This is a genomic window from Sulfitobacter sediminis, from assembly GCF_040811725.1.
Classification (GTDB): domain Bacteria; phylum Pseudomonadota; class Alphaproteobacteria; order Rhodobacterales; family Rhodobacteraceae; genus Sulfitobacter; species Sulfitobacter sediminis.
The window spans coordinates 112,351-168,229 of the sequence record NZ_JBFNXX010000001.1 but is presented as its reverse complement, the minus strand read 5'-3'; the positions used below and the strand labels follow the sequence as shown (position 1 = coordinate 168,229).

Genomic DNA, 55,879 nt, shown 5'->3' with positions numbered 1-55,879 from the left:
GTCTTCCTAAAGCATTGGGGTATTTGATCGGCGGGCTCTGGACCGGCTGGGGTGGACGCGGGCGCATAGAAGCGACGCAACTCCGGCACCTGCGCCGGCTCGTCGACAAAGCGCGTCGCGACTCGCCGCTGTTTCGCAGGCTCTACGCCGAATTGCCACCGTCAGATAGGATCGAACTCCGCGACCTGCCGGTGACACGCAAACCCCAGCTCATGGCGGAATTCGACGACTGGCTGACCATCCGTTCCCTTCCCCTCGAAAGGGCCCGCGAACATCTCCGGGACATGCATAAGGTTGGCGTCCCGATCGAGGATGTCGCCGTCTTTCAGACCTCCGGGACATCGGGCGAACCGGCTGTCATCGTCTTGTCCGAATCCTTTGTGGAATATGCCTATGGCATCATGCTGGCACGGTTCGAACGATACCACCGGAAACTCGTGCGGGATCTCCGCAAGCTGGGTGACAGGGTAACGATCACCGGCGGCAACGGTCACTTCGCCGGAAACGGGTTCAACAAACTGGTACAGCGCCTGAACCCGCGGCTTGCCAAGGGTTTTGGAGTGACCTTTGTCGAAGCGGAACAGCCGATTGGTCAGCTCGTTGAAAGACTGAATGCGATTGGAAAGATCGCCTGGGTCGTGACTTACCCCAGCATGCTGGCCATCCTCGTCCGGGAAAAGGAGGCCGGCCGGCTGCGGATCGAACCTGCGCTGATTACCACCGGAGGCGAGACGCTCACCGACGACCTGCGCGAGCGGGTCCGGCGCGCGTTTCCGTCGCTGAAATACGGCATTGCCGATCCCTATGGCTGCACCGAGTGCCTGGCGCTTTCCTTCGAGTGCAGCCACAGCCGAAAGCATGTGAACGAAGACTGGGTGATCCTAGAAGCGGTCAACGAGGCGATGCAGCCCGTTCCAGATGGGACGTTGTCGGCGACCGTTCTGCTGACGGTGCTTGCCAATGAGGTTCAGCCTGTCATCCGCTATGATCTGGGCGACTGTGTCCGGTTCGACAAGGACCCCTGCCCCTGCGGCTCGCCGTTTCGCAGCTTTCAGGTGGAGGGACGCCAGGCGACCCTCGTTCGCGTGGGCGGGGTAACCCTGTCGCCACTGGTCTTCGATCTTGAACACGACCAGGCAGAGCGCGTCCAACTGGTCCAGACCGGCGCTTTCGACTTCAAACTGCGGATACAACTCGCCAAAGGCGCCGCGGCAGAACCTGTTTTTCAGGACGTCATTGCAGCGGTGATGCGGGTCTTTCGCGACAACGGTCTGGACGATGTCACAGTCAGGGCGAGCGATGCACCTCCTGAATTCACTGCGAGCGGCAAATTCCACGAAGTTGTCCCGCTACGAAGCACCGCCCCGCGAGGATGACCCAACCCGGTGCCCGCCATCTGATTTCAGGGCGAGCAGGCCTGTGTCTCTCACCTCCGTACTACAGGATAGCTTTCCCCTGCTCGAAGCCAACATCCATCTCCGACCGGTTCGGGAATGACCACCACCTGCTCTTGATCAACGACCCTAGCGTAAACTTCCGCCTATGGCGCAGGGTGACGCCGCCATATCCTCGGTCACGCAGGCGGAAGCAGCACCAGTTTCCCGATATGTCGCTTCGTCTGGAAGTCCCGCTGCGCATCGGCGATCCGGTCCAGCGGGTAGGTCCCGGCCAGAAGGGGTCTTATCTCTCCCCTCTCGATATAGGCCACAAGGTTCCGAAAGACCGGTTCGTCCCAGGCCGTGCAGCCGATAAGCGTGATGTCCTTGAGGTACATGTCCCGCATGTCCAACGCCACCATGGGCCCCGCAATCGCACCCGAGGATGCATAACGCCCGCCCCGCCGCAGCAGCTTCAGCATTGTCGGAAACCCCGCGCCCGCCACGTTGTCGATCACGACGTCCACGCTTTCCGCCCCCAGCGCCTCCAGCAGATCATCCTCACGCGTGAGCACCCGGTCCGCCCCGATGCCGGCCACCGCGTCCCGCTTTTCGGCGCTCGTGATCGCGATCACCTCCGCCCCCCGCCGCTTGACCAGCTGAACAAGCGCTGACCCGACACCGCCCGAAGCCCCCGGCACCAGCACCCGCATGCCCGCGCCAACACCAGCGCGATGCACCATGTTCTCCGCCGTTCCATAGGCACAGGGGATCGTCGCGAGTTCCGCATCGGTCCAGTCGCAGTCCACCGGGAAAACCTCGGCCTCCGGCACCTTCACGAACTGCGCAAAGGCGCCGTCGAAATCCGACCCCATCCAGATGTTTTCCATCCGCTCGAACCCATGCTGGCGCATACAGGCGCGCACCAGCACCCGCCGCTCAAGCAGCAACGCATCACCACCCACGCCAACCTCGACGACCTCACCGCAGCAATCTGTGCCCTGAATGAACGGAAAGGGCGTCGCCGCGTTCCAGCCCCCGTCGGGCCGCTCTTCTTCGCTGCCGGTTACATCCGTACCTTCCGTGACGGACGCCGAATACCAGCCCAGCCGCGTGTTGATCTCGGTGTTGTTCACCCCCGCCGCCAGCACCTTCAGCAGCACCTCGCCGGGGCCCGGCACGGGCATCGGTACGCGCTTGAAGACCAGCTTGTCGTAACTTCCGGTCCCGGTCGTCACGACCGCCAGCATCTCGCCCTGCATTGATCTCCCTCTCTCCATGACACGCTCAGGAAAGACCCTAATCCCGGGACAACGCTGTGTCTCCCCGCATTCCCCACTGGCAGCGCCAGCCCGCGCCCTATAGTAATCGGGTGCGCAAGAAGGGGAGCACACTCATGTCCGGCACATTCGGCAAAGGCCACCACCTGCACCTGATCGACGGCTCCGCATTCATCTTTCGCGCCTTCCACGCCCTGCCACCGCTGACGCGCAAATCCGACGGCCTGCCCATCGGGGCGGTCTCGGGCTTTTGCAACATGATCTTCAAGATGGTCGAGGACAATCGCGGCCCCGACGCCCCCACCCATGTCGCCGTGATATTCGACAAGGGCAGCCACACCTTCCGCAACGACATGTACGACCAGTACAAGGCCAACCGGGACGAGATGCCCGAGGACCTGCGCCCGCAGATCCCCTTGACCCGCCGCGCCACCGAAGCCTTCAACATCGCCTGCAAGGAGAAAGAGGGCTACGAGGCCGACGACATCATTGCCACCCTCGCCCGCCAGGCCCGCGAGGCCGGGGGCCGCTGCACGATTATCTCGTCGGACAAGGACCTGATGCAACTCGTCGGCGGCGGCGTCGAAATGCTCGACGTGATGAAAAACACCCGCATCGACCGCGAGGGCGTGCACGAGAAATTCGGCGTCTACCCCGAACACGTCGTCGACGTGCAGGCGCTGGCGGGCGACAGCGTCGACAACGTCCCCGGCGCGCCGGGCATCGGAATCAAGACAGCAGCGCTGCTGATCAACGAATACGGCGACCTCGAAACCCTGCTGGAGCGCGCCGAAGAGATCAAACAACCCAAACGCCGCGAGACCCTGATCGAACACGCCGACCAGATCCGCCTCTCCCGCAAGCTCGTGCTGCTCGACGACCACACCCCCCTCGACTTCACCCTCGACGATCTGGAGGTGAAGGAACCCGAGGCCGAGACCCTGCTCGCCTTCCTCGCCGAGATGGAATTCCGCACCCTCACCAAGCGCGTGGCCGAAAAGTTCGGCACCGAAATGCCCGAGATCGAGGACACACCGACCCTCCCCGACGCGCCCACGCCCGACGACATCCCCTTCGACCACGACAAATACGAACAGGTGGGCGATACGGCGGCCCTGCAAAAGTGGATCGACGCCATCTACGAAAAGGGCTACGTCGCCGTCGACACGGAAACCACCGGCCTCAACGAGATGACCGCCGACCTCGTCGGCATTTCGCTTGCCACCGAACCGGGCCACGCCTGCTACATCCCCCTGATCCACAAAGCCTCCGCAGGCGACGACCTCTTCGGCTCCGACGATCTCGCCGAGGGTCAGATGCCGCTCGATGAGGCGCTCGACATGCTCAAACCGATGCTCGAGGACCCGTCGATCCTCAAGATCGGCCAGAACATGAAATACGACGCCAAGATCTTCGCCCAGATCGGCATCACCGTCGCCCCCATCGACGACACGATGCTGATCTCCTACGCCCAGCACGCAGGCCTGCACGGTCACGGCATGGACACCCTCTCTGAACGTTACCTCAACCACACCCCCATCCCCATCAAACCCCTCCTCGGCTCTGGCAAGTCAGCCATCACCTTCGACAAGGTCCCGCTCGACAAGGCCACCCCCTACGCCGCCGAGGACGCCGACATCACCCTGCGCCTCTGGCAACTCCTCAAGCCGCAGCTGCACATGGCACAGGTCACCAAGGTCTACGAAACCCTCGAACGCCCGATGGTCCCGGTCCTTGCGCAAATGGAACGCTCCGGCATCAAGGTCGACCGCGATACGCTCTCCCGCATGTCCAACGCCTTCGCGCAGAAAATGGCCGGGCTCGAGGATGAAATCTACGAACTCGCAGGCGAGAAATTCGCCGTCGGCTCTCCGAAGCAGATCGGCGAAATCCTCTTCGACAAGCTCGACCTCACCCTCCCCGACGGCAAGAAACCGTCGAAAGGCAAGTCCGGCGCCTGGTCCACCGGCGCCGACATCCTCGAAGACCTCGCGACCCAGCACGACCTGCCTCGCCGCATCCTCGACTGGCGGCAGCTCGACAAGCTGAAATCCACCTACACCGACGCGCTGCAGAACCACATCAACCCCGATACGGGCCGCGTCCACACGTCCTACAGTATCGCGGGCGCCTCCACCGGCCGCCTCGCCTCTACCGACCCGAACCTGCAGAACATCCCCATCCGCACCGAGGAAGGCCGCCGCATCCGCGAGGCCTTCGTGGCCGAGCCGGGCAAAACCCTCGTCGCCCTCGACTACAGCCAAATCGAACTGCGGATCCTCGCCCATATCGCCGACATTCCCGCCCTCAAGGACGCCTTCGCCCGCGGCGACGACATCCACGCCATGACCGCGTCCGAGATGTTCGATGTGCCGATGGACGAAATGACCCCCGAAATCCGCCGCCGCGCCAAGGCGATCAACTTTGGCGTGATCTACGGCATCTCCGGCTTCGGCCTCGCCCGCAACCTGCGCATCGAACGCGCCGAGGCACAGGGCTTCATCGACCGCTACTTCGAGCGCTTCCCCGGCATCCGCGCCTACACGGACGACACCAAGGATTTCGCAAAAGAGCACGGCTACGTGCAAACCCTCTTCGGCCGCAAGATCCACACGCCGGAAATCGGCGCCAAGGGCCCCCGCGCAGGCTTCGCCGCCCGTGCGGCCATCAACGCCCCCATCCAGGGCACCGCCGCCGACGTCATCCGCCGCGCCATGATCCGCATGCCCGAAGCGATCGCAGGCCAGCCCGCAGCGATGCTGCTGCAGGTCCACGACGAACTCCTGTTCGAGGTCGAGGAAGGCCACGAGGAGAAACTCATCGAGACCGCCCGCGAGGTCATGGAAAACGCCAACGACCCGGTGGTGAAACTCGACGTGAAGCTGACGGTGGACGCAGGCCAGGGCAAGAACTGGGCCGAAGCGCACTAGGCAAAGGCTTCCGGGGCTGGGCGAACCCCCCCGCTTCATCTTTCCTCTACAACTCAAACCCAACGCTGCCCTCATGCGCAGCGCTCGCATGGACACGCACCACCCAAGGCCAAAGCCAAGGGTGGACGACACGCCCACCTTACCCCGCATCCCGCAAGGTGGACGCACCGTCCACCCCTACTGTATCCTCAGACATCCGTAAGGCGGGGTTCACCCCGCCACGCGCAGGAGGAACCCGCGATGATCCACACCTGGGACGCCCTCAAGACCCTCGCCCTCTCCCTCGATCTGCCGAACGTCGAGACCGCCGTCAGTTGGGGCAACGAGAACCTCAAGGCCCACGGCAAGATGTGGACATGGTGGAGCCCCTACGTCGATGCCGCGATCTTCAAGGGCTCCATCGAGGAGCGCGAGATGCTGATGGAGGCCGACCCCGACACCTTCATCCTCCATCCTCACTACGCCAAGCATGGTCTGCTCCTCGTCGCCGCAGGCCGCATCGACGAAGGCTGGGCCGAAGCGCGCCTGCGCCAGACATGGCGCGACATGGCCCCCAAACGCTTCCTCAAGGAATGGGACGCCCGACATGGCGGAACTTGAAGTCGAGGTGAAATCCCGCGCCAAGCTGCGCGACTGGCTTGCCGCCAACCACGCCACCTCCGGCTCGGTCTGGCTCGTGGTCTACAAGAAACACACGCCGCACTACCTTCCCTGGGGCGACGCGGTCAGCGAACTGCTGTGCTGGGGCTGGGTCGACTCGGTGACCCGCAGGGTCGACGATGACCGTTCCAGCTACCGCATCGCCCCGCGCAATCCGCGGTCGGCGTGGTCGGCGGTGAACAAGGCCAAGGTCGCCGAGGCCCGTGCGCAGGGGCTCATGCAGCCCTCGGGCGAGGCGGTGATCGCCAAGGCGCAGACCAATGGCATGTGGGAATTTCTTGACGACGTGGAGGCCGGTACCCTTCCCGACGACCTCGCGCAGGCGCTGGACGAAAGCGGCGCCAGGGGCGGGTGGGAGGCCTATCCCCGCTCGGTCACGCGCGGCACATTGGAATGGATCAAGACGGCCAAGAGCCCCGCCACGCGGTCCAGGCGCATTGACGACGTGGTCAAACACGCCGGTCGCGGGGAACGCCCTTCGCCCTTTCAGAGGGGCTGAACCCCGCCTCCACGAAATTTTCAGAAAATTGAACCGGTTTACCCGGCATTAACGCACCAGACCGCGCGCTCGGTTAACACCCTACGCGCAACACCCCTCCTGCAGCCTCGCGGTGTACAGGGGGTGTACAGCAAGTGCACACAAGTCACCCCCGATTCGCCAGGAAAACATGGCTGTTAATCTCTCCCTCCCTCAGTCCGGCCGCGTCAGCCGCGCCACCAGCCGCCGGGTGATCGGCGCGACAATCAGAACCGCCGGAAAGGCCACCGCCCAACTCGGCAGCCATGCCGCGATCCAGAGGCCGAAGAACCCCTCGATAATGCCCACCGCCCGCAGGGTCGCGATGCCAGAGACCATGAACGACATCAGCCCCGACAGGATCAGGCCAAACAGGATCGGGGCAAAGCGGGCGGGGATCATGAGCGTTTCATCCAGTCCAGGGTCGTGTCGGTATCGCCGCCGGGATGATATTCACCGCTGATCCAGCCGGCGTAGCCCGATTTCTCTACCGCGTTGAAAAGCGATTGAAAATCCACCTCTCCCGTCCCCGGCGCGCCCCGCTCGGGCGTGTCGCCGATCTGGATATGGCGTATCAGAGGTGCGTACCGCTCAAAGACCGCGACCGCATCCCCGTGGATCATCTGCGCGTGAAAACTATCGTATTGCAGCGCCACATTCGGCGCGTCTACCGCCAAGATCACCTCTTCGGCCAGCGCGTAGTCGCACATGAAGTACCCCCGGGAAAGTCACTCGGTTCAGAGGCTCCAGGTTCAGGGTAATCCCCTCCGGCGCGCGTTCCGCCGCCCAGGCGAGGTTGTCGATAAAGGTCTGTTTTGCAACACTTCCTTCCCCCTCTCCCGCCATCACGTGGATGAAGGACACCCCCAGCGCCTCGGCGTAGCGATAGACCCGGACGATGTCCCGGCGAAACCGCTCGACCAGTGAAGGATCGGCCGCCATACCCCTCGCGCCACCGGTGTAGTTGGGCGGTGGGGCGTTCAGGAGGATCATCTCCAGACCGTTGGCGGTCAGCGCGCGCTGCGTCTCCTTGGCGGCCAGGTCATAGGGAAAGAGGATTTCGACCGCTTCGAAGCCCGCGTCAGCAGCAGCGGCGAAGCGATCAAGATAGGGAAGTTCGGACCAGAGAAACGTCAGGTTCGCGGCAAATTTCAGCAACATTCAAATATCTTACGGCAATTCATCCGACGGGATGATGCCAAAGAACTGCCCGCCTGACCAGACGCCAAACCAGCCCTCGTGATGCTGGCCCAGATCGACGAGCCGGTAAAAGCTCTTGCGGTCAATCAGCGCCTCGAGGTTGCGGCGGATCAGCACGTAGGGCGAAGGCTCGCCGGTCTCGGGGTCACGCTCAACCCGGATGGGATAATCCGGCCCCGCCTTGGCCTGGTCATCGACATTGGTGACAAAGGTCAGCAACTGGCTCTCGCCCTCTCCAGTCACGTCGAAATCCACCGCGACGAAAGGCGCATCCTCCACCGTGATGCCCACCTTCTCGACCGGGGTGACAAGGAAATACTTGTCGCCCTCGCGCCAGAGAATCGTCGAGAAAAGCTTCACCAGTTCCCGCCGCCCGATGGGCGTCCCCTCGTAGAACCAGGTGCCGTCGCGCCGGATCTGCATGTCGAGATCGCCGCAGAACGGCGGGTTCCATTTCTCCAACGGCGGCAATCCGCGGCCTTTTGCCGCTTTTGCAGACGCGGCAAGGCTGTTTGCGGTCGGTGTCACAGTTTTTTGTCCACTCATTGCTTTTGCCATTTCCCATATAAGAGATAGATTTGCTGTAACGACATATAGCCCCAAGGAACACATTGTCATGACCCAGGCCGAAGACATGGTCGCGCAGATCGAAGCCCTGGGCGAGAAGCTCGCCAAGGCAAAGGACTCCATCACCAAGCGATTCATCGGCCAGGAACGGGTGGTCGAGCTGACGCTGACGGCGCTTCTGTGCGGCGGGCATGGTCTGCTGATCGGTCTGCCGGGGCTGGGAAAGACTCGCCTGGTCGAGACGCTCAGCACGGTCATGGGCCTGCACGGCAACCGGGTGCAGTTCACGCCTGACCTGATGCCGGCCGATATCCTTGGCTCGGAAGTGCTGGACACCGCTGCGGACGGCACGCGGGCCTTCCGGTTCATCGAGGGGCCGATCTTTTGCCAGTTGCTGATGGCGGACGAGATCAACCGCGCCTCGCCCCGGACGCAATCGGCGCTGCTGCAAGCGATGCAGGAAAAAACCGTCACGGTCGCGGGGCAGAACCGGCCCCTCGGCGTACCCTTCCACGTACTGGCGACGCAGAACCCGATTGAACAGGAAGGCACCTATCCGCTGCCCGAGGCGCAGCTTGACCGTTTCCTCGTTCAGATCGACGTGGCCTACCCCGACCGCGACACTGAGCGGGATATCCTGCTGGCCACCACGGGCGAAACAGAAGCGCAGTCGACGCAGGTCTTTACCGCGGAGGAACTGATCGAGGCGCAGCGCTTGCTGCGGCGGATGCCGGTGGGCGAGTCGGTGGTCGAGATGATCCTCGATCTGGTCCGGGCCTTCCGCCCAGAAGAGGAAAGCGCCAGCGCCAGGGTGCGCGAGACCGTGGCCTGGGGGCCCGGCCCGCGTGCCGCACAGGCGCTCATGCTGGCGGTGCGCGCCAAGGCGCTGTTGGATGGCCGTCTGGCACCTTCCGCAGAGGACGTGCTGAATATGGCGCGGCCGGTGCTGAGCCACCGGATGGCGCTGAACTTTGCCGCCCGGGCGCGCGGCGACAGCCTGCAGGGTCTGATCGACGAAACGGCCGCCAGCCTGACAGGATCGAAGGCCGCCGCGTGAGCACTCCTATCACCCTTCGCGCAGACGCCGAAAACGAGGCCGCCCGCCTGCCAGCCCTGCTGGCGCGGGCCGAGCATCTTGCGGGCGCTGTCCTGCTGGGTGCCCATGGCCGCAGGCGCGCGGGTATGGGGGATGACTTTTGGCAGTACCGCCCCGCACAACCGGGGGACAGCCGCCGCCTGATCGACCACCGCCGCTCGGCCATGGGCGACCAGGAGTTCGTACGCGAACGGGAATGGCAGATCGCGCAGTCCGTGATGCTCTGGGTCGACCAGGGGGCCTCGATGCGGTTCACGTCCGAGAAACATCTGCCGCAAAAGGCAAACCGTGCGCGGCTTTTGGGTCTGGCGCTGGCGATCATGCTCCTGCGCGGGGGCGAACGCGTCGGGCTGACAGGTACATCCTTGCCACCCCGGCGTGGCAATCCGCAGGTACTGCGGCTGGCCGAGATGTTCTGCCGCGACGACGCGGCGGATTACAGCCCCCCGGAACACCGGGCGATGATCCCGCATGCACGGGCCGTGTTCATCTCGGATTTCCTCGGCGATCTGGCGGAGGTGCAACTGGCGCTGACCAAGGCGGCTGACCGCGGGGTGCGCGGGGTGCTTTACCAGGTGCTCGACCCGTCGGAAGAGCTTTTTCCCTTCACCGGGCGCACCATATTCGAAAGCGTCGGCGGCACGTTGAGCCATGAAACGCTCAAGGCCAACGATCTGAAGGGGCGCTATCTGGAACGTCTCGCCGAACGCAAGGCGGAACTTCAGCGGCTGTGCACGCTGACCGGCTGGCAGTATGGGCTGCACCACACCGACCATTCGGCGCAATCGGCACTCTTGTGGCTTTATGGCGCGCTGGATGCGCGCGGTGGGGTAGCGGCATGACCGTTCTGGGCGGCATCGGTTTCACGGCTCCCTGGCTGCTGACCGCGCTTCTCGCGCTGCCGATCCTCTGGCTGATCCTGCGCGCGGTGCCACCGGCGCCGATCCGTCGGCGGTTTCCGGGTGTGGCGTTGCTGCTGGGCCTCAAGGACGACGAGAGCGTGTCAGACCGGACGCCGTGGTGGCTGCTCCTGCTCCGTATCCTCGCGGTCGCGGCGATCATCATCGGGCTTGCAGGACCAGTGCTGAACCCGCAGCAAGATCAGGCCGAAGGCGACGGCCCACTGTTGATGGTGCTGGACGGGAGCTGGGCCGGGGCCACCCGATGGACCGAGCAGCTTGAGGTGATCGAGGCGCAGCTGACCAAGGCGAGCCGGGCGGAAAGACCGGTGGGCTTCCTGGTGCTGTCACGGCCCGATGAACCGTCGTTCCAGTCGGCCGACGTCTGGCGCACGCGGCTGGCGGGCTTTGCCCCCGCACCCTGGCAGCCATCGGAACAGGATATCGACCGGTCGGTCGAGATCATGGCCGGGCTTTCGGACTTTGACACGCTATGGTTCAGCGATGCGCTGGACTATGACGGGCGCGAAACCTTGCTGGACGCGCTGCAGGCGCGCGGCGCGGTCGAGGTCTATCAGACGGCGGCAAACGTGCTGGCCATCGCGCCCGCGGTCTACGAGAACAACGTTGTGAACCTCAGCGTTTCCCGCGCCATCCCAGGTCAGGAGCGCGAGGTTATCATTCAGGCCGAGGGGCGCGACCCGGCGGGAAACGCGCGTATCCTTGCGACGGCGACTGCGACCTTTGGGACGGGTGAGACCACGGCGGCTGCGGAGCTGTCGCTGCCGTCTGAGCTGCGCGCGCGGATCACCGGGTTCACCATTGCCGGGCAACGGTCGGCCGGGGCGACGACGCTGGTGGACGACGGGTTGCGCCGCCGCGAGGTTGCCTTGATCGGAAGCGACAGTGCGGAGGAAGGGCTGCAGCTTCTGTCGCCGCTGCATTACATCGAACAGGCGCTCATTCCGACGGCGGACCTGATCGACGGGTCGATTGCGGATGTCTTGCCCGCCAACCCGGACGTGATTGTCCTTGCCGATGTGGCGACTTTGTCGGAGGCGGAGGCGACGCCGCTGCTGGAATGGATTGACGCGGGCGGGATGCTGGTGCGTTTCGCGGGCCCGCGCGTCGCTGCGAGCGATATCAGCCGCTACGACGAGGACCCGCTGATGCCCGTGCGGCTGCGCGCCGGTGGCCGCAGCGTGGGTGGGGCGATGAGCTGGGGCGAGCCGAAGTCGCTGGAGGCCTTCAAGGACACCTCACCGTTCTTCGGGCTGACGATCCCTGATGACGTTGTGGTGACCGCGCAGGTGGTGGCGCAGCCCGACCCGACGCTTGCCGAACGGGTGATCGCCTCGCTGAGCGACGGAACGCCGCTGGTGACACGCAAGGCGGTGGGACCGGGGCAGATCGTATTGTTCCATGTGACGGCAACGGCGGAATGGTCGACGCTTCCACTGTCGGGGCTGTTTGTCGAGATGCTGGAGCGGCTGGCGGTGTCTTCTGCCGCCGCCTCGCCGGAGGCCGGCGATCTTGAGGGGACGACCTGGACACCGTTGCGGGTGATGGACGGATACGGGGTGCTGTCGGATGCGGGGAACCTGCCCGGTGTCGACGGGCCCGCCCTGGTCTCGGCCCCGGCGGGTCCTGCGATGCAGCCGGGAATATACGGCAACGGTGACCGGCGGTTGGCACGGAACGTCTTTGCCGCCGAGAGCACGCTGACGCCGGCAGCCTGGCCCTCGGACGTGCCGGTGCGCGGGCTTGCTGTCGCGCCGGAGCAGCCCATCGCGGGCTGGCTGCTGAGCCTGTCGATCCTGCTTTTGCTGGCGGATGTGGTGGCCTCACTCGCCCTGTCGGGCCGGCTGCTGAATCGCAATTCCGCGACGGTTGGGATGATTCTCGCGCTGCCGTTCGTGCCGCTCGCCCTGCCCGCAGAGGCGCAGTCGGACGCGGACGCCTTCGCGCTGGCGGCAACTGCTGAGGTCACTCTGGCGCATGTGATCACTGGCAACGCCCAGGTGGACGAGATCGCGGCGGCAGGGCTGAACGGGCTGTCCGATACGCTGTTCTTCCGCACCTCGGTCGAACCCGCCCCGGCGACGGCGGTGAACCTCGAGACGGATGAACTGGCGTTCTTCCCGATCCTCTACTGGCCGATCACGCCGGACCAACCGCGCCCCTCTACAGAGGCCTATGCAAAGCTGAACGACTACCTGCGCTCGGGCGGGTTGATCCTGTTCGATACGCGGGATGCGGATATCGCGGGGTTCGGCGCATCAAGCCCAAATGGGCGCAAGCTGCAGGATCTGGCCGCACCGCTGGACATCCCGCCGCTGGAGCCGCTGCCGAGCGATCATGTGCTCACGCGGACCTTCTATCTTTTGCAGGATTTCCCCGGCCGCCACATGAGCCGCGACGTCTGGGTCGAGGCGGCACCGCCCGATGCAGAGCAGATCGAGGGGATGCCCTTCCGCAACCTCAATGACGGTGTGACACCGGTGGTGATCGGCGGCAACGACTGGGCGGCGGCCTGGGCGGTGCGCGGGGACGGCAGCCCGCTACTGCCGGTGGGGCGCGGGTTCTCGGGCGAGCGGCAGCGCGAACTGGCCTACCGCTTTGGTGTCAACCTCATCATGCATGTGCTGACGGGCAACTATAAGTCCGACCAGGTGCATGTGCCCGCACTTCTGGACAGGTTGGGCCAATGACCGCGAGCATCGTCTACGATCCCCTGATCCCTGTGCCGCTGCTGATCGTGGTGGTGATCATCGCGCTAATCGCGCTGATTCTGGCCATCCTGCGCGGGCTGAATGGCTGGCCACTGCGGGCGCTGGCCTCGGCCGTGGTGCTGGGGGCCTTGGCAAACCCGTCCTACCAGCAGGAAGATCGTGCGCCACTTACCGATATCGTGCTGCTGGTCGAGGACGAAAGCGCCAGCCAGCGACTTGCCGACAGGGCCGAGCAGACACGCGGTGCGGCCGATGCGCTGGCCGCGCAGATCACCGCGCGCGAGAACACGGAGCTGCGGCGCATTTCCGTCGCGGATGGTGCCGGGGACGCGGGCACCGAGTTGATGACGGCGATCAGCGAGGCGCTGGCAGAGGAGCCGCGCGCGCGCATCGCCGGTATCCTCGCGGTAAGCGACGGGCGTGTGCATGACGCCGATCTGCCGCTCGATCTGCCCGCCCCTATGCATTTGGTGATGACCGGTAAGGAAGCGGATTGGGACCGCCGGTTGACGGTGCGCAATGCACCCGCCTTTGCCATCATCGGGGAGCCTGTCACGCTGACCCTGCGCATCGACGATCTGGGCGCGGCACCAGAGGGGCAAGCCCTTGCCCCGCTCGATATCTCCATTGACGGCGAACCTGCGCAGACCTTTCAGGTGCCCATCGGTCAGGACCTCGAATTGCCGATCACCCTGCCTCACGGCGGACGCAACGTGATCCGCTTTTCCCTGCCAGAGGCGGAGGGAGAGCTGACGGATCGCAACAACGCGGCACTTATCCAGATGAACGGTGTCCGTGACAGGCTGAGCGTGCTGCTGGTCAGCGGTGAGCCGCATCCCGGCGGGCGTACGTGGCGCAATCTGTTGAAGTCCGACAGCTCGGTCGACCTTGTTCACTTCACAATCCTGCGCCCGCCCGAGAAGCAGGATGGCGTGCCGGTCAATGAACTGTCGCTGATCGCCTTTCCGACGCGCGAGTTGTTCATGGAGAAGATCGACGATTTCGACCTGATCATCTTCGACCGCTACCGGCGGCGGGGCATTCTGCCCGCGCTCTACCTCGACAACGTGGCGAATTACGTGCGTGAGGGGGGCGCGGTTCTGGTGGCCGCGGGGCCGGATTTCGCGACCGCGGATAGCTTGTCGCGCTCGCCTCTGGGGGCAGTTCTGCCTGCTGTGCCCACGGCGCGTGTGCTAGAGCAACCCTACCGCCCGACCGTGACGGATCTGGGCAAGCGGCATCCCGTGACTGCGGATCTGCCGGACAACGGTGACTGGGGCCGGTGGCTGCGCCAGATCGACGTGGCGGAGCCGCAGGGCAACGTGGTGATGGAAGGCGTGGACGAACGGCCCTTGCTGGTGCTGAACCGCGTGGGCGAGGGGCGCGTGGCGCTGATGGCGTCGGATCACGCATGGCTGTGGTCACGCGGGTACGAGGGCGGCGGGCCGCAGCTGGAATTGCTGCGGCGGCTGGCGCATTGGATGATGAAGGAACCCGAGCTTGAGGAAGAGGCGCTGACCGCGAATGCCGAGGGGCAGACGATGCGGATCACGCGGCGGACGCTTGGCAACTCGGTGCCGCCGGTGACGGTGACGGCCCCTGACGGGAGCACGGTGGAGGTCGAGTTGACCGAAGGATCGGCGGGGCTCTTCGAAGGGGTCTACGAGGGGCCAGAGATCGGGCTTTACCGGCTGGAGAACGGGGACCAGAGTGCGGTGATCGGGCTGGGGCCTGCAGCGCCGCGGGAGTTCGTTGAGACGATTGCGAGCGACGAGGTGCTTGATCCGGTGGTGACGGCGCTGCGTGGGGGCGTGGCGCGGGCCGAGGACGGTGTACCGCGGTTGCGCGATGTGCGTCCGGGCCGTCCGGCGGCGGGGCGCGGCTGGCTCGGGATCACCCCGCGCGGGGCCTATGAGACGCGGGACATCCGGCAGACGGCGATCCTGCCGGGGTGGCTGGTGTTGTTCCTGTCGGCGCTGTTCATCACGGCGGCATGGCTGCGCGAGGGGCGGCGCTGACGGTTTCTTTTTTTTGAGACGGTTGCGGCCCGGCCTTCTGCCGGGGCGCGTCAGATGGCCCGCAGGAGCAGGCCGCCTGCGAGGATGACGACGACACCGCCTGCGAGGATTTCCAGCCCGGCCATGGCACGGGCCATTTGCGGCGATCCTGTCAGACCGGCCAGCACACCGCCGCGCAACCCGCCCGCGGCAAGGCCCACGAAAATCGTGATCAGCGCGGTGCCGATGGCCATGGCGAAAGCCCCGGCGATGCCCAAGGCACCGATGCCCATCTGCCATGTGATGATCAGCACGAACAGCGCGCCGGTGCAGGGGCGAATGGCGATCCCGGCAATAAGTACCACCGCCTCGCGCAGGGTGCCTGCGTGTTCGACCTGCTGGAGGGTCGGGCCGTGGGCGTGGCCGCAGGTGTCGCAGACGTGGTCGTGACCCGCGTGGGCGTGGTCGTGGGGTTTGTGCATCAGCTTGCGCGCGCCGCGCCAGACGAGCCAGAGGCCAATAAGGGCGATGGCACCGTAGCTGACGGGGGCCATGAGGGCCTCGGTCGTGTCGACGAGGGCCTGGCGGCCGAGGTTCAGGACGAGGACGCCGAGGTAGACAAGGGCGACGGCCGTGACCGCCTGCCCCAGCGAGGCGAGGAGCGCGATGAGCGACAGGCGCAGCATCGGCACGCGGCGGGCAAAGCCGTAGCCGCCGATCAGGACCTTGCCGTGACCGGGCCCGGCGGCGTGGGCGAGGCCATAGGCAAAGCAGGCTGTGAGCAGGGCAATGACCGCACCGGCCTCTCCGGCGCGGGCGCCGCGGAGGGCGCGGGCGATTGTGTTCTGGAACTCGCGCTGCTGGGACGCGGCCCAGGCGGAGAGCTGGTCGAAACCGCCGGTCAGCCAGAACCAGCCGAGGGTGGCGAGGACCGCGAGGGTGGCAAGGCTCAGGACATATCGCATGTGACGACGACGGTGGTGGCGAGGAGGCCGCCGATGTCGGGCAGGCCTTCTTCTTCGGGGGTGGTGTCCATGTCGAGCTGGGCGAGCAGGTCGCGCATTTCGCGGAGGCGGGCGTCGATGTCGGGGACGTCGAGGCGGTGGCCGCAGGCATTCGTCCCGGTGATCGCTACCGGCAGTGTGATGTCATAAGCGGTGTAATAGGTCGCGTCGTAGGGTTTGAGTTCAAGCGGGGTTCCGGGGGTCTGGTCGGAAATGACCTGCCGGACATGGGTGGTGGTGATGCGGCCGTCCTCGTAGGTGGCGGTGGCCTGCATCGGGCCGGAGAGTTGCAGTTCGCGACCGGCCTGCAGGATCACGAGGTCACCGTTGAAGCCCTCGGTCCAGTTCATGTCGAAACCGGTGAGATCGGCCTGTTCGGCGGGGGTGAGGATGCCGTCGAAATCTGGATCGAGGCCGCGGTCTTCCATGATCAGAAGGGAATAGAAATCGTCGTAGGCCCAGGTGGTCTTGACCTCGGTCAGGCGGCCCTCGGCGTCGAAGCTGAGTTCGAGGCCGGTGTCGACAAAGATATGCGGATGCGCGCCGAGCGGGGTGGCGAGCATCAGGGCAGCGGCGAGGGCGGGCAGCGGTTTCATCACGGGTTGGATATAGGACAGCGGTGGTCTGCCAGCAATATCGCGGGGCGTCGCGGGCGGGCGCTTTTCCGCTATTGCAAACGGATGCGGACGCTGGAGGCGCGGCCCTTGGCGTCGATGACGGAGATACGCGAGAAGCCGGGGCCGGTCAGGGGCAGGAGCGCGTCGCGGCGGCGCAGTTCGGTGAGGACGGGAGTGCCGTCGATCAGCACGGTGAGGGGGAGGACGCCAGCGGCGAGTTTGAGCGGGAGGGTGTCGCCCGCCATTTGGAGTGTCGCGCCGTCGGGGGGGAAGCTGACCTTGGGGGCGTCCGGAGCGGGGGCGAAGACGGCGTCGCGGCTGCGGAAACGGCGGAGGGGTTCCGGCAGGGAGGCGGTGCTGAGGAGCAGCGTGTCGAGGGGTAGCGGCGGCAGGGGGTCGGCGGCTGGTTTGAGGCGTCCGAAGGCTTCGAAGAGGATGGGGGCGGCGAGGTCTCCGCCGAAGGCACCGGGGACGGGTGTGCCGTCGGGGCGGCCCAGCCAGACGCCGATGACGTGCCGTCCGTCAAAGCCGATGGCCCAGGCGTCGCGGTGGCCGTAGGAGGTGCCGGTCTTGTAGGCGATGTCGCGGGTGTCTCGGGCGATGCCTTGGGGGGCCGGGATGCTGGCGAGGATGTGGCTGACTTGCCAGGCGGCGCGGGGCGAGACGAGCTGGCGCGCGGGCCGCGCGCCCTGCCCCTGTTCCCAGATCAGCGGTTGCGCGGTGCCGCCGTTGGAGAGGCCGCCGTAGAGTTGCACGAGGTCGTTGAGCGTGAGGCCGACGCCGCCCAGAGCCACGGCGAGGCCGGGTTTGCCGCCGGGGATCTGCGGATCGGCCCCGGCCTTGCGCAGGGTGGCCATGAGGCGGGCGGGGCCGAGGTCTTGGGTCAAAAGCACGGGCGGGATGTTGAGCGAGAGTTGCAGCGCCTCGCGCACGGTGAGTTCGCCCCGGAAGATGCCGTCGAAATTCTGGGGTGCGTAGCGGCCGAAGGCGACGGGGGAATCGTCGATCAGCGTGTCCGGGTGGGCGAGGCCCTGGTCGAAGGCGAGGGCGTAGATCAGGGGTTTCAGGGTAGAGCCGGGGGAGCGGACGGCGGTGGTCATGTCCACGAAGCCGCGCGCGCCGTTCCGGGCGGAGTAGCCGGGGGAGCCGACGGAGGCGAGGATTTCGCCGGTCTGGTGGTCGGCGACGAGGATGGCGGTGGAGACGCCCTGTGCCTGGCCTTGGGTCGCGCGGGTGGCGAGGCGTTCCATCTGGTGCTGGAGACGGGCGTCGAGTGTGAGATCGTGGCGCTGGCGGAGGGGGTCGGCCTTGTGCAGGCGGTCGGCGAGGTGAGGCGCGAGGCGGACGAAGGGGCGCATGCGGTCGGGGAGCGCTGCGAGGCGGGTTGGTTCGAGGGCATCGTTGCGGGCGAGGACGCGGGTGCGGGCGGAATCCGCGGCCAGATGGTGGCGGTCTGGGCGGCGGGCTTCGGGGGCCTGCGGGAGGGCGACGAGCAGGGCGGATTCCGCCGGGGTCAGGCGCGCGGGTTCCTTGCCGAACCACGCGAGCGATCCGGCGCGTAGGCCTTCGATGCGGCCGCCGTAGGGGGCGTGGAGGAGGTAGAGTTCGAGGATCTGTTCCTTGGTGAGCCGTTTTTCGAGGGCGAGGGCGAGGCGGATTTGCCTGACCTTGCCCTGCCAGCGCCCGGTGCCGGAGTTTTCGATCAGGCGGGCGACCTGCATCGTCAACGTCGAGCCGCCGGAGACCACGCGGCCATGCCAAAGGGTCTGGCCGGCGGCGCGCAGGGCGGCCCATGGGTCGACGCCAGCGTGACGGTAGAAGCGCTTGTCCTCGTAGGCGATGAGCATGGAGAGGAAATCGGGGTCGACGTCTGCGAGCGCGAAGTTGAGGCGGACGCGCCCGTCTTCGACCGGGAAGACGCGCATGAGGGTGCCGTGGCGGTCGCGGACCTCGACGGAGGTTTCGACGAGGACCGGGGGCACCTCGGTTTTTGCGACCCAGGTGTCGAAGGCGTCGCGCAGGCCCGCGCCCATCCCGAGGGCGAGGACGAGGGCAAGAAAGACGTGCGCCCGGATCACGGCAGGACGGTCATCTGGCCGGTGGCCGTGAAGGCGTGGTATTCGGGGCGGTACATGTCTTCGACGATGGCGGCGGGGTGGTGGTACGTGCCGGGTGTGACGGCGCGGACGATGTAGGCGAGGCGGAAGGTTTCGGCATTGCGGTGGTTGACGGCGGCGATGAAGCGGTCGCTGCGGAATTCAGCGGTTTCCGCCGAAGCGGTGTCGAGCCAGTCGAGCGCGCCGATCTCGCCGCTGCGGATGAGGTTGGGGTTGTCGATCTCGAAACCTGCGGGCAGCGGGTCATCGATGATGAGCCGTGCCCCGATTTCCTCGAAAGGGGTGACCTCGATCACGGTCACGAGGCGTTCACCGGCCTGCACGGGGCCTTCGACAGGGGCACCTTCCATGGTGAAGTAGCTGCGGGTGATGCGGTAGCCGTAGCCGTCGGCGGCAGGGGGGACCTCGGGAACGCCGTAGGCGGTCATGGTGACGTCCATGGGGGCGGTGCCGATGTTCTCGATCACCGAGGCGACTGTGTCGGTGTCGCTGAGGGTCTTGATGACGGGCCCTGCCGCCGCCTGCCCGTCGACGCGCAGGCCGGGCACGGCATCGGGGGAGGCGAGGGCATGGGCGGCCATGACGACCTGTGCGGCCTCTTGCGTGGACAGCCTGCCGGTGTGGCGATGGACGAGGCTGACGAGGTCGGCGGGGTTGAGGGCGACACTTCCCGCCTCGGCGCTGAGTTTCAGGACGGCGGCGGTGTCGCGGAGCGGCGTGCCGAAGTCGTCGCGCCAGCCCGGGGTCGGGTCGATTCCGACCAGCATCGCACCGGCGCGGCGGAACATGGCGTCGGCGCGCACCAGGTCGCCGTAGGAGGCGAGGGCCGCGCCAAGCTGGGCAACGGCCAGGGGTGTGGCGAAGTCCTGCGCCTTGGTGTCGGCGTAGTAGCGCAGGTCGCCCATGTTGGCGGCCCCTTCGCGGGCGAGGACGAGGAGCGCGTAGGCGATGTCTTCGCCGCCCCGGTCGAAGTCGGGCGCGTAGCTGATGCGGTTGCGCAGGTTGTCCATGGCGAGGCTGAAGGCGAGGTCCGGCACCACGTGGCCCTGCGCGCGGGCGCGGGAGAGGAAGTCGGTGACATAGGCGTCGAGCCAGAATTCGCCGGATTCTGCGCGCCAGAGGCCGAAGGCCCCGTTGCTGGCCTGCCGGGTGAGGACGCCGGCGATGGCCTGTTCGATCCGCTCCGCGATGCGTTCGGGCTCTCCCAGGCCCGCAGATTGGGCCATGGAACTGAGGTAGAGAAGCGGCATGGCCCCTGAGGTCACCTGTTCGGTGCAGCCGTAGGGGTAGCGGTCAAGCTGGCGCAGGAGGCCCGGCACGTCGAAACGGGCGAGCGGGCCTGCGGTGAGTGTTGCCGTGCCAGTGCCGAGGCGGAGCCCTGCGAAGACGTTGGTGTCGAAGGTGAAGGCCTCGCCGGGCCCGAGGGAGAACTGGCGGGTGAGTGCGGTTTCGGGATCGTTGTTGCGGACGCCGAGGGCGAGGACCTTGCGCAGCTCTTTGCCGCCGGGTGTCTGGAGGACAACGGTAATCAGGTGGTCTCCGGTCTCGCGGCCCGTCAGGGGGATGTCGAGGCGGGCGGAGCCGTTGGCGGCAAGGGAGACGCTGGCGGGGACGTCGCCGAGGGCGAGGCCTGCGTCAGCGAAGATTTGCAGCGGCATGTCACCGGAAGGACCTTCGGCGTGGACCAGTTCCAAGAGCAGGCGGCTTTGGTCGCCGGGGGCGAGGAAGCGCGGGAGGGAGGCGGTGACGACGACCGGGTCGCGGGCGATGGTGTCCCGGGCGGCGTCGCCCACGGCGGATTTGCTCCAGGCGACGGCCATCAGCTTGATGGTGCCATTGAAGGCGGGCTTGATGATCTCGACCTCGGCACGGCCGTCGGGGCCGACGGGGATAGGGCCGGAGAAGAAGGCCATGAGTTTCTCGGTCGGCGGAGGCGACTGGACCTGCGCGCTGGCAGCCGCGTCACCGCCGGAGCGGACGGTGCCCATGGCGCCGTTCATGCCGTCGATGAGACGGCCGTAGAGGTCGCGGATTTCGACGCCAAGTCGGCGCTGTCCGAAGTAGTGGTCGGTGACGTCGGGGGCCTCAAAACCTGTCAGATTCAGGATACCCACATCGACGGCGGCGAGGGTGACATAGGCTGTCTCGCCTTGCGCGATGCCGTCCACGGTGACAGCCGCGCGCACGATGCCCGCCTGCCCGTCCGTGACTTCGGGCGCGTCGATGGCGACGGTCAGGGCCTTTGGGCCGGGGGCGATGCTGGCGTGGGCCACGCCAAGCTGGCGGGCGGGGTTGAGGCCAGCGGAGACGTCCATAGGGCGGATGACGGCGGCGGTGACATAGGCGCCGCTGCCCCAGCTTTCATCGATGGGCAGGGTGATGGTGTTCTCGCCCGCCGTTACGGGGACGGTGCGGCGGTCGATGGTGCGGTTCGACAGGACAGAGACGATGGCGATGCCCTCGGCCTCGGCCACGAGGCGGAGGGTGGCGGTGTCGCCGATGCTGTAGCTTTCGGCGTCGAGGGACATCTCAAGCCGGTCGGGCGTGTCGGTCGCGCCGTCGCCGCCGTACCAGCCGGAGTAGAACGGAACGGAGGACACCGCGTAGGGCGCGCCGATGCGTCCGACGACGATCTCGTATGTGCCCCATTCGGTGGGGGCGGAGACGATGACCGGGTCAGCGCCGAGGGTCGCCTCGCCCGTGTCGACGCGGATGCGGCGGGTGACGGGTTCCCAGTTCCAGTTGCCGTAGATTTGGTACCATTGGTAGCGGGTCTCGACGCGGTTGACGGTCCAGCGGACCTGCATGGGGGTCGCGCTGCCGTCGGGGGCGACGGCGATCAGGTCAAAGGAGGCTTCGGTGCCCTCGGGCAGGACGTCGTCGAAGCGCGGTTTGATGCCGATGAGCGGGGTATCGGGCGTGACCGCTTTGGTCACGCGGCGTTCGACGGGGCGGCCGGAGCCTTCGGCGACGCGCAGGATCACCTGCGCCTCGAGCGGGAGGCCGGGGTCTTCGTCGAGTGCGGGGAGCTCAAGGGCGAGCGTGGCCTGGCCCGTGGCATCGGTGGTGGCGTCGCCCAGATAGGATGTCTGGGTGCGGAAGGGCGCGTCGTGGGGGCCGAACTGGTAGCCGTCCCATCCGGCGAGATTGCGCACGGCGCGCAGGCGCAGGTCGCCTTCGACCCGCAGGTCGGCACCGGGAGCGCCGAAGAGGTAGCGGACGTCGACGCGGGCGGGCGGGGTCTGGCCAAGGCGCAGGGGGGCGTCGGGCAAGGTGATGTCGAAGTCGATGCGTTCGGGCAGGAAATCCTCGACCAGCACGACTTGGCTGGCGAGCGCGGGGGCGTCGACGTCAGAGAGGATGTCGAGCCGCCACGCGCCGCGCGGGACATCCGGACCGAGTGGGAGGGCGAAGACGTGGCCGCCTGCCTGCGCTTTCTGGCTGAGCTGGCGGCTGTATTCGACACCGTCGGGGCGGCGGAGGATCGCGGTGACGGGCAGGCCCTCGATGGCTTTGGCCTCGGCATCACGGGTCAGCGCGGTGGCGTAGATCGTCTCGCCCACGCGGTAAGCGCCCCGGTCGGTGGTCAGGAAGGTGTCGATGGGGGGCGCGGGGGGATGGCCCTCGACGCCCCGGTCGGAGAGGTCGAAGGCGGGGTCGGTGAGGGGGAGGAAGGCGATGTCGGTCTCGCCCTCTTCAGCCAGCAGGAGCGCGGGGCTGGCAGCCCCTTCGCCGCGTGTGAGACCGGCGGGGAAGCGGGCAAGGCCCTCGGCGTCCGTGGTGACGGTGCCGAGGACGGCGTTGGCCTGGCTGACGAGGCTGAGGGTGACGCCTTCGGCAGCGGAGGCATCGGAGAGGCGGCGCACGGCAACCTGCATACCGTCGGTGCCGATCCAGGTGGTCAGGCCCAGATCGGAGAGGACGAACCACTGCATCGCTGGGGCGTTGTCGTAGGGGTCCTGCCCCGGCACGGCGGCGGAGAGGGCGTAGATGCCGGGCGCTTGTCCTGCGAGTGCCTCGCCCATGGGCAGGCGGGTGGTCATGTCGGCGTTGAGATCGTTCTGGACCTCGGCCTGACCGGTCCAGACTTCCTGCGCCATGGTGTCGGTGAATTGCTCGGCGTCGTAGGTGGCGAGGGGGCGTCCGAAGTAGCTTTCGCGGATGGCGCGGACGAGGTTGCGGTCGCTGACGCGGTTGAGGCGCAGGTCAAGGGTGGTGACGTTGACCGTCTCGACCGGGAGGGCGGCATCGGCGCTGCGCGGCAGGACGTAGGCGCGGCCGGGGAAGCGGACGGCGGGGGTACGGTCGCGGACGTAGAGCGCCAGTTGCACGTCGCGGTGCAGGGTTTCGCCGCTGGCGGCAGGCAGGCCCGCGCGGAAGGTGACGGCGTAGCGCTGACCGTGATCGACGCCGTCGATGCAAAGCTGGCTGTCTTGGGCGTCAACGACGAAGCCGCGGCCTTCGATGCGCACGAAGGGTTCGTAGTCGACCCCGGCCTGCACGAGGGGTTCGGAGAATTCCGCGCAGATGCGGGGGGCGGCGGCGGCGTTGTCGACGCGGTGTTCGGTGAGGCGGAAGCCGTATTTGCCGATGGCCTCGTCCAGCGCCTCGGCCACGCTGTCGCGCGGGGCGATGGATTGCGACAGGCGCAGCGTTGGGATCATGTCGCGGCCACGGCCGTTGACCTCAAGTGCCTGGGCCATCATCTGCAACGCTTCCACCCGCGTACCCTGCTGATCGGCGCGCAGATATCCGTTGATTGCGGCCTGCAAAGCCTCAAGGCGGAGACGGCGGCGGTCATCGTTGTCGCCACTGCCCGCGCGGATCAGGGCGAGGCGGGCGTAGCTGGTCCAGAGGTCGGCGCGGTCCGAAAGTGCTGCGGCCTTGCCTGCCCAGCGGAAGGCGGCAGCGGTTTCACCAGCCTGCTCCGCCCCGGTCAGCGCGCCGGTGAGTTCCTCCAGCGTCTCGGCATCGAAAGAATAGCGGGCGCTGTTCGTCGCAACGAAACCGGCTGCTGCCTGCAAATCAGCGTCTTCGAGAAATGCCAGATCGGCCCGCCGCGCCTGCCCCACAGCCAGCACGCCGGGATCGGTGGCAACCTTGCGCGCCGAAAGCGCGCCGGAATAGGGCTGTCGGTCGGTAATCGCCGACTTGGGGAAACAGGCATCGTTGCGCATGTTGAAGGTGAAAGCGATACAATCCTCCTGTGCAGAACAGGCGCGTGCACAGCCCTCTTGGCTGGTGTTGAAAATATTCGTCAGGTCCGCACCGAAGAAATCGACATCGCGGGAATAGAGATAGCGGTGCTCCGGCAGAGCGGTCTGTGCCTGAGGCTGGGCAGCAGAAATGAGGGCCAGGATCAACGAGAGGGCCATGCCGGAAATGAGGCGCATCGGAAATCTCCTTTTGGAATGACCGAAGCGTGCCACGCGCTGGCCGCATCGGGCAAGTCTAGCGGCCGACTTAAGCCAATTTTCACCACGTCGGTGCAGGATGCGAAGACATCCGTGGGGAAAGAGCGGCCCATGAACCTGAACAGCAGACTGACCGAGGAACGGCGCAGAAGGCTGGCCGCCGAACGCCTGCTGGAATTGAGGCAGGCAGAGCTTGCCGCGGCCAACCGCAAACTGGGTCAGCACGCCCAGCACCTGAGCGAACAGGTCGTTGAGACACGGGCACAAAACGCCACGATCCTGAAAGAAAACCGGCGGGTGAAATTGGACCTCAGCGCCGTCACCCAGCGCGCAGAGGTGAGCGAGCGGCGGCTTTGGCACCCCATGCAGTCGATCGACGGGGCGGTCGCACTCTTCGATTCGAACCTCGAACTGGTCATCGCCAACGACGCCTATCTTGCCGTCTTCGAGGACCTTGAGGCGGTGAGGCCGGGGGTGAGCTACGTCACGCTGATCCAGTTGCTCACCGACGAGGGGATTGTCGAACCGGGCGACATGACCCCCGATGCCTGGCGCGAAATGATGATCAACCGGCTTGGGATGGCGACGCCGGAACAGGTGACGATCAGGCTATGGAACGGCGAATACGCCCGCATCATCGACCAGCGCAGCCCGGAGGGCGACCTCGTTTCGCTCTGTTTCAACGTGACCGAACGGATCGCCTACGAGGAAAAACTGAAAAAGGCGCGCATGATCGCCGAAAGCGCGAACAGGGCAAAGTCGGCGTTCCTTGCGAACATGACACACGAGCTGCGCTCACCCATGAACGGGGTAATCGGGATGGTTGATTTACTGCGGGAGACCGCCCTGAACGAAGAGCAGCGCGCCTATGCCGAGACCATCAAGCACTCGGCCGAAGCGCTGCTCGTCATCATCAACGACGTACTCGATTACTCCAAGATCGAAGCGGAGCGGATTAGCCTGAAGGTCGAGAGTTTCGAGCTGGGACCGGTGTTGCAGGACGTGATGATGCTGTTCTGGCCAACGGCGTCCGAAAAGGGGGTCGATCTGGTTCTGGATGCCGATCCGGCCCTGCCCGAGCGGGTCATTGGCGACGCCGGACGCCTGCGGCAGGTTCTGACGAACCTCGTGGGGAATGCTGTGAAATTCACCCAAAGCGGGCATGTGGCCCTCCGGATATCGGGGCACCCCGACCTTGCCAACGGCACGCTCCAGCTGCGGGTGCGGGTGGAGGATACGGGCATCGGCATCCCCGGACATCTGCTGGGTCATATCTTCGGAGAGTTCAATCAGGTGGAGGACACGCGCGACCGGTCCTACGAGGGCACAGGACTTGGTCTCGCGATCAGCGAACGCCTGGTCAAGCTCATGGGCGGGTCGATCTCGGTCACGTCAGCCTTGGGAGAAGGCGCGTGCTTTGACTTTCAGGTGACGCTCAAGCTGGAAAAAGCGGCATCCGCACAGGCGCGTGGTCCGGCGGCGACCCCATCCACCCCGCCATCCGCGGGCGATCCCGCCCCGCGACCAATTCGCATTCTCGCCGCCGAGGACAACGAGACGAACCAGTTCGTTTTTGCGAAAATGCTCGGCGGGCTGAACGCGGATGTGCGTTTTGCGAATGACGGGGAAGAGGCGGTGCGCCTGTTCGACGATTTCGGACCGGACCTCGTCTTCATGGACATCTCAATGCCCAAGATGGACGGGCTTGCCGCCACGCGGGCTATTCGTACGCGGAAAGAGGGCGCAGAGGTTCCTATCATCGCCCTGACCGCCCATGCGCATGAAGAGGACAGGTCCGCGATCCTCGGTGCCGGGCTGACCGACATCCTGACCAAACCGCTGCGCAAGGCACTGATCATCGCGAGGATCGAGACCGCGCACCGGCCCTGGATGTCGCCGCTGGAGTCAACTCAGGACGAGGGGTCTTACCGAACGAAAACCGGTTTCTCTGGGGTTGAGAGATCGTCGCGGAAAGCATAGCCACCGGCATCGAAATCCGTGAGGCTCTCGGCGTCGGTGAGGCGGTTCTGAATGATGAAGCGCGCCATGGCGCCCCGCGCCCTCTTGGCGAAAAAGCTGACGATCTTAGGGCCTTTGCCGTCGCCCTTGTCCTCCATGAACTGTGGCGTGATCACCCGCAGTTTCAACGCCTTGGGCGCAACCGCGCCAAAGTATTCCTGGCTGGCGCAATTGATGAGCGTGTCTGTGGCAAGGTCTTCCGCCTGTGCGTTGAGGGCGTTTGCGATGTCGTCGCGCCAGTAATCGTAGAGGTTCTTGCCGCGCCGGGTCTTCAGCCTGCTGCCCATCTCAAGCCGGTAGGGCTGGATCGCGTCGAGGGGGCGCAGGATGCCGTAAAGACCCGACAGGATGCGCAGATGGTCCTGCGCCCAGGCCATTTCCTCGGCGTCGAGGCTGGCGGCCTCGAGCCCCTGGTAAGTGTCACCGGCAAAGGCGAGGGCGGCGGGACGGGTGTGTGACGCGTCGGGGGCGTCGGCGAAGGTCTTGAAGCGATCGCGGTTGAGGCGGGCGAGGTCGTCGGAGAGGTCCATCAGGCCCTTGAGGTTGCCCAGCGTGAGGTTGCGCATGGTCTTGGCAAGGCGCACCGCGTCGTCCTGAAAATCGGGCTGCGTCATCTGCACATCCCGCGCGTCCCAATCAAGCCTCTTGGCAGGCGAAATCACCACCAGCATTGTCGTCCCCCGTTTTCGGTTTGGACACACATAGCCTTTGGGTCAGGGACCGCAAGGCCGCTGCGGCATTCAGCCCGCTTCGCGGAGAACTTCGAGAAAGGCAGGGCCGAAGCGGGTTGCGCGGCGTTCGCCCAGGATGCGTTCGATGGTGGTCTCGTCGGCGTCGCGGAGTTGGGCGACCTTGGCCAGCAGCGAGGCGGAGCAGCTCAGCGGTTTGTCGGTGCCTGCCTCGCCGCGCGCCAGGTCGGTCTGTATCTGCAAAAGCTGGTCGTAGACCGTACCGGCCTCGCGGCCTGCGAGCTTGCGGCGGGTGGGATGCATGGTTTCCGCCTCGCCGTTGATCACCTCGAGGAACGCCTTGCCGTAGGTGTCGAGCTTCTTGGCCCCTACCCCGCCGATGCGCGCCATGGCGTCGAGGTTGCGGGGGCGGGTTTCAGCCATTTCGATCAGCGTGCGGTCGGTGAAGATGATGTAGGCGGGCACCTTGGCAGCCTCGGCCAGTGCGCGGCGCTTGGCCTTGAGGGCGGAGAGCAGTGGTGCGTCTTCGTCGCTGACCATGGCCTTGACGGCGGGGCGGCGGTTGGCGGCAGCGGTGGCGATGGAATCCTTGCGCAGGATAATCTGTGCCTCGTTGCGCAGGATCGGGAGGGCCGCGTCGGTCATGCGCAGCGCGCCGTGGCGTTCGGGATCGGGGCGGATCAGGTCGTGGCCCATCATCTGGCGGAAGACGGCCTGCCATTGGGCGCGTGTATACTCGGTGCCGACGCCGAAGGTGGGCAGGCCGTCGTGGCCGCGTGCGGCGATCTTGTCCGTCCGGGTGCCGAGAAGGATGTCGATGAGGTGGCCTGCCCCGAACCATTCCTCTGTGCGCAGGATGGCGGAGAGGGCCTTGCGGACGGCGGTGGTGCCATCGAAGACCTCTGCCGGGCTGTCGCAGAGGTCACAGCGGCCGCAGGTGATCTCGGTCTCGCCGAAGTAGGCCAGCAGCGTCTTGCGGCGGCATTTGAGGGCCTCGGCCAATCCGAGCAGGGCGTTGAGGCGGGCGTGGTCCGCCGCGCGGCGTTCGGGCGGGGCGAGGCCCTCGTCGATCTGGGAGCGGCGCAGGCGGATGTCGTCGGGGCCGAAGAGCGTGAGGGTTTCGGCAGGCGCGCCGTCGCGGCCCGCGCGGCCGATTTCCTGGTAGTACGCTTCGATGCTTTTGGGCAGGTCGGCGTGGGCGACCCAGCGGATGTCAGGCTTGTCCACGCCCATGCCGAAGGCGACGGTGGCGCAGACGATCAGGCCGTCCTCCTGCTGGAAGCGCGCTTCGGCGATGCGGCGGTCTTCGGCCTCCATCCCGCCGTGGTAGTGGATGGCGCGCAGGCCCGCGTCATTCAGCGCGCGGGCGAGCCCTTCGGTTTTGGCGCGGGTGCCGCAGTAGACGATGCCGGATTGTCCCTTGCGCGCCGCAGCGAAGGTGAGGATCTGGTCGCGCGGCTTGTTCTTGGCGGCGAAGGCGAGGTGAATGTTGGGCCGGTCGAAGCCGCGCAGGAAGGTCTGTGGCTGGGTGCCGTCGAAAAGCTTTTCGACGATTTCGGCCTGGGTTTCGGCGTCGGCGGTGGCGGTGAAGGCGGCGAGCGGGACGTTGAGGTTGCGGCGCAACTCACCGATGCGGAGATAGTCGGGGCGGAAGTCGTGGCCCCATTGGCTGACGCAATGGGCCTCGTCCACGGCGATCAGGCTGACGCCAACACGTTTGAGCTTCGACATGGCCCCGCCCGAGGCGAGGCGCTCGGGGGCCATGTAGAGCAGCTTGAGCGTGCCCGCCTCGAGACCTTCCCAGACGGCATCGGTTTCCTCTGGCGTGTTGCCGGAGGTGAGTGCGCCTGCGCCGACGCCTGCCTCTTGCAACGAGCGGACCTGGTCGCGCATCAGGGCGATGAGCGGGGAGATGACGACCGTGACCCCGTCGCGCATCATGGCGGGAAGCTGGAAGCAGAGGGATTTTCCTCCGCCCGTGGGCATGATGGCAAGGACGTTTTCATTCGCTGTGACCGCCTCGACGATTTCCTGCTGACCGGGGCGGAAGGCGTCGAATCCGAATACGTCAGAGAGAAGCGTGGCGGCGCTTGTCATCGGGGGAACCTGTAAAATTGTCTGCTCTTTTTATGCAGATTCCCACACTAACAAATCGTGAACAAGCCCGAAGTCGGGTCTTGCGCGCAATCAGGTCAATAGAACGCGGCCGCGTTGTTTATCAGGATGATCCGCAGGATCGCGACACCGATCAGCACGACAAGCGGCGCTAGGTCGATCCCGCCCATAGGCGGGATGAAGCGGCGCACGCGGGAATAAACCGGCTCAAGGAGGCGGTTCAAGCCGTCCCAGATCTGGGCAACCAGCGGCTGGCGGAGGTTCAGTACCTGGAAGTTGATCAGCCAGGACATGATGACGTGTGCGATTACGATGAAATAGACGATGTTCAGCAGCAGCATCAAAATCTGGAAAATCGAGGTCATGGCAGGGCCCTTTGGATTGGTGCCTGTCAGTTAAGCGCCGACGCCCAAAACCGCAAGGGTGCACCCTGAAGGGTCAAGCCGCGCCCGACGCGGTGTCAGCTCTGCATCGCGTTGATCACGACGGAGAAATCCAGTGCGCTAACCCGCTGAATCGACCAGTCCGGAAAGGCGCGCGACGCAACTTCTTTCTTGTCGAGTACCTTGAAGCCCGAATGGCGCGGATCGGCCTCGATCTCTTCGAGGAGCGCCATGACCTTTTCCTCATCGCCCTCGAGCAGCTGGCAGAAATTGCGCCCGTTGTAAGCCAGCGCCCCGGTGATCCCAAGATCGGCATTCTTGGCCGAGGCGCGGTGCACGATCCGGTCGACATCGGCATCGCTGACATTCGCCCGTGCCGTGCTGAAATAAAAAACCCTGATCACCCGTCCTGATCCTTGGTGCCCGCTCCTTAAGCTCTTCAGCTTACTTTTGGGGCATCCCAAAGCAAGAGATTTGATGTCTTTTGCAAACCACACCCACGGACCCAAAGCTGACAGGCCGTCACCTGCGCTCTTGCGCAGGGGCCAGCCGCCTGCTCTATCTTTCGCCAGGGCAAGGGGGCAGGACATGGCAGAGATTTCACCGCGCAAGCGTATCTGGGGCTGGTACTTTTTCGACTGGGCCAGCCAGCCTTACAACACGCTCATGCTGACCTTTATCTTCGGCCCCTACTTTGCCCAGACCGCCACCGCCGCGCTAGTCGAAAGCGGGATGGATACAGAAGCCGCGAAAGCGCAGGCGCAGGCCTATTGGGGCTACGGGTTGACCGCCACCGGCGTTTGCATTGCGATCCTCGCGCCGATCCTCGGCGCAATCGCGGATTCCACCGGTCGACGGTTGCCCTGGATTTGGCTTTTCTCGGTACTCTATTTCGTTGGGGCTGGAGCGCTCTGGTGGACCGCGCCGCAAAGCTTCTCGATCCTCTGGGCGCTGTTCTTCTTCGGCATCGGGCTGATCGGGATGGAGTTCGCGACGATCTTTACCAATTCCTACCTGCCAGAGCTGGACCCGGACCCGGCAGAGCGCGGGCGCATTTCCGGCTCGGGATGGGCTTTCGGTTACGTCGGCGGCGTGCTGGCGCTGGTGGTGATGATCGCGCTTTTTCAGGCAGGCGACAACGGCAGAACGATGGCTGGGCTGACACCGCTTTTCGGACTCGATCCTGCGACCGGCGCGGATACGCGGATCGTGGGACCGCTCACCGCGGTCTGGTTCGCGGTCTTCATGGTGCCTTTCTTTCTCTATTTCCGCGACGATCCAAAGCGAGAAGCGAAGGCGTACCGCCTTGGACAGGGGCTTGCCGATCTGTGGGAGACCCTGCGCGGCCTGCCCCGGCATCCGTCGCTGCTGGCCTACCTTGGCTCGTCCATGTTCTACCGGGACGCGCTGAATGGGATGTACACCTTTGGTGGAATCTACGCGCTTGGCGTTCTCGGCTGGTCGATCATCGACATCGGAGTCTTCGGCATTCTCGCCGCGATTTCCGGCGCGATCTTTTGCTGGATCGGCGGGCGGGTGGACCGGCGGGTCGGTCCCATGCCGGTGATCGTCTTTTGCTGCGTGGTGTTGATCCTCACGGCGGTTCTGATCATTTCGCTCACCCCGACCTCGATCCTCGGCATCGACTTTGGCGAAGGCACGGCGGCCCCGGACATCGCCTTTTACATCGCGGGCGCGCTGATCGGTGCGGCAGGCGGCGCGCTACAGGCGTCCTCTCGCAACATGATGACGCGGCAGGGCGATCCCGAGCGGATGACCGAGGCCTTCGGGCTCTACGCGCTCTCTGGCAAGGCGACATCGTTCCTGGCCCCTGCCCTGATCGCGATCACCAGCGATATCACCGGCAGCCAGAGATTGGGCATCACCCCCGTCGTGGGGCTGTTCATCCTGGGGTTGATGCTGTTAGCATGGGTCAAACGCGATGGAGATTTTGCCAAATGATCCTTTCCCGTCTTCTCACCTGCGCCGCCCTGACCCTTGCGCTCGCGTCCTGCGGCGGCGGGGGCAGCCGCGATATCAGCGGCGAACGACAGGTCTTGCCGACCATCGGCACCTCCGGCGGCGCGCTGTCGGGCGTGATGGCGAAAAAGCTCTTCGGCGCCAAGGCTTTCGCCTCGACCCAGGCGCCGGCGGCCTTTGGCAGCTACGCCAAGGGGTGTCTGGCCGGTGCGCAGCAATTGCCCGAGACTGGTCCCACATGGCAAGCGATGCGCCTGTCCCGCAACCGGAACTGGGCGCATCCGGAAACGATCGACATGGTCAAGAAGCTGTCGGCCTTTGCCGCCACGCAACCAGGATGGAGCGGGATCTACGTGGGCGACATGAGCCAGCCGCGGGGCGGTCCGATGCTGACCGGGCATCGCAGCCACCAGATCGGACTGGATGCGGATATCTGGATGCTGCCAGCGAAGTCGCTGAACCTGAGTGCCGCGCAACGGGAAAAGATTTCGTCCATCTCCATGCGCCGCGCCAAGGGAGCCTATGTCAATGACGCGTGGACGCGTGCGCACCACAACATTCTCAAGGCCGCCGCCAAGGACCCGCGCGTCTCTCGCATATTCGTCTTTCCCGGTGCCAAGGTGCAGATGTGCGCCGATGAAAAGGGCGACCGGAGTTACCTGCGCAAGATCAGGCCATGGTACGGGCATCATTATCATTTCCACGTCCGGCTGAAGTGCCCGGCGGGCGTGGCAGGCTGTGTAGATCAGGCGGCACCGCCTGCGGGTGATGGCTGCGCTGACGCGGTTCAGTGGCAGCAGAACATCCTGAACCCGCCGCCACCAAAGCCCGGTGCCAAGCCGCCGAAGCCCCGGCGAGAGTTGGTTCTGGCGGATCTCCCCGCGCAGTGCAAAGCGGTGCTGGAGAACTGAGACCGTTCATTCGTTCCTTTATCGTAGCACTTTGCGTTGCGATGCCGGTGCACGCGGCGGAGCCGGAGTTGCGCCTTGTCTCCGCCGTGGTCTGGGACCGGCCGGAGAGTTGGTTCGGGGGTCTGTCGGGCCTCGAGATCGACCGTAATGGACGCGATTTCATCGTGATCGGCGACCGCGGATCGGTGATCCGGGGGCGAATGATCCGGCTGGAAGGTCGGCTTTCGGCTGTCGAAGTGTTGTCGCGCCAGCCGTTGCGGGACGCGCAGGGGCGGCCCTTGGGTGAAAATGCGCGGGATGTCGAGGGCCTCGCCCTTGGACGGGACGGGCGCGCCTTTGTGTCGCTTGAGGACCCGCACCGCGTGGCGCGGATCGACCTGGACAGCGGGCGCCTTCACGACCTTCCCGGGCACGAGGATTTCAACGCGTTTGCGGTGAACAGGGGGCTGGAGGCGCTCGCCATTCACCCCGACGGGCGGCTCTTTGCCCTGGCAGAGAGGCGGGCGGGAGACAATGGAACCACGCGGCTCTACCAGTTTCATCGGGGCCACTGGCGCGTGTCACACCAGGTGCCCCTGTCCGGCCCGTTCGTGCCTGTCGGGGCGGATTTTGACGATGCGGGCCGCCTCTATGTCCTTGAGCGCACGCTGTCCCCATTGGGTTTTCGCAGTCGCATCCGGCGGCTCGACCTTGGCTCAGGGCCGGGGTTGATCGAGACGCTTCTGACAACGGGACCGGGGCGGCATGACAACCTCGAGACGCTCAGCGTCTGGCGCGACCAGGCGGGCGATACGCGGCTGACGCTGATCTCGGACGATAATTTCCTGCCGGTGCAGCGCACGGAGATCGTGGAATACGTGCTCAAGGAATGACTTGCGTCCGGGCGCGAGAGCCCCTAAAGGCCGTGCGTCCGCGACGCGCGCGGGCCAAGTCGCCGCACCCTTGTCCAAAACGGTTCACATATGACACGCACTCATCTTCCCGGCATCATTGCCATGGCCGCCATCGTCGTGGCCTCGAACATCCTCGTCCAGTTCCTCTTTGGCCAGTGGCTGACATGGGGGGCGTTTACCTATCCGCTGGCGTTTCTGGTCACCGACATCATGAACCGCGTCTACGGCGCCTCCGCCGCGCGGCGCGTTGTGCTGGTGGGTTTTGTCGTCGGGCTGATCTGTTCGCTGATCGGGACGCAGATCATGGGCGAATTCGGGCCGCTGGTGACCGTGCGCATCGCGATCGGGTCCGGGCTGGCGTTCCTTTTGGCACAACTGATCGACGTATCAGTGTTTTCCGCGCTGAAAGGCGGGGCGTGGTGGCGGGCGCCGCTGGTGAGCACGCTGGTGGGCTCGACGCTGGATACGGCGATCTTCTTTTCGGTGGCGTTCTCGGGCGCGCTGAGCTTTGTCCACCCCGCGACCGACGTGGCCTGGGCTGGTGAGGTTCTGCCGCTGCTGGGCACGGGTCCGATGGCGCCGCTTTGGGTGTCGCTGGCCGTGGCCGACTGGGCGGTGAAGCTGTCTATTGCGTTGATCGCGCTTATCCCTTTCAGGGTGATCACCGGGCGGCTTTTGCAGACGGCCTGACCCCTACGGACGCCCTGCGAGGCAATTGCATCACAAACGGGCATGGCGGGTTATTTTTCGCCGCGCCCGTGAAAAACTTCTTTTCGAATTAACGAACCTGTGCGACGATTCGGGTGAGTTCAACAAATGAAAAGGAGGTGATCCAGTGTCGAGAAAGGTATTGGAGAGTGGTGTCGGAACAGCGTTGGAGGTGACCTGCTAGGGCAGCCCCTGGCTTGATCAATTCCAAGGTTGACGCCGGTCTAACCGGCACGCCTCCTTAAACCATTCGAGTGGGCCGCTTCGCTACCGAGGCGGCCCTTTTCGCGTCAGGCGGCGACCGCTTCGGCGTCGAGCGCCCGCCAGGCGGCAAATTCCTCGTCGTAGGTTTGAGCTTCGACCGGGATCAAAGCGCCCATCGCCTCGATCAGCGCCTCGGCGCTTTCGGGTGCCCCGACCACGACGTAGCGGTTGACGTTGGCAACGGCGCGCAGGCGGGACTTGAGACCTTCCCAGCTGAGAGTCGCACCGGTTTCAGCGCCGTCGTAGCGGTCGAAGATGAGCAGCATATCGACACCATCCTTCTTGTCGAAGACGCGGTTCATGTATTCGGCCATGGCGGTCATGTCCTCGCGACTGACCTCGGCAGTGACGCGGAAGGCGTAGAGGTCGGCGCGGCTGGTGGCAATCTGGGTGATGGAACGAAGGGTGAGCATGGGGTGCCTTTCATTTCAGGGGTTGCTGATCAACGCCTCTTTCCCTTCTCCGGTTCCGGTGCGATGCTCAGGCCATGCTGCGCATCGACGACAAGACCGCCATCCAGGACTGGGAAATCACCGAGCAATTCGTGCGTTCGTCGGGTCCCGGCGGGCAGAACGTGAACAAGGTCGCGACGGCGGTGGAGTTGCGGTTCGAGGCGGCGACCTCGCCGTCCCTGACGGGGCCGGTGAAGACACGGCTGAAACGGCTGGCGGGGCGGCGGTGGACGAACGAGGGGGCGCTGATCATCCAGTGCGACGAGACCCGCAGCCAGGCGCGGAACCGCGAGATCGCGCGGGAGCGGCTGGCGGAACTGGTGCGCAAGGCGCTGAAGCCGCCCAAGCGGCGCATCCCGACGCGGCCGACGCTGGGATCGAAAAAGCGGCGGCTGAAGGCGAAGAAGGAGCGTGGCGAGGTGAAAGCGCTGCGGGGCAAGGTCGACCCGGAGACCTAGGGTGGGTTGGGAGCCCACCTTACGCTGCTGGTTCTCCGGCGTCCGAATGTGCTGCCTGTAAGGTGGGCGTTTCGTCCACCTTACGTTGGTATCAAATCGTGCGGCGAAGGATGTAGATGTCCATGATCCAGCCATGCGCCGCACGGGCCCTGGCGCGGGTTCGGACAATGTCATCGGCCGCGTCTGCCAGCGGACCTTGCCGGATGATCTGCTCCTTCATCCCGACATAGGCCCCCCACCAGATGTGGATGCCTTCGGGTGGCAGCGACTGGAAAGCGCAGCCGCCGTCAAGCATCACGGCGAGCGTGTCGACCCCGTTCGGCCAGCCCTCGTCGCGCAGGCGTCGGCCCGTGGTGACAAGGAAAGGTGCGCCGATGTCGTTGATGGGGATCGCGTGGGCGGCGGTCAGGGCTTGCAGCGACGTGATGCCGGGGATCACGGCGATCTGCCGGGCGGGATCGAGGCGCGCGGCGATGCGCAATGTGCTGTCGTAGAGCGACGGGTCGCCCCAGACCAGAAGAGCCACGCGGGCCGCATCGGGGGCCTCTGCCATGGCGCTTTGCCAGGCGCTTGCGATGGCGTCGTGCCAGTCGTCCACGCGCTGGCGGTAGTCGGGCGTGTTTTCGTCCCGGACCGGAAGGTCGAACTCCACGATCCGGGTCTCGGGGTTCGTGAGCACCTCGTCGCAGATCGCGCGGCGCAGGTCGGCAAGGTCGGCCTTGCCCTCGCCCTTGCGCGGGATCAGGATCAGGTCCTGCGCGTTGATCGCGCGGATTGCCTGCAGGGTGAGATGCTCGGGGTTTCCCGTGCCGATGCCGATCAGGGTCAGTTCCATCGGCTACCCCGGTATCCGTGCGATGGCCTTGGTGCGCAGGTTTCCGAGGACGCGGGCGTCCTCGAAAGTGCCGTCGGGCGAGGCAGAGTAGAGATCGACGAAGGTTTGCAGGTCCGGAAGGTCCGCCTCGGTGATCTCTCCAAAGAGATAGGCGACCTTGCCCGTCGCGCGGAACGCCACGGTTTGTGGACGTTTGCAGCCGGACATGCAGCCGCTGGCCTCGACGGTCACGTTGCGCAGTCCGGCGCGCAGCCGTTCGACGATGGCACCGTCTTCGGTACAGGTCTGGCAGACGTACATCTTCACCCCTCAAGCTCCGCCAGCGGGCCGTAGAAGATCAGCGCGGGTGTCGTGCTGGTGACGGTTTCCAGATGCCGCGCGAGGGTTTCGATGGTGTGGCGCGTGACCTTTTCGGCGGGGGTCGAGACCGCTTCGGCCAGTATGGCAGGTGTGTCGGCGGGCAGGCCCGCGGCGATCAGTTTGGCGGCGAGGTTCGGGAAGGTGCGCTTGCCCATGTAGACAACGGTCGTCGCCAGCGGATCGGCAAGGGCGGCCATGTTGGCGTCGGGCGGCAGGTCGCCCGAGATATCGGCGCCGGTGATGAACTGCACGCGCCGCGCGGTCAGGCGGCGGGTCAGCGGGATGCCAGCGGTCGCCGCGGCGGCGGAGGCGGAGGTGACGCCGGGGATGATTTCGAAGGGAATGCCTGCGGATTGCAGGGCGACGATTTCTTCCTCGAGGCGTCCGAACATGCCGCTGTCGCCGGATTTGAGACGGACCACGCGCAGGCCTGCCTTGGCGTGGTCCACAAGGACCTGGCTGACGTGGTGCTGTTTGGGCGAGGCGCGGCCCGCGCGTTTGCCGACGCCGATAAGGTCGGCCTCGGGATGCGCGTGTTCGAGGATCGGCCCGGCGCTGAGGTCGTCGAAGAGCACGACCTCGGCCCGTGCGATGCGGTCCACGGCCTTTACCGTCAGAAGCTCCGGATCGCCGGGGCCGGAGGAGACGAAGGAGACGAAACCGCCGCTCATGCGTCCTCCGAGATCATGTGAAAGAAGGTGCCGGTGGCGCGGCCACCTTCCGAGAACTGGCGGACCGAGCCGGTCTCGGCGACAACTTCGTTATTGCTGTCGGTGATCCTTGCCAGCGGCGCGTCGGGCTCGGTGAGGATTGTGGCGTAGTGGAATTCGTGGCCCCGCAGGCGTGTGCCCTTGCCGAAGCCGGGGATCGGCGCGTTCAGTTCGGCCTTGCGGTAGCCGAGGTGGAACTTGCGTTTCTCGAAAGAGGTCTCAAGCTCCAGAAGGCCCGCCATCTGGTGGGGCATGCCCTCCTTGTCGACCAGCACTGCGCCCATGGACATGTAGCCGCCGCATTCGCCATGCACAGGTCGCGTGCGGGCAAAGTTACGGATGCCGGAACGGAAGGTTTCGGCGGCGGCGAGCTTGCCTGCGTGGAGCTCAGGATAGCCACCGGGGAGCCAGCAGACGTCGGCGCTTGGGTCAGGGGCCTGATCGGCGAGAGGGGAGAAGGGCAGGACCGTGGCACCGGCGGCGCGCCAGCCTGCGAGCAGATGCGGGTAAACGAAAGCAAAGGCGTCGTCCTGTGCCAGCGCGATGCGCATGCCGGGGGGGATGACGCGGGCGGGTTCGGGGGCTTCTTGCAGGTGGCCGGTGGCAGCATCGCGCAGGGCGTCGAGGTCGACATGGGCGGCGACGAAGGCGGCGGCCTCGGCCAGGATTTCGGGGAGGTTCTCCTGCTCGCCCGCCTGGACGAGGCCGAGGTGGCGTTCGGGCAGTTCGATTTCCTTGCGGCGCGGCAAGGCGCCGAGGGCGGGGATGCCCACGGCGTCCATGCCTACACGGATCAGCGTTTCGTGCCGGGGCGAGGCGACGCGGTTCAGCACGACACCGGCGAGCGTCACATCGGGGCGGAAAGTCTTGAAGCCGAGCGCGGTGGCGGCGACGGATTGCGCCGCCCCGCCCGCGTCCAGCACCAGCACCACGGGCCAGCCCATGTGCGCGGCAATATCGGCGCTGGCACCGTTGCCGCAGGCACCGGGCAAGGCCACGCCGTCGAAGAGACCCATGGAGCCTTCGGCAAGGATCAGGTCGGCGCCTTCGGCATTGCCGACAAGACCCGAGATCGCGTCGAGGTCCATGGCCCAGCTGTCGAGGTTGAAGGAGGCGCGACCGGACGCTACCATATGGAAAGCGGGGTCGATGTAGTCGGGGCCGCTCTTGAACGGCTGGACGTTCACGCCTTGCGCGCGGAATTCGGCGAGCAGACCGAGCATCAGCGTGGTCTTGCCCGTACCCGACGAAGGGGCCGATATCATCAGGCCCGGGGGGATCATTCGGCGGTTTCCGGGAAGCGGGGTGCGGTGCCTACGGGGCGGAAGCGGCGGTCGTAGTCGCCCGCGTAGAGGCGGCTTTCGCCGAAATCTTCGGCCCCGATGGCGTGGCCGACGAGAATGAGGGCGGTGCGCTCCATTTCTTCGCCGATGGCTGTTCGCAGGGTGGCAAGCGTGGCCTTGACGATACGTTCATCCGGCCAGCTGGCGCGCCAGACGACGGCGACGGGACAGTCGGGGCCGTAGTGCGGGGTGAGGTCGGCGACCACCTTGTCAAGGATATGTACCGAGAGGTGGATGGCGAGGGTGGCACCGGTGCGGCCGAAGTTCTCCAACGTCTCGCCTTCGGGCATGGCGGTGGCACGTCCGGAGGTGCGGGTCAGGACGACAGACTGCGCAACCCCTGGCAAGGTGAGTTCCGCGTTCAGCGCGGCGGCGGCGGCGGCAAAGGACGGAACGCCGGGGGTAACGTCATAAGGTATGCCCATCTCGCGCAGGCGGCGCAGCTGTTCGCCCATAGCGGACCAGACCGACAGATCGCCCGAATGCAGCCGCGCGACGTCATGGCCCGCGGCGTGGGCCTTGGCGATTTCCTCCATGATCTCATCCAGTGACAGGCGCGCGGTGTTCACGATATGCGCGCCCTCGGGACAATGACCAAGCAGCGCTTCGGGCACCAGCGATCCGGCATAGAGGCACACCGGGCAGGCGGCGATCAGGTCGCGGCCACGGAGGGTGATCAGGTCAGGCGCACCGGGGCCGGCGCCGATGAAATGAACGGTCATGGGGATGGGTTCCCTTTGCTTTCCGCGATGGCGGCGGTGGCCATACCATCGCCCGAGACGACACGCGCCGCAACCAGCCGGGCGTCGGGCCCTGCGGCGGCAAGGGCTGCGGCCTCGGCCAGAGAGCCGGTGCCGAGCCGGTCCTGGATGCGTTGCGACTGGGTGGGGGTTATCATTTGTTCGAGGTCCGACTTGGTGATGCCGAGGCCCGGGACACCGAGCAATTGGGCGAATTCGCGGAACACCTTCTCACGCGATTTGGCACTTTCCGTGACGAGGGCGTCGATCTTCTGGCTGCCTCCAGCCAGAAGCGCGCGCTGCATGGCGTCCTGCAGGCTCGCCACATCGGCGGTGGCACGAAACCCTACGCCCATGATCCTCATAGCGTCACGCTCCACTGGACGACCGGACGCGCGGGCGTCCAGCCGCGCATTGTGCCGAGCGGTTCCGCCTTCGCGAGTTCGATGCGCAGGAGGGTGCCGCCGCGTTTTGCGTGCAGATCGATGAGCAGCGCCTCTGTTTCGAGCGTTACGCCGTTGGCGACGAGGCGGGTGCCCGGGGGCAACAGGTCGAAAAGGCGGTCGAAGAGCGCGGGCGTGCCGCCGCCGCCGACAAAGACGGCATCGGGTGTCGGCTGATCGGCGATGGTGTCGAGCGCGGCGCCCTCGACGAGGTGCATGAGGTGGTCGATGCCGAAGTCGGCGATGTTGCGGGCGATGTTCGCGACCCGGTCGGCGCGACGCTCGAAGGCTGTGGCGCGACCCCCGGCGAGGCACCATTCGACCGAGATGGACCCGGAGCCAGCGCCGATGTCCCACAGGGTTTCGCCGGGGCGCGGGGCAAGCGCGCTGAGCGTCAGGGCTCGCACGGGGCGCTTGGTGATCTGGCCATCGTGGGTGAAGGCGTGGTCCGGCAGGCCGGAAGCGCTGGGAAGGCCGATGCCTGTAGGCAGGTCTATGGCAACCGCGACGGGGGCTGCGATGTCGCTGAGGTTGAAATCCGCCGCCGTGGTGGTGCGGATACGCTGGCGCGGGCCGCCCATGCGTTCGCAGACGTGGAGGTGTGCTTGGCCTGCGCCTTGGTCGTTGAGCCAGGTGGCGAGGGCGGCGGGCGCGTCACCGTCGCGGACGAGGCAAATGAGGCGGCCTTTGGGTGAGAGGACGCGCTTGAGGCGCTGGAAGGGAGCGGCGTGGAGACCGTGGCAGGTGATCTCTTCCATCCGCCAGCCGAGTGCCCCGGCAACGAGTGAGAAGGTTGAGGGCGCGGGCAGGACAGTCCAGTCTCCCGGAGCGAGGTGGGCGGCAAGGCTGCCGCCCGCGCCGAACCAGAAGGGATCGCCGGAGGCGAGGACGACCGTGCGCTTGCCCCTGGCTGCAAGAACGGGATCGACCGAGAAGGGCACGGGCCAGGGCTGGCCCCTGTCGCCTGCGGCCACCAGTTCAAGGTGGCGGGGGCCGCCGATGATCACCTCGGCCGCGTCGATCGCGGCGCGGCTTGCGGGGGGCAAGTTTGTCGCGTTATCGTCTGCCATTCCGATGATCGTTACCCAAGGATCACCCATCATGCGCGTCCTCTTGCTTGGCGGGACAACCGAGGCCAGCAGCATGGCCGAGACGCTGGCCGCGGCGGGCGTCGATGCGGTGTTCTCCTACGCCGGTCGGACGCGCGCGCCGAAGGCACAGCCGTTGCCCACCCGCTTTGGCGGGTTCGGGGGCGTTGCAGGGCTGGTGAATTACCTGCGGGCGGAAGGCATCAGCCATGTGGTCGATGCCACCCATCCCTTTGCAGCCGGAATGAGCCGGAATGCCTTTGCCGCGAGCGGTGAGACCGGGGTGCCGTTGATCCGGTTGGAGCGGCCCGCGTGGGTGCCGGGAGACGGCGATGACTGGACCTTGGTGGCGTCGGTCGGGGCGCTTCCGGATGCCCTGCCCGACGTTCCCGCGCGGGTGTTTCTTGCCATCGGCAAGCAGCAGATCGGGCTTTTCGCGGCCAAGCCGCAGCATCACTACCTGCTGCGACTGGTTGACCCACCCGAAGAGCCGCTGCCGCTTCCCGACGCTGCGGTCGTCATCGCGCGCGGGCCTTTTGATGCCGCTCAGGATCGGGCGCTGATGGAGAAAAACGGTATCACCCATGTGGTCGCCAAGAACGGCGGCGGGCGCGGGTCGCGGGCCAAGCTGGACGCCGCGCGGGCGCTTGGGCTTCCAGTGCTGATGGCGCAGCGGCCCGAGGTGCCGGGGGACGCCGTGGCGCGGGATGTCCGGGAAGTGATGGACTGGCTGGGTCATGAGGCAGATCGCGGGGTGTAGACGTAGCGCCCGACGCGGCGGGTGGCGCTGTTGCCGACGATGACGACGGTGCGCATGTCGGCCATGTCTGGCGTCGCCTCGGACAGAGTGACGGTGTGGATCGCCTGATCCGGTGTGCTGACGGCGCGGGCGAAGGTGATCAGGCGCGTGCCTTCGCATTCCTCGCGCAGGATGGAGAGAGTTTTTTCGAAGCCTTCGGGGCGGGATTTTGACCGGGGATTGTAGAAGGCCATGGCGAAATCACCACGTGCGGCCATGCGCAGGCGGTTTTCAATCATCTCCCATGGCTTGAGGTTGTCGCTCAGATTGATCGCGCAGAAGTCGTGACCCAATGGCGCGCCAGCCGCAGCGGCGGCGGCGAGCATCGCGGTGATGCCGGGCAGGACACGGATGTCCGTGTCAGTGTATTCCGGATTTGCCTCGAGCGCCTCGAAGACGGCGGAGGCCATGGCGAAGACACCGGGATCGCCTGACGAGACAACGACCACCTGCGCACCCTTTGCCGCAAGGTCGAGCGCGAGGAGGGCGCGGTCAAGCTCGACACGGTTGTCGGAGGGGTGGAGCGTCAGCCCGGGGCGTTCGGCGACACGAGCAACGTAAGGAATGTAGCCGATGACGTCGGTGGCCTCTGCCAGTGCCTGCGAGACTTCGGGGGTTACCATGGCCTCGCTGCCGGGGCCGAGGCCCGCGATGGTGAGGGTGCCGGTCATTCCGCCGTCTCCGGCCTGCGGCCTTGACCGTGAACCAGCACGATCGCGAAATAGGGGCAATCGTCCGCGGCCACTTCGGTCAGCTTCGCGATGCGCTGCCCCGGCATCGTGCCCTTCTCGACAAGCCAGGCGTCATCGAGCTTGCCTGCTGCGGCCAGCGCGCGCTTGACGCGGGGCAGGTTGCGGCCCGTCTTCATCACGACCAGCGCATCGGCGGCCTGCATGTGGCGCACAAGGTCTTCTTCGGGCAGTGTGCCCATCAGCACGGTCAGAACGTCGTCGCCCCAGGTGAAGGGCGTGTCCATCGCGTTCCAGCAGCCCACCATGCCGGGGATGGCGGGCAGAACCTCCACCTCTGCCCGGCCTTGCAGGCGGGTGTGGAGGTGCATGAAGGAGCCGTAGAAAAACGGGTCGCCCTCGCAAAGGACGACGACGTCGTGATCGCGGGACAAATCTTCCAGACGGTTGGCCCAATCCTCGTAGAAATCGACGAGCAGTTGGCGGTATTCCGGGCTGTCGAAGGGCAGCTCGGTGGTGACGGGGTATTCCATCGGGTATTCGGTCACGTCGTCCCGGAGCATGTCCTTGACGATGCTGCGCGCCTGCCCCTGCCTGCCCTTCTTGCGAAAGAAGGCAACATGCCGGGCGTTGCGGATCACGCGGTCGGACTTCACGCTCAGCAAGTCGGGATCGCCTGGGCCGAGGCCCGCGCAGATGATCTTGCCCATCAGACTATTCCACCCGGCTGGCCAGCGCGTTGACGGCGGCGACGGTAATTGCCGAGCCGCCGAGGCGGCCGCGCACGATCATGGAGGGAACGGGGAGGTCCTGCATTAGCGCCTCCTTGGACTCTGCTGCACCGATGAAGCCCACGGGGCAGCCGATGATGGCGGCGGGGCGGGGGCATGCGGGGTCTTCGAGCATGTTCAGCAGATGGAAGAGCGCGGTGGGTGCGTTGCCGATGGCGACGAGCGCGCCGTCGAGATGCGGGCGCCAAAGCTCCAGCGCGGCGGCGGAGCGGGTGTTGGACATCGCGCGCGCCATATCCGGCACGCGGGGGTCGCGCAGGGTACAGATGACCTCGTTGTCGGCGGGCAGGCGTTTGCGGGTGATGCCCTCGCTGACCATGTAGGCGTCGCAGAGGATCGGCGCACCCGCTTCCAAAGCGGCGCGGGCGGCGATGGCCATGCCGTCGGAGAACTGAACATAGTCCTCGAGCCCCACCATGCCGGCGGCATGGATCATGCGGACGGCGACGATCTCTTCTTCCGGTGTGAAGCGGTCGAGGTTCGCCTCGGCCCGTATCGTGGCGAAGGACTGGCGGTAAATCTCCGCCCCGTCGGTGATGTAGGTATGGGGCATCAGAGTGTCTCGGGGATTTCTTGCGGTGTGAGACCCGTCTGCTCGGGCGCGTCGCTGGCGCGGCCGTCTCGGATCAGGTCGAGCCCCTCGGTCGTTGCGGTGACGGTCAGTGACGCAGGACGCGGATGGGCGCAGCCCTTGGCGCAGCCGGAGACGTGCAGGAACTGGCCGTCCTTGAGGTGCGGAGCGAGCTGGCGTGCGAGGGGGCGGGTTTCGACGAGCCCCTGGGCGCAGCGGGGGGCCCCGGTGCAGGCGACGATCCGGAGAAGCGGATCGTTGGGGTCGGTGATGACACCTTCGACGCCGGGGAATTCCCGCGCGCCCTCGACCAGCAGCATCCGCCAGGGGGTCATGCGCAGACCGCCTTGCTTGGCAAGGCTGGCCAGGGTCTCGACCGTAAGCTGCCCGAAGGCGAGGCCGATCATCGCGCCGAGCGGGGTATAGCCGGGGGCGGGGCGATGAGACTGCTGTTGGCGGGGCACGAAGTGGTCGGCGGGAAGCTTGGCACCTTCCGCAAGAAGGCCGGCCATGCGGGTATGGTCGCCACGGTTCTCCATGAACCAGTGGGCGAGCGCGATGGCTTCATCGGCCGCCGTTTCGACCGTGACCGCTTTCCCCTTGTCCGACCCGTCGGCAATCAGGATCAGCCCCCCGCCAGCATCGCGTTCGAGGCGGATATCGGCAGAGGCATTCTGCAAGACCGGTTCGCGGCCCGTATCCACCGCATAGCCGAATTTTCCTGGTGTTACAGGCGCATCCTCTGCACTGACGGCTGCCGTAAGCGCGGGCCCCAGCGTCTCGGTCTCGCCCCCGGTTTGCCAGAAGGGGGTCAAAAGGATATTGCGGCGGCTTTCGACAGCCTCGTCAGGGTCAAGCAGCGCCATGCGGCGCAGGCCCTCGATGAGGGGCGGATAGGATTTCTCGGTCACGCCCCTGATCTGCAGGTTCCCGCGCGAGGAGAGGTCGATCATGCCATTGCCATGTGCCGCCGCCAGCGTCGCGATGCCATCGGCCTGTGCGCGGCGCAGACGGCCGTTGAAGGGGCGGATGCGCACGACGAGGCCGTCGCCCGATTGCATCGGGCGCAGCGCGCCGGGGCACCAGCCCTTGATCTCGGGTCCGGTCATTCGGCGGCGTCCATCTGGGCGCTGATCGAATTGCGGCGCGTGGTCCAGAGGCCCGCATCCCGCAGGGCGGCAAAACGGTCGCGCATTTCTTGCAGCGCTTTGGGGTTTTCGCGTTCCATGAACTCCACCAGATCGGCGCGGCCCAGGGTTGCGTCGTAGTAGAGGTCGAAGAGGTGGGCCGGCACGTCCCGCGTCAGATGCGCGAAAGCGGCGAGATTGTCGAGGGTGGCAGCAATTTCAGCGGCCCCCCGGAAGGCGTGGCGCATCATGCCGCTGGCCCAGTCGGGGTTTGCCGCACGCGCACGCACGACGCGGGCGATTTCCTCGGCCATGGTGCGGGCCTTGGGTGTGCCGAGTTTGGTTGTGTCGAGGTGGTACAGATTCGGCTTGGCGGCGCCGAGGTGGGCCATGGCGGCGGCGAAACCGCCTTCGTGGCTGGCATAGTCGGAGGCGAGGAGGACGTCGGACTCCAGCAGGTCCTGAATATGCGCGAAACTGTCTGTAGTTTGCAGGCGCTGTTCCAAAGCGGCGCGGTTCTGATGTGCTTCGCCTTTCACGTCGATGGCCCATTCGGAGGCTTTCAGCCAGGCCTCGCCCGCCGCCGCGCGGCCCTCCGCCGAGTAGTCCAGCATCGCGGCTTCCATGTTCATCCCGTAAAGCCCCGGTTTGGGGCCGAAAACGCGTGGGGTTTTCAGGACATAGGGGTTCATGTCGGGGACTTCTTCACGCTCGGCCAGCGCCATGGCCCCAGCCTCGAAGAGCTGAGCGAGGCCCGGAAAGACGTCACGGAAGAGGCCGGAGATACGCAGGGTGACGTCGATGCGCGGGCGATCCAGGAGCGTGAGCGGGAGGATTTCGAAGCCGCTGACGCGTTCCGATCCTTCGTCCCACATAGGCGCGAGGCCAGCGAGATGCAGCGCCATGGCGAATTCCTCGCCTGCCGTGCGCATGGTGGCGCTGCCCCAGAGATCGACAACGATGCCCTTCGGATAGTCACCCTCGTCCTGGAGGCGGCGGCGGATCAATTCCTCGGCGATCTTGACGCCCTGGGCATGGGCCGCGCGGGTGGGCACGGAGCGGGGATCGACGGCAAAGAGGTTGCGGCCCGTGGGCAGCACGTCGGAGCGACCCCGGTAGGGCGAACCGGAGGGGCCCGCGTCTATGCGCTTGCCATTGAGAGCGTTCAAAAGGCCTTCGGTTTCGCCCTGGCCCGCACCGAAGACGTGGAGACCGTCGCCGTACTGGCTCTCCTTGATGTCGCAAACGAAGCGGTCGATGCGCGTGATCGCCTCGGCGGCGCAGGCGTCTTCGGAAAGGCCAAGGTCGTTTTCGACGCCAGCGGCCCGCGCTTCGGCGCGGATCGTGGCGATCAGCCGATCCCGGCGGGCGGGGTCGAGGCCGTCGGCGGTGGAGTATTCGTCGAGCAGCCGTTCGAGGTGCAAAAGCGCATCCGGCGTGGCGCTGTCCTTCATAGGGGGCGGCAGATGGCCAAGGGTCAGTGCCCCGATGCGGCGCTTCGCTTGTGCGGCCTCGCCAGGGTCGTTGACGATAAAGGGGTAAATAACGGGCAGTTCGGCGGTCAGGGCTTCGGGCCAGCAGTCATCGGAGAGGGCGACGGATTTGCCCGGCAGCCATTCGAGCGTGCCATGGGCGCCGATGTGGATCAGGGCATGCATGCTTTGCGACCGGAGCCAGAGGTAGAAGGCGACGTAGGAATGGCGCGGAATGCGGGCGAGGTCGTGGTAGTCGGTATCGCGCTGGTCGATGGCCCCGCGTTCGGGCTGCAGCGCGACGAGGGCATTGCCGCAGGCTTGGGCGGGGAAGTGGAAAGCGCCGTCCCTATGGAGCGGGTCATCGGCAGGGTCACCCCAGGCGGTCTGCAGGTCCTGCTGCAACTGCGGGGGCAGTTGGCGGAGCGCCTCTTCGTAGTCACGCATCGGCCAGGGGATGGTTGTCTGCGTGAGTGTCCTCCCGAAGCCGATTTGAGGCTCGACCGTGTAGCCCGCGCCCGCGAGCGTCAGCAGCATGTCTTCGGTGGAGGCTAACGCGTCGAGGCCGACGGCGTGGGCGATCTGGTCCTCGCGGCCCGGATAGGTGGAGAGAACGAGGGCGAGCTTGCGGTCGGGCGCGGGTGTCTTGGCCAGGCGATGCCAGCCCGCGACACGATCCACCACCCCCTTTATCCGATCCTCATGAGCGCGATGAGAAAAGCGGGAGAATTGCAGATGAGAGTCGCGTTTCTCGGGCGCCTTGAAGCTGACGACGCCGGTAAAAAGACGCCCGTCTACCTCTGGCAGGACGACGTGCATGGCAAGGTCTGCCGGGGAGAGGCCGCGTTCGCTGTCCGCCCATTCCTTCTTGCGCGCAGTGGAGAGGGCAATCTGAAAGACCGGGCAGCCGGGTGTGTCGAGGGGCGAGGTGCCGTCGTCGCCGCGCCCGGAAAAGGCAGTGGCATTGATGATCGCCGCCGGGGGATGGGCAGTGAAGGTTTCGGCGAGGAAGGCGCGGGCAGCGTCGGACTTTAGCGACGGGACGAAGAGACCCATGGGGGTGAAACCCCGGTCGCGGAGTTGCCGCATCAGCGCGTCGATGGGGGCCGTGTCGGCGGCGGTGAGGTAGGAGCGGTAAAAGGTAACGGCGACGAGGGGCGCGCCGGTCGCCTCCTGTTTGAAGGGGCAACGGGTCACGATGCCTTGATCGGGATCGTAGTAGCCCGCGACCGGCACAGTCTTTGTCCCGGCTACCGGCCCTGCGTAAAAGCCCGCCGCAAGGGCCAGTTGCGCGAGCGCCGCCTGCGCGGCCACTGCCCCGCCTGCGTCGCAGAGGTGCGAGAGGCGGCGGAGGGTACTGACGGGCAACGTCGAATGTGCGTCAAGCGAGGGGTCTTCGCGACCGTCTGCCGGCAGGACTGCCAGGGCGATGCCGTGGCGGCGGGCGAGGTCCTGCACCTGCATGATGCCGTAGGGCCAGTAATTCTCGCCACCGATGAGGCGGATGAGGATGCCCTTTGCACCGGAAAGCGTCTGTTCGACGTAATTGTCCACCGACGCGGGATGCCGGAGCGCGGTGAGATTGCAGAGGCGCAGCGTGGGCAGTTTGCCCTGAGGCCCGCCACCGCGGTGCCAGCCTGCCGCGAAAGCGCCAAGGTCACTGTCGGAGAACGAAAGCACCACCAGATCGGCGGGGTCCTGCCCCGGATCGTAGGGGGTTTCGCTGTCCTCGAGCCCGTGGCTTTCGCGGAAGACGACGTGCATCGGCGCTATGCCCCCAGAACGGCCCGGATGGCGGCGGGGTCGATGTGGTCGTGTTCGGCGATCACGACCAGATGGCCCTGCCGCGCATTGGCACCCCAGGGGCGGTCGTACTGGTGACGCACCCGGGCCCCCACGGCCTGTACCAGTAGGCGCATGGGCTTGCCCGTCACGGCCACGTAACCTTTCACCCGAAGGATATGCTGTTCGTTCGCAAGCCGCTCGATGGCGGCGACCAAGGTGGCGGGGTCGTCGATCTCGGGCATGGGGATCACGACGGTTTCGAAGTCATCGTGCTCGTGGTCCTCGTGCCCGTCGTGGTGCGAGGGGCGCGCGGCAAGGTCATCCTCGGCCTTGGCGTTGAGGCCCAGCACGACGTTGGGGTCGATCACGCCTTCGGTCATGGAGAGGATGGGAACCTTGCGGGGGGATTCGTCCTCGATCACCTTGCGGGCCTTCCCGAGACCCTCGTCGCCTGCGAGATCGGCCTTTGAGATCAGGATGATGTCGGCGCATGAAATCTGGTCTTCGAAGACCTCCGAGAGCGGTGTTTCATGGTCGAGCGACTCGTCTGCCTTGCGCTGGGCGTCCACGGCGGCTTCGTCAGCGGCAAAGCGGCCTGCGGCGACAGCCTCGGCATCGGCAAGAGCGATCACACCGTCCACGGTGATCTTTGACCGGATCGCGGGCCAGTCGAAAGCCTTCAGGAGCGGTTTCGGCAGGGCAAGGCCGGAGGTTTCGATCAGGATATGATCTGGGCGCGTGGGCAGCTCCATCAGCGCCTCGATGGTCGGGATGAAATCATCCGCCACCGTGCAGCATATACAGCCATTGGCAAGCTCCACGATATTCTCCGCCGGGCAATCCTCGATCGCGCAGCTTTTCAGGATCTCGCCGTCCACGCCGACGGTGCCGAACTCGTTGACCAGCACCGCGAGCTTGCGGCCATTCGCGTTCTGCATCAGGTGGCGGATCAGCGTCGTCTTGCCCGAGCCGAGAAAGCCGGTGATCACGGTGACGGGGATTTTCGACAGGTCGTTCATTCGGCGGCCTCCAACGGCATCTGAAACGGGGGAATGCGGGCAAGGCTTTGCTTGCGGAATTGTTCCGGGCGCTCGCGCCATGGCACGAAGCCGTCTTCGCTTGCCGCATATTTCGCGGCACCGGCAAGGATATCGGCGGCGTCCTCGGTCGTCATGCGGCCATAGACGTAGGTCCATTTGCCGGGTGCAGAAAGCGCGACGGCAGCCCCATTGGAACAGGCGGACAGGCATTTGACCGGGATGATCTCCACACCGTCCGGCGTACCCTGCGCCTCGAGCGCGTTCAGCAGGTGTGTGCCGGGGCGCACCGCATCCTCGGGCAGCTCTTGCCCGGCGCGGCAGGTGGTGCAGACGTAAAGGGTCGTGGTCATGAGCTATTTCACCTCGATGATCTGGCGGGCGGTGATCGCGCTGCCGCCCACCGCAAGCGGGCGGTGATCGTTGGTATTCAGCGAAACGGCAATCTCGACCTCGCCCTTCGGCAAGTTGTCGAGATGCATCCATTCAGCGTAGAGACGGCCGTGTTTCACACCGTTCACGTAGAGATGGGCGTGGCCTTCGCCCGTCAGGTTCCGGCCACTGGCGTTCAGTGGCGAAAAAGCGAAATTCTCGGTCATCACATGGAGGTTGAAGCCCGCCATCGGGTCGGGTGTGACGGATATCGCGACCGTGGGCGCATCACTGGCAGGAATATCGAAAAGCGCCGCATGCATCGCGGCGTGGTCCGCCCCGCCATGATTGGACGCTGCACCGTGCTGCGCGGGGTCGCCGTGGTCATGGCCGTCGAAGGTGATGCCATTGCCCGCAGCAATCGTGAAGCCGATGCCGCCGCCGAAGATCAGCCCGATGACGAATAGCGACAGGGTCCGGTTCATCCTAGCCCCCTGCCCGCGCGGCGGCGTCGGCATGGGCCCCCTCGCGTTGCCAGAAATAGCCCGCGAAAGCGCCAAGCATCACCCAGGCGGCAAGGCCAAGGCCAAGGGCCCGTGCAGCATAAAGTGCTGCAAGCTCGGTCGGAACGGGGCCACTGAATACATCGGGCTCGGGCGCGCCGACAACGTGCGGCGCGAGCAGCAGGATGACGGCAGCCCCCCACATGGCCCAGCCGCGACCGAAGGCGATCAGCCACAGGCCAAGGGCCGCCGTACCTGCCGCGCTGAACCACCATATCTGGCGCGCGGTGATGTCGGCCGCCGCGACGCCCGGCACCTCTGGCGCAAGAGAGAAGGCAGGGGCAAGGTGAAAGGCGACGAAACCCGCAACGCCCCAGATGATACCTGTGCGGCCATCGATACGCGCGCCACGATCCTCGGCCAGCCCCATCCCCGCCAGCACGATGAGCGCGTAGCCGGTGTAGGTCAGCATGCTGAAGATCAGGCTCAGCCCGTCGCGCATCGGATCGAACCCGGGTAGCTCCGGATGCGCGCTCACCAGTTCTCCGGCACCGAAGTGAACAAGCGCGCCACCTTCGTAAAGCTCGGCATGCAGCATGATCGGCTGAAGGAACCAAAGCTGCAGCAAGCCAGCGATCAGCCCGGCGGCGGCCCCTGCAAAAAGAGCGGAAATCAGGAAACGTGCGTACATAACGGAGGCACCTTTAACTTTGGTCCGACGGGTCGGGCGGCACGCATGTCAGACCGGACAAACGAAAAAGAGCGGACCACCGGGGGGCGGGGCCGCAATGACACCAACGAAGATGGAAAGGGCGCGCATCGTGAGGCCCCGGGACTCTGACATGTTGCCAGCCATTGCGCCGCTTCGCAGCGCAGTGGCAGACGGTTCAGTCAGACCTGCCTAGTGGCAGGGGAAACCGGTGGCGTGGCGCACGTCGTGGGCAGCATCATGCAGCGCGGCCGCCTGAACATGTCCCGTCAGCGAGATCACGGCGATGCCCAGCGCCGCCGCGAAAAGGGCCGGCACAAAGCGAAGGGCGCTGCGTGTGCGAATGGTTGTCGTCATGTCTTCTCTCCTTGCCGTCACACCCGACGGCCTGTCCTTTTTTCGGTGCCTGGCAGGTCTCCTGGCTCGCGGTTCAGCGCCCTTTCCCGCCTTCCCTGCCGGTCGGCAAGTGGCATATCGGGTCAGGCTCACCGCTTACAGTCGCGGGGGCGGCTTCAGCTTCGGGCCGGGCCCTGACTGAATTCCCTGTTAGGTCCCATGCGCACGCGGCACATATCGGGACACCAAGCGCGGGAAACGTCGCATTTTGCCCATGCGAAAGCAAGGTTGATTTGCGACGCAAAAGCACTTCAAAGCGCGCTTGCTCTGGCGTCATCCTGCGGGTTTGGACATAAATGCCGGGCGCTTGGAGATTTCCCGGCGAATCCCCCTCGTCGCCGGAGTGCCCGATGCCGACCAATCGAACCACCCTAGCGATCATCTACTCGCTCTTGGCGATCTGCCTTTTCGACGCGATGGGGCTGATCATCAAGCGGCTCTCGACCGACTATGGCGCAGCCGAGTTGTCCGCGTGGCGGAACCTTTTCGGCCTGATCCCCGCCGCCTTCGTTTTGTGGAGCTCGGCGGAATGGCACCGCCGTGGCCGGCAAATCAGGCTGCGCCAGTGGCGGCTGGCGTTCTTTCGCGGCGCCGTGCTGACGGTGGCGCAATTCTCGTTCTATTTCTCCTTACGCGTTTTGACCTTCGCCACGGCCTCAACGATCACCTATGCCAATGCGCTTTTCCTCGTAGCACTTGCCGTGCCAATCTTGGGAGAGCACGTCGGCAAGGTGCGTTGGTTCGCTGTGCTCATCGGCTTTGCCGGCGTGATCCTAGTGGTCGGGCCCGGACGCGACACCTTTTCGTGGGCCGCCCTGATGGCGCTTCTTGCAGCGTTTTGCTATGCCCTCACCGGCGTTACGGCACGGCTGATCGACGAGGATGTGCCGACCGCGCTGATCAACCTCTATTCCTCGACCATCGCCGTCATCGGGGCGGTCCTGCTGGCCTTCTTCACGGGCGGTTTCACGCCCATCGGGAGCATGGAAGACATGCTCTGGATCGCCGCGATGGGCGCCTTCGGTGGATCGGCGGTGCTGCTTCTGATTTCTGCCTATCGCATGGCGGACCAGAGCGATCTGGCACCCTTCAGCTATTTTGGAATCCCGATCGCCTTCGTGCTTGGCTGGTTCTTCTACGACGAAGCGCCCTGGTCAGAACTGTTACCCGGCGCCCTGTTGATCGTGGCGGGTGGCCTGACGATCATCTGGCGGGAAAGGCAATTGCGACGGGATCAGACCAGAACCTCTTCGGCGACCTGATCGCCCACGCCGAAGACCCGCTTATAGCGTTCGATCTCTTGCGCAGGGCCCATCGCCTTGTTGGGATTGTCCGACAGCTTGACGGTAGGGCGCCCGTTGGCGCTGACCGCCTTGCAGACAAGCGAGAAGGGGGCGAGCGCGTCATCGGGCACAAGCCCGCGGAAATCGTTCGTCAGAAGCGTGCCCCAGCCGAAAGAGACGTTGACCTTGCCCGCGAACTGGGCGTGCAACTCCCTGATCTTGTCTACGTCCAGCCCGTCGCTGAAAATGACACGTTTGGTTCCCGGATCCTCTCCACGGTCCTTCCACCAGTCGATGGCGATCTGCGCCCCGGTCGCGGGATCGCCGCTGTCGATCCGCACGCCGGTCCAGCCCGCCAGCCAGTCCGGCGCGTGTTCGAGAAAGCCCTTGGAGCCGAAAGTGTCCGGCAGGATGATCCGCAGGTTGCCCTCGTGCTCTTCATGCCAGTCGGAAAGTACCTCGTAGGGGGCCTTGGCCAGCGCCGCGTCATCCTCGGCCAGCGCGGCATAAACCATGGGCAACTCATGGGCGTTCGTTCCAATGGCCTCCAGCTCGCGCATCATGGCGATTCTGCAGTTTGACGTGCCGGTGAAAGCCTTGCCCAGGCCCTCGTGCATGGCCTGCACGCACCAGTCCTGCCAGAGGTAGGAATGCCGCCGCCGTGTGCCGAAATCGGCAATGGACAGGTTCGGTATCTCGCGCAGTGCCTCGATCTTTTCCCACACGCGGGTCATGGCGCGGGCATAAAGCACCTGAAGCTCGAATTTTCCCATGGCGTGCAGGACAGCACGGCCCCGCAGTTCCATCAGCACGGCGAGAGCGGGGATTTCCCAGAGCATGACCTCGGGCCATTTGCCTTCGAAGGTCAACTCGTACTGGTCGCCCTTTCGCTCAAGGTAATAGGGCGGCAGGCGCAGGCCCTCGAACCACTCCATGAAGTCGGGGCGGAACATCTGGCGCTTGCCGTAGAAGGTGTTGCCGCGCAACCAGGTGGATTCGCCGCGGGAAAGGGAGAGCGAGCGGATGTGGTCGAGCTGCTCGCGCAGCTCGCCCTCGTCGATGAGCTTGGCGAGGGGGACATGTTTGGAGCGGTTGATGAGCGAGAAGGTGACCGTCGTGTCCGGCTTGTTGCGGAAGATCGACTGGCACATCAGCAGCTTGTAGAAATCCGTGTCGATGAGCGACCGCACGATGGGGTCGATCTTCCATTTGTGGTTCCAGACGCGGGTGGCGATGTCGACCATGGGGGGTTCCTCGAATAACCACGCCTTTTTCGCAAAACTGTTGCGCCGGGGGCAAGGGCGATTTCCTTTCTGGTCATAAGGCTGCCAGAATCACACGTCAAACGTGTGACAGTATTGGTTGGAGACGAAGATGACACCGCAGGACATATTGACGCCCGCAGTTCTGGCCCTTGCCCTTGTCGGCTATGTGACCTGTTTCGCGCGGATGTTCTGGCTCACATTCGCCGGGACCGCGGTTCTGGCCTTGCTCATATCGACGACGTTCGCATTTTCCCCCGAGAATTTTCCCTACTGGGGTGCTGGCGCCTGTATTGCCATGGCTGCCGCCTATGCCGCGCGGTTTTTCAACGTGGCGCGCAATCGTCGTCGGGCGGTGGGAAAAGAGCAACATTCAGGGGCCGCCTCGGACGTTGTGATCGACGGCACGAACGTGATGTATTGGGACGGTGAAGCCGATCTGCGCACATTGCGTTCGGTCGTGGATCAGCTGCGCGGAAAGGGCATGATGCCCTTCGTGTTCTTCGACGCTTCCTCGCGCCATCACCTTGGCGATCCGTCGCTGGACGAAAAGGGGTTTGCCAAGGCGTTGGGGCTGAAGCGGAACCGTATCATGGTCTGCCCGGCCCGGACCGAAGCGGATGCCTTTATTCTGAAATTCGCGCGCGAACAGCAGTTGCCGGTTGTGTCCAACGACCGGTTCGGAGACCGCGCGCAGCAAGCCAAGGGCCTGAAATTGATCAAGGGCGGCGTTGCGGGCGGCAGGCCAATCCTCGAGGGGTTATGAGACAATTGGTCTTTGTTAGACCTGCACAGGGAGGCTGTTCGTGATAGCGTGCTCTGAAATCAGTCAGGAAAGACACGATGCCCAAAGGTTACATTATCGCTCATATCGACGTGCATGACAGAGAGATGTTCGCAGAATTCCGGGCTGCTTCAGCCCCGGTTCTCAAGGAGTTCGGGGCCACAGTCCTCGTCGGCAATCCATCTCCGGAACAGCGCGAAGGGGCGTCGAAACCGATGACAATCGTCGTCGAGTTTCCCGACGTGGAAACCGCACGAAGGTTCTATGATTCCCAAGGTTACACCGAAGCACGTGCTGTTCGCGAGGCCTGCGCGGACACCGATCTGATGATCGTGGAAGGCATCGCCTAGGCCAGCCGGACGCCCTTGGCCTTCATCCCCTGCCGCGCAGCCGCGAGCGACCCATCCAGATCAATCGCCCTGCACAGATCCTCGCGTACCGTCACGTCAAACCCCAGCTTCGCCGCGTCCACCGCCGAGTAATTCACGCAGAAATCGAGCGCGAGGCCGACCATTGTCACTTGGGAAATGCCACGGGTGCGCAGATATCCTTCCAGCCCCGTAGGGGTTTCGTGATCGTTCTCGAAAAACGCCGAATAACTGTCGATGGCCGGATTGTAGCCCTTGCGGATGATCAGGTCGGCCCGGTCGGTGTGGAGTTCGGTGTGAAACTTCGCGCCAAGGCTGCCCTGGATGCAATGGTCTGGCCAGAGGACCTGCGGCCCGTAGGGCATCTCGGTCAGGTCGTAAGGGTTCTTGCCGGAATGGGATGAGGCGAAGGAAGAGTGGCCCGCCGGGTGCCAGTCCTGCGTCAGAACCACCGCCTCGAAATCGTTCATCAGCGTGTTTATCCCGTGCACGATCCCGTCGCCCCCGGGCACGGCGAGCGCGCCGCCGGGGCAAAAGTCGTTCTGCACGTCGATCACGATCAGGGCTTTCATGGGCTATCCTTTCTGGCTGGCCGTAAGGTGGGTTTTAACCCACCGCCCCCTTGCGCAACAGACCTATCCGGGCCTATTTCCGGCCCATGTACACGATCGCCGCCCTTTATCATTTCACCCGGTTCGAGGACCCCGCCGCGCTGAAACCCGCGCTGCTGGAGCTATGCGTTGCACAGGATGTGAAGGGCACGCTGTTGTTGGCCAAGGAAGGTGTGAACGGCACCATCGCGGGGCCGCGTGCGGGCATCGACGCGGTGCTGGCGCATCTGCGCGCCCTGCCCGGCTGCGCCGATCTTGAGTGGAAGGAGGCGACCAGCGAAACGCCGCCCTTCCCCCGCATGAAGGTCCGGATCAAGCGCGAGATCGTCACGATGGGGCAGCCGGATGTCGATCCGGCAAGCAAGGTTGGGCATTACGTCGAGGCGAAGGATTGGAATGAACTGATCAAGAGTCCGGATGTGGCGGTGATCGACACGCGGAACGATTACGAGGTGGCCATCGGCACCTTTGAAGGGGCGATTGATCCCAAGACGAAGTCGTTTGGCGAGTTCCCGGAGTGGTG

Annotated in this window: 50 protein-coding genes, 1 pseudogene and 1 riboswitch (2 of these 52 running past the window's edge); of the genes and pseudogenes, 19 read left to right on the top strand and 32 right to left on the bottom strand. The window is 65.6% G+C overall.

The window, feature by feature from the left end; genetic code table 11:
* Positions 1–1,376 carry the 3' portion of a phenylacetate--CoA ligase family protein gene (locus AB2B41_RS00800; RefSeq protein ID WP_367875825.1) on the top strand. It extends 10 nt beyond the left edge of the window, so only the last 1,376 of its 1,386 coding nucleotides appear in the window; its start codon lies off the left edge, out of view; the stop codon is at positions 1,374–1,376.
* 197 nt (positions 1,377–1,573) lie between these two features.
* Here the strand turns inward: AB2B41_RS00800 and AB2B41_RS00795 are convergent, their stop codons facing one another.
* Positions 1,574–2,638 carry an alcohol dehydrogenase family protein gene (locus tag AB2B41_RS00795; protein WP_367875824.1) on the bottom strand — a complete coding sequence of 355 codons (1,065 nt, stop codon included), beginning with the start codon at positions 2,636–2,638 and terminating at the stop codon, positions 1,574–1,576.
* Positions 2,639–2,772: 134 nt separating this feature from the next.
* On the opposite strand from AB2B41_RS00795, the gene polA reads away from it, so the two are divergent.
* The 3 genes from polA (at position 2,773) to AB2B41_RS00780 (ending at position 6,745) form a co-directional block, all read left to right on the top strand.
* Positions 2,773–5,586, top strand: a complete 2,814-nt coding sequence (gene polA / locus AB2B41_RS00790; RefSeq protein ID WP_367875823.1) for a DNA polymerase I — start codon at positions 2,773–2,775, stop codon at positions 5,584–5,586.
* A 240-nt stretch (positions 5,587–5,826) separates the two neighbouring features.
* Positions 5,827–6,186 carry an MmcQ/YjbR family DNA-binding protein gene (locus AB2B41_RS00785; RefSeq protein WP_367875822.1) on the top strand — a complete coding sequence of 120 codons (360 nt, stop codon included), beginning with the start codon at positions 5,827–5,829 and terminating at the stop codon, positions 6,184–6,186.
* A complete protein-coding gene (locus AB2B41_RS00780; protein ID WP_367875821.1) occupies positions 6,173–6,745 on the top strand; it encodes a YdeI/OmpD-associated family protein in 573 nt (190 codons plus the stop codon). The genes AB2B41_RS00785 and AB2B41_RS00780 overlap by 14 nt, the downstream gene beginning before the upstream one ends.
* A gap of 192 nt (positions 6,746–6,937) precedes the next feature.
* On the opposite strand, the gene AB2B41_RS00775 is transcribed toward AB2B41_RS00780, so the two are convergent.
* The 3 genes and pseudogenes from AB2B41_RS00775 to AB2B41_RS00765 all read right to left on the bottom strand — a co-directional run bounded on the left by AB2B41_RS00775 (position 6,938) and on the right by AB2B41_RS00765 (position 8,509).
* Positions 6,938–7,165: a DUF2798 domain-containing protein gene (locus AB2B41_RS00775; RefSeq protein ID WP_367875820.1), complete on the bottom strand. Its 228-nt coding sequence runs from the start codon at positions 7,163–7,165 to the stop codon at positions 6,938–6,940.
* A pseudogene (locus AB2B41_RS00770) lies at positions 7,162–7,921 on the bottom strand (hydroxypyruvate isomerase family protein). The gene AB2B41_RS00775 and the pseudogene AB2B41_RS00770 overlap by 4 nt, the downstream one beginning before the upstream one ends.
* 12 nt (positions 7,922–7,933) lie before the next feature.
* Positions 7,934–8,509 carry a DUF1285 domain-containing protein gene (locus tag AB2B41_RS00765; RefSeq protein WP_367875819.1) on the bottom strand — a complete coding sequence of 192 codons (576 nt, stop codon included), beginning with the start codon at positions 8,507–8,509 and terminating at the stop codon, positions 7,934–7,936.
* A gap of 70 nt (positions 8,510–8,579) precedes the next feature.
* Here AB2B41_RS00765 and AB2B41_RS00760 point away from each other — a divergent pair, with 70 nt between their 5' ends.
* From AB2B41_RS00760 to AB2B41_RS00745, 4 genes are read left to right on the top strand one after another with little or no spacing between them, the layout of a single operon-like run.
* On the top strand, positions 8,580–9,587 hold the full coding sequence (locus AB2B41_RS00760) for an AAA family ATPase (RefSeq protein ID WP_367875818.1): 1,008 nt from the start codon (positions 8,580–8,582) through the stop codon (positions 9,585–9,587).
* On the top strand, positions 9,584–10,468 hold the full coding sequence (locus AB2B41_RS00755; protein ID WP_367875817.1) for a DUF58 domain-containing protein: 885 nt from the start codon (positions 9,584–9,586) through the stop codon (positions 10,466–10,468). Before AB2B41_RS00760 ends, AB2B41_RS00755 begins: the two co-directional genes overlap by 4 nt.
* Positions 10,465–13,236, top strand: a complete 2,772-nt coding sequence (locus AB2B41_RS00750) for a DUF4159 domain-containing protein (RefSeq protein WP_367875816.1) — start codon at positions 10,465–10,467, stop codon at positions 13,234–13,236. The genes AB2B41_RS00755 and AB2B41_RS00750 overlap by 4 nt, the downstream gene beginning before the upstream one ends.
* Positions 13,233–15,275, top strand: a complete 2,043-nt coding sequence (locus AB2B41_RS00745; protein ID WP_367875815.1) for a hypothetical protein — start codon at positions 13,233–13,235, stop codon at positions 15,273–15,275. The genes AB2B41_RS00750 and AB2B41_RS00745 overlap by 4 nt, the downstream gene beginning before the upstream one ends.
* 50 nt (positions 15,276–15,325) lie before the next feature.
* Here AB2B41_RS00745 and AB2B41_RS00740 read toward each other — a convergent pair whose 3' ends face one another.
* The 4 genes from AB2B41_RS00740 to AB2B41_RS00725 all read right to left on the bottom strand — a co-directional run bounded on the left by AB2B41_RS00740 (position 15,326) and on the right by AB2B41_RS00725 (position 24,385).
* Positions 15,326–16,219 carry a nickel/cobalt transporter gene (locus AB2B41_RS00740; RefSeq protein WP_367875814.1) on the bottom strand — a complete coding sequence of 298 codons (894 nt, stop codon included), beginning with the start codon at positions 16,217–16,219 and terminating at the stop codon, positions 15,326–15,328.
* Entirely contained in the window at positions 16,204–16,854 is a 651-nt protein-coding gene (locus AB2B41_RS00735; RefSeq protein ID WP_367875813.1) for a DUF1007 family protein, read from the bottom strand. The genes AB2B41_RS00740 and AB2B41_RS00735 overlap by 16 nt, the downstream gene beginning before the upstream one ends.
* A 71-nt stretch (positions 16,855–16,925) precedes the next feature.
* Entirely contained in the window at positions 16,926–18,953 is a 2,028-nt protein-coding gene (pbpC, locus tag AB2B41_RS00730; RefSeq protein WP_367875812.1) for a penicillin-binding protein 1C, read from the bottom strand.
* Positions 18,950–24,385 carry an alpha-2-macroglobulin family protein gene (locus AB2B41_RS00725; RefSeq protein WP_367875811.1) on the bottom strand — a complete coding sequence of 1,812 codons (5,436 nt, stop codon included), beginning with the start codon at positions 24,383–24,385 and terminating at the stop codon, positions 18,950–18,952. Before AB2B41_RS00725 ends, pbpC begins: the two co-directional genes overlap by 4 nt.
* A gap of 132 nt (positions 24,386–24,517) precedes the next feature.
* Between AB2B41_RS00725 and AB2B41_RS00720 the strand changes: the two genes are divergently transcribed.
* Positions 24,518–26,386, top strand: coding sequence for an ATP-binding protein (locus AB2B41_RS00720; RefSeq protein WP_367875810.1), 1,869 nt, complete (start codon positions 24,518–24,520; stop codon positions 26,384–26,386).
* Here the strand turns inward: AB2B41_RS00720 and yaaA are convergent.
* From yaaA to AB2B41_RS00700, 4 genes are all read right to left on the bottom strand, one after another.
* Positions 26,332–27,096, bottom strand: a complete 765-nt coding sequence (yaaA, locus tag AB2B41_RS00715) for a peroxide stress protein YaaA (RefSeq protein ID WP_367875809.1) — start codon at positions 27,094–27,096, stop codon at positions 26,332–26,334. The genes AB2B41_RS00720 and yaaA overlap by 55 nt on opposite strands.
* Before the next feature lie 69 nt (positions 27,097–27,165).
* A complete protein-coding gene (gene recQ / locus AB2B41_RS00710) occupies positions 27,166–29,211 on the bottom strand; it encodes a DNA helicase RecQ (RefSeq protein WP_367875808.1) in 2,046 nt (681 codons plus the stop codon).
* Between the two features lie 95 nt (positions 29,212–29,306).
* A complete protein-coding gene (locus AB2B41_RS00705) occupies positions 29,307–29,594 on the bottom strand; it encodes a YggT family protein (protein ID WP_367875807.1) in 288 nt (95 codons plus the stop codon).
* A 95-nt stretch (positions 29,595–29,689) separates the two neighbouring features.
* Complete coding sequence (locus tag AB2B41_RS00700; RefSeq protein ID WP_367875806.1) at positions 29,690–30,016, bottom strand: BLUF domain-containing protein; 327 nt, start codon at positions 30,014–30,016, stop codon at positions 29,690–29,692.
* Positions 30,017–30,089: 73 nt separating this feature from the next.
* Between AB2B41_RS00700 and AB2B41_RS00695 the strand changes: the two genes are divergently transcribed.
* The 4 genes from AB2B41_RS00695 (at position 30,090) to AB2B41_RS00680 (ending at position 34,086) form a co-directional block, all read left to right on the top strand.
* On the top strand, positions 30,090–31,574 hold the full coding sequence (locus AB2B41_RS00695; RefSeq protein ID WP_367875805.1) for an MFS transporter: 1,485 nt from the start codon (positions 30,090–30,092) through the stop codon (positions 31,572–31,574).
* Entirely contained in the window at positions 31,571–32,503 is a 933-nt protein-coding gene (gene mepA, locus AB2B41_RS00690) for a penicillin-insensitive murein endopeptidase (RefSeq protein ID WP_367875804.1), read from the top strand. Before AB2B41_RS00695 ends, mepA begins: the two co-directional genes overlap by 4 nt.
* A 41-nt stretch (positions 32,504–32,544) precedes the next feature.
* A complete protein-coding gene (locus AB2B41_RS00685; RefSeq protein ID WP_367875803.1) occupies positions 32,545–33,375 on the top strand; it encodes an esterase-like activity of phytase family protein in 831 nt (276 codons plus the stop codon).
* Between the two features lie 90 nt (positions 33,376–33,465).
* Positions 33,466–34,086 (top strand): queuosine precursor transporter, encoded by a 621-nt coding sequence (locus AB2B41_RS00680; protein WP_367875802.1) that lies wholly within the window; start codon positions 33,466–33,468, stop codon positions 34,084–34,086.
* 308 nt (positions 34,087–34,394) lie between these two features.
* Here AB2B41_RS00680 and AB2B41_RS00675 read toward each other — a convergent pair whose 3' ends face one another.
* Complete coding sequence (locus AB2B41_RS00675; RefSeq protein ID WP_367875801.1) at positions 34,395–34,781, bottom strand: SpoIIAA family protein; 387 nt, start codon at positions 34,779–34,781, stop codon at positions 34,395–34,397.
* 74 nt (positions 34,782–34,855) lie between these two features.
* Between AB2B41_RS00675 and arfB the strand changes: the two genes are divergently transcribed.
* Complete coding sequence (gene arfB / locus AB2B41_RS00670; RefSeq protein ID WP_367875800.1) at positions 34,856–35,278, top strand: alternative ribosome rescue aminoacyl-tRNA hydrolase ArfB; 423 nt, start codon at positions 34,856–34,858, stop codon at positions 35,276–35,278.
* Positions 35,279–35,369: 91 nt separating this feature from the next.
* Here the strand turns inward: arfB and cobF are convergent, their stop codons facing one another.
* The 7 genes from cobF to cbiE are packed head-to-tail and all read right to left on the bottom strand — an operon-like array spanning position 35,370 to position 40,809.
* Positions 35,370–36,113: a precorrin-6A synthase (deacetylating) gene (cobF, locus tag AB2B41_RS00665; protein ID WP_367875799.1), complete on the bottom strand. Its 744-nt coding sequence runs from the start codon at positions 36,111–36,113 to the stop codon at positions 35,370–35,372.
* 3 nt (positions 36,114–36,116) lie between these two features.
* Positions 36,117–36,413 (bottom strand): DUF1636 family protein, encoded by a 297-nt coding sequence (locus AB2B41_RS00660; RefSeq protein ID WP_367876164.1) that lies wholly within the window; start codon positions 36,411–36,413, stop codon positions 36,117–36,119.
* A gap of 2 nt (positions 36,414–36,415) precedes the next feature.
* Positions 36,416–37,144: a uroporphyrinogen-III C-methyltransferase gene (gene cobA, locus AB2B41_RS00655; protein ID WP_367875798.1), complete on the bottom strand. Its 729-nt coding sequence runs from the start codon at positions 37,142–37,144 to the stop codon at positions 36,416–36,418.
* On the bottom strand, positions 37,141–38,466 hold the full coding sequence (locus AB2B41_RS00650; protein ID WP_367875797.1) for a cobyrinic acid a,c-diamide synthase CobB: 1,326 nt from the start codon (positions 38,464–38,466) through the stop codon (positions 37,141–37,143). The genes cobA and AB2B41_RS00650 overlap by 4 nt, the downstream gene beginning before the upstream one ends.
* Entirely contained in the window at positions 38,463–39,248 is a 786-nt protein-coding gene (cobM, locus tag AB2B41_RS00645) for a precorrin-4 C(11)-methyltransferase (RefSeq protein ID WP_367875796.1), read from the bottom strand. The genes AB2B41_RS00650 and cobM overlap by 4 nt, the downstream gene beginning before the upstream one ends.
* A complete protein-coding gene (locus AB2B41_RS00640; protein ID WP_367875795.1) occupies positions 39,245–39,631 on the bottom strand; it encodes a cobalamin biosynthesis protein in 387 nt (128 codons plus the stop codon). The genes cobM and AB2B41_RS00640 overlap by 4 nt, the downstream gene beginning before the upstream one ends.
* Entirely contained in the window at positions 39,628–40,809 is a 1,182-nt protein-coding gene (gene cbiE, locus AB2B41_RS00635; RefSeq protein ID WP_367876163.1) for a precorrin-6y C5,15-methyltransferase (decarboxylating) subunit CbiE, read from the bottom strand. The genes AB2B41_RS00640 and cbiE overlap by 4 nt, the downstream gene beginning before the upstream one ends.
* Before the next feature lies 1 nt (position 40,810).
* On the opposite strand from cbiE, the gene AB2B41_RS00630 reads away from it, so the two are divergent.
* Positions 40,811–41,557, top strand: a complete 747-nt coding sequence (locus tag AB2B41_RS00630) for a cobalt-precorrin-6A reductase (protein ID WP_367875794.1) — start codon at positions 40,811–40,813, stop codon at positions 41,555–41,557.
* On the opposite strand, the gene cobJ is transcribed toward AB2B41_RS00630, so the two are convergent.
* From cobJ to AB2B41_RS00580, 10 genes are all read right to left on the bottom strand, one after another.
* A complete protein-coding gene (cobJ, locus tag AB2B41_RS00625) occupies positions 41,533–42,267 on the bottom strand; it encodes a precorrin-3B C(17)-methyltransferase (RefSeq protein ID WP_367875793.1) in 735 nt (244 codons plus the stop codon). The two genes, AB2B41_RS00630 and cobJ, sit on opposite strands and share 25 nt — an antisense overlap.
* A complete protein-coding gene (locus AB2B41_RS00620; protein WP_367875792.1) occupies positions 42,264–42,995 on the bottom strand; it encodes a precorrin-2 C(20)-methyltransferase in 732 nt (243 codons plus the stop codon). The genes cobJ and AB2B41_RS00620 overlap by 4 nt, the downstream gene beginning before the upstream one ends.
* 4 nt (positions 42,996–42,999) lie before the next feature.
* Entirely contained in the window at positions 43,000–43,629 is a 630-nt protein-coding gene (locus AB2B41_RS00615; RefSeq protein WP_367875791.1) for a precorrin-8X methylmutase, read from the bottom strand.
* Entirely contained in the window at positions 43,629–44,756 is a 1,128-nt protein-coding gene (gene cobG, locus AB2B41_RS00610; protein ID WP_367875790.1) for a precorrin-3B synthase, read from the bottom strand. The genes AB2B41_RS00615 and cobG overlap by 1 nt, the downstream gene beginning before the upstream one ends.
* Positions 44,753–48,010 (bottom strand): cobaltochelatase subunit CobN, encoded by a 3,258-nt coding sequence (gene cobN / locus AB2B41_RS00605; protein ID WP_367875789.1) that lies wholly within the window; start codon positions 48,008–48,010, stop codon positions 44,753–44,755. Before cobN ends, cobG begins: the two co-directional genes overlap by 4 nt.
* 5 nt (positions 48,011–48,015) lie before the next feature.
* A complete protein-coding gene (gene cobW, locus AB2B41_RS00600; protein WP_367875788.1) occupies positions 48,016–49,050 on the bottom strand; it encodes a cobalamin biosynthesis protein CobW in 1,035 nt (344 codons plus the stop codon).
* The gene (locus AB2B41_RS00595) at positions 49,047–49,421 is read right to left on the bottom strand and encodes a DUF1636 family protein (protein ID WP_367875787.1); all 375 of its coding nucleotides are present in this window, start codon (positions 49,419–49,421) and stop codon (positions 49,047–49,049) included. Before AB2B41_RS00595 ends, cobW begins: the two co-directional genes overlap by 4 nt.
* Positions 49,422–49,424: 3 nt before the next feature.
* On the bottom strand, positions 49,425–49,925 hold the full coding sequence (locus AB2B41_RS00590; protein ID WP_367875786.1) for a hypothetical protein: 501 nt from the start codon (positions 49,923–49,925) through the stop codon (positions 49,425–49,427).
* A gap of 1 nt (position 49,926) precedes the next feature.
* Positions 49,927–50,634 (bottom strand): CbtA family protein, encoded by a 708-nt coding sequence (locus AB2B41_RS00585; protein ID WP_367875785.1) that lies wholly within the window; start codon positions 50,632–50,634, stop codon positions 49,927–49,929.
* A 210-nt stretch (positions 50,635–50,844) separates the two neighbouring features.
* Positions 50,845–51,009: a CbtB domain-containing protein gene (locus tag AB2B41_RS00580; RefSeq protein ID WP_367875784.1), complete on the bottom strand. Its 165-nt coding sequence runs from the start codon at positions 51,007–51,009 to the stop codon at positions 50,845–50,847.
* Between the two features lie 34 nt (positions 51,010–51,043).
* Positions 51,044–51,253, bottom strand: a riboswitch (cobalamin riboswitch).
* Between the two features lie 145 nt (positions 51,254–51,398).
* Between AB2B41_RS00580 and AB2B41_RS00575 the strand changes: the two genes are divergently transcribed.
* On the top strand, positions 51,399–52,310 hold the full coding sequence (locus AB2B41_RS00575) for a DMT family transporter (protein WP_367875783.1): 912 nt from the start codon (positions 51,399–51,401) through the stop codon (positions 52,308–52,310).
* On the opposite strand, the gene pncB is transcribed toward AB2B41_RS00575, so the two are convergent.
* Positions 52,283–53,575 carry a nicotinate phosphoribosyltransferase gene (pncB, locus tag AB2B41_RS00570; protein ID WP_367875782.1) on the bottom strand — a complete coding sequence of 431 codons (1,293 nt, stop codon included), beginning with the start codon at positions 53,573–53,575 and terminating at the stop codon, positions 52,283–52,285. The two genes, AB2B41_RS00575 and pncB, sit on opposite strands and share 28 nt — an antisense overlap.
* A 130-nt stretch (positions 53,576–53,705) precedes the next feature.
* On the opposite strand from pncB, the gene AB2B41_RS00565 reads away from it, so the two are divergent.
* Both AB2B41_RS00565 and AB2B41_RS00560 read left to right on the top strand, forming a co-directional pair.
* Positions 53,706–54,359, top strand: a complete 654-nt coding sequence (locus AB2B41_RS00565) for an NYN domain-containing protein (protein ID WP_367875781.1) — start codon at positions 53,706–53,708, stop codon at positions 54,357–54,359.
* 77 nt (positions 54,360–54,436) lie between these two features.
* A complete protein-coding gene (locus AB2B41_RS00560; RefSeq protein ID WP_367875780.1) occupies positions 54,437–54,727 on the top strand; it encodes a DUF1330 domain-containing protein in 291 nt (96 codons plus the stop codon).
* Here the strand turns inward: AB2B41_RS00560 and pncA are convergent.
* Positions 54,724–55,317 (bottom strand): bifunctional nicotinamidase/pyrazinamidase, encoded by a 594-nt coding sequence (pncA, locus tag AB2B41_RS00555; protein ID WP_367875779.1) that lies wholly within the window; start codon positions 55,315–55,317, stop codon positions 54,724–54,726. The two genes, AB2B41_RS00560 and pncA, sit on opposite strands and share 4 nt — an antisense overlap.
* Positions 55,318–55,403: 86 nt before the next feature.
* On the opposite strand from pncA, the gene trhO reads away from it, so the two are divergent.
* A protein-coding gene (gene trhO, locus AB2B41_RS00550) for an oxygen-dependent tRNA uridine(34) hydroxylase TrhO (RefSeq protein ID WP_367875778.1) crosses the window boundary here: on the top strand, positions 55,404–55,879 show its 5' portion. The gene runs 418 nt beyond the window's last position; the window shows 476 of its 894 coding nt (coding positions 1–476); its start codon is at positions 55,404–55,406; its stop codon lies off the right edge, out of view.

Bases quoted from the DNA above. Each gene is read 5' to 3' on its own strand.
- AB2B41_RS00795 (WP_367875824.1), bottom strand. From the start codon at position 2,638: ATGCAGGGCGAGATGCTGGCGGTCGTGACGACCGGGACCGGAAGTTAC.
- polA (WP_367875823.1), top strand. From the start codon at position 2,773: ATGTCCGGCACATTCGGCAAAGGCCACCACCTGCACCTGATCGACGGC.
- AB2B41_RS00785 (WP_367875822.1), top strand. From the start codon at position 5,827: ATGATCCACACCTGGGACGCCCTCAAGACCCTCGCCCTCTCCCTCGAT.
- AB2B41_RS00780 (WP_367875821.1), top strand. From the start codon at position 6,173: ATGGCGGAACTTGAAGTCGAGGTGAAATCCCGCGCCAAGCTGCGCGAC.
- AB2B41_RS00775 (WP_367875820.1), bottom strand. From the start codon at position 7,165: ATGATCCCCGCCCGCTTTGCCCCGATCCTGTTTGGCCTGATCCTGTCG.
- AB2B41_RS00765 (WP_367875819.1), bottom strand. From the start codon at position 8,509: ATGAGTGGACAAAAAACTGTGACACCGACCGCAAACAGCCTTGCCGCG.
- AB2B41_RS00760 (WP_367875818.1), top strand. From the start codon at position 8,580: ATGACCCAGGCCGAAGACATGGTCGCGCAGATCGAAGCCCTGGGCGAG.
- AB2B41_RS00750 (WP_367875816.1), top strand. From the start codon at position 10,465: ATGACCGTTCTGGGCGGCATCGGTTTCACGGCTCCCTGGCTGCTGACC.
- AB2B41_RS00745 (WP_367875815.1), top strand. From the start codon at position 13,233: ATGACCGCGAGCATCGTCTACGATCCCCTGATCCCTGTGCCGCTGCTG.
- AB2B41_RS00740 (WP_367875814.1), bottom strand. From the start codon at position 16,219: ATGCGATATGTCCTGAGCCTTGCCACCCTCGCGGTCCTCGCCACCCTC.
- AB2B41_RS00735 (WP_367875813.1), bottom strand. From the start codon at position 16,854: ATGAAACCGCTGCCCGCCCTCGCCGCTGCCCTGATGCTCGCCACCCCG.
- AB2B41_RS00725 (WP_367875811.1), bottom strand. From the start codon at position 24,385: ATGCGCCTCATTTCCGGCATGGCCCTCTCGTTGATCCTGGCCCTCATT.
- AB2B41_RS00720 (WP_367875810.1), top strand. From the start codon at position 24,518: ATGAACCTGAACAGCAGACTGACCGAGGAACGGCGCAGAAGGCTGGCC.
- yaaA (WP_367875809.1), bottom strand. From the start codon at position 27,096: ATGCTGGTGGTGATTTCGCCTGCCAAGAGGCTTGATTGGGACGCGCGG.
- recQ (WP_367875808.1), bottom strand. From the start codon at position 29,211: ATGACAAGCGCCGCCACGCTTCTCTCTGACGTATTCGGATTCGACGCC.
- AB2B41_RS00705 (WP_367875807.1), bottom strand. From the start codon at position 29,594: ATGACCTCGATTTTCCAGATTTTGATGCTGCTGCTGAACATCGTCTAT.
- AB2B41_RS00695 (WP_367875805.1), top strand. From the start codon at position 30,090: ATGTCTTTTGCAAACCACACCCACGGACCCAAAGCTGACAGGCCGTCA.
- mepA (WP_367875804.1), top strand. From the start codon at position 31,571: ATGATCCTTTCCCGTCTTCTCACCTGCGCCGCCCTGACCCTTGCGCTC.
- AB2B41_RS00685 (WP_367875803.1), top strand. From the start codon at position 32,545: ATGCCGGTGCACGCGGCGGAGCCGGAGTTGCGCCTTGTCTCCGCCGTG.
- AB2B41_RS00680 (WP_367875802.1), top strand. From the start codon at position 33,466: ATGACACGCACTCATCTTCCCGGCATCATTGCCATGGCCGCCATCGTC.
- AB2B41_RS00675 (WP_367875801.1), bottom strand. From the start codon at position 34,781: ATGCTCACCCTTCGTTCCATCACCCAGATTGCCACCAGCCGCGCCGAC.
- arfB (WP_367875800.1), top strand. From the start codon at position 34,856: ATGCTGCGCATCGACGACAAGACCGCCATCCAGGACTGGGAAATCACC.
- cobF (WP_367875799.1), bottom strand. From the start codon at position 36,113: ATGGAACTGACCCTGATCGGCATCGGCACGGGAAACCCCGAGCATCTC.
- AB2B41_RS00660 (WP_367876164.1), bottom strand. From the start codon at position 36,413: ATGTACGTCTGCCAGACCTGTACCGAAGACGGTGCCATCGTCGAACGG.
- cobA (WP_367875798.1), bottom strand. From the start codon at position 37,144: ATGAGCGGCGGTTTCGTCTCCTTCGTCTCCTCCGGCCCCGGCGATCCG.
- AB2B41_RS00650 (WP_367875797.1), bottom strand. From the start codon at position 38,466: ATGATCCCCCCGGGCCTGATGATATCGGCCCCTTCGTCGGGTACGGGC.
- cobM (WP_367875796.1), bottom strand. From the start codon at position 39,248: ATGACCGTTCATTTCATCGGCGCCGGCCCCGGTGCGCCTGACCTGATC.
- AB2B41_RS00640 (WP_367875795.1), bottom strand. From the start codon at position 39,631: ATGAGGATCATGGGCGTAGGGTTTCGTGCCACCGCCGATGTGGCGAGC.
- cbiE (WP_367876163.1), bottom strand. From the start codon at position 40,809: ATGGGTGATCCTTGGGTAACGATCATCGGAATGGCAGACGATAACGCG.
- AB2B41_RS00630 (WP_367875794.1), top strand. From the start codon at position 40,811: ATGCGCGTCCTCTTGCTTGGCGGGACAACCGAGGCCAGCAGCATGGCC.
- cobJ (WP_367875793.1), bottom strand. From the start codon at position 42,267: ATGACCGGCACCCTCACCATCGCGGGCCTCGGCCCCGGCAGCGAGGCC.
- AB2B41_RS00620 (WP_367875792.1), bottom strand. From the start codon at position 42,995: ATGGGCAAGATCATCTGCGCGGGCCTCGGCCCAGGCGATCCCGACTTG.
- AB2B41_RS00615 (WP_367875791.1), bottom strand. From the start codon at position 43,629: ATGCCCCATACCTACATCACCGACGGGGCGGAGATTTACCGCCAGTCC.
- cobG (WP_367875790.1), bottom strand. From the start codon at position 44,756: ATGACCGGACCCGAGATCAAGGGCTGGTGCCCCGGCGCGCTGCGCCCG.
- cobN (WP_367875789.1), bottom strand. From the start codon at position 48,010: ATGCACGTCGTCTTCCGCGAAAGCCACGGGCTCGAGGACAGCGAAACC.
- cobW (WP_367875788.1), bottom strand. From the start codon at position 49,050: ATGAACGACCTGTCGAAAATCCCCGTCACCGTGATCACCGGCTTTCTC.
- AB2B41_RS00595 (WP_367875787.1), bottom strand. From the start codon at position 49,421: ATGACCACGACCCTTTACGTCTGCACCACCTGCCGCGCCGGGCAAGAG.
- AB2B41_RS00590 (WP_367875786.1), bottom strand. From the start codon at position 49,925: ATGAACCGGACCCTGTCGCTATTCGTCATCGGGCTGATCTTCGGCGGC.
- AB2B41_RS00585 (WP_367875785.1), bottom strand. From the start codon at position 50,634: ATGTACGCACGTTTCCTGATTTCCGCTCTTTTTGCAGGGGCCGCCGCC.
- AB2B41_RS00580 (WP_367875784.1), bottom strand. From the start codon at position 51,009: ATGACGACAACCATTCGCACACGCAGCGCCCTTCGCTTTGTGCCGGCC.
- AB2B41_RS00575 (WP_367875783.1), top strand. From the start codon at position 51,399: ATGCCGACCAATCGAACCACCCTAGCGATCATCTACTCGCTCTTGGCG.
- pncB (WP_367875782.1), bottom strand. From the start codon at position 53,575: ATGGTCGACATCGCCACCCGCGTCTGGAACCACAAATGGAAGATCGAC.
- AB2B41_RS00565 (WP_367875781.1), top strand. From the start codon at position 53,706: ATGACACCGCAGGACATATTGACGCCCGCAGTTCTGGCCCTTGCCCTT.
- AB2B41_RS00560 (WP_367875780.1), top strand. From the start codon at position 54,437: ATGCCCAAAGGTTACATTATCGCTCATATCGACGTGCATGACAGAGAG.
- pncA (WP_367875779.1), bottom strand. From the start codon at position 55,317: ATGAAAGCCCTGATCGTGATCGACGTGCAGAACGACTTTTGCCCCGGC.